This window comes from Pseudoduganella sp. GW821-FHT11H04, assembly GCF_058807935.1.
In genome coordinates this window covers 1-56,133 of sequence record NZ_JBXARE010000018.1, presented here as the reverse complement: position 1 = coordinate 56,133, position 56,133 = coordinate 1, and the positions used below count along the sequence as shown (strand labels likewise).

Here is a 56,133-nt window from a genome sequence, read left to right as displayed (position 1 = left end):
GAGTACCTTGGCCGGGACTTCGACGTGCAGGCCCTCGATATGCACGGCCACAACCCGCACTATCCGGTGGAAGACGGCTGGGCCAAACTCGTAGAGGAGCTGGTCGCCGAGCTGGAAACCCGCTACCACAAAGAGCCAGTCATCCTGGTTGGCCACTCGCTGGGCGGGATGCTCAGCCTGATGGTCGCTGCCCAGCGCCCGGACCTGGTGCGTTGCCTGGTCATGCTCGACTCTCCTGTGGTTGCAGGCTGGCGCGCCACTTTCTGGCGACTGTTCAAGAAGACCCGCCTGGCCGACCGCTATTCCCCGGCGCGCTTTTCGGTCAAGCGCCGCAATGTCTGGCCAAGCCAAAAAGAAGCGATGCGCCACTTCGCCAGCAAGGAAGTCTTTGGCGCCTGGGCACCGGGCGTGTTGCAGGATTATCTTGAAAGCGGACTCGAAGCACATCCTGAGGGTGTGCAGCTGCGCTTCCGCCGCGAGAATGAAACAGCCATATACCGCAGCCTTCCGCACCATATCGGGCAGCTTGTGAAGGGCGAATTCCCGGTGCCTGTGGCCTATGTGGCCGGCGATAACTCGGTGGAGAACCGCCAGGCCGGCCTGGAACACACCCGCAATCTGGTGGGCCGTAACTTCCGCATGATGCGCGGCTCACACCTGTTCCCGATGGAGATGCCGCGCTATGCGGCTGAATTGACCCGCGATCTGATCGTCCAGATGCTGGGCAAGCAGCTGCAGGCCGTCGAAGAGCCCCAGCGCCTGCGCGCCTGATGTAAAATCCGCACAATTATTTAAACCAGAAAGCTTCTGCGATGACGATTAAAAGCGATAAATGGATCCGCCGCATGGCGGAACAACAGGGCATGATCGAGCCTTTCGAGCCGGGTCAGGTACGCTCCGTGGACGGCCGCAAGGTGATTTCCTACGGTACCTCCTCTTACGGTTACGACATCCGTTGCGCCGACGAATTCAAGGTCTTCACCAACATCAACAGCACCATCGTCGATCCGAAGAACTTCGATTCGAACTCCTTCGTCGACGTGAAGAGCGATGTCTGCATCATCCCGCCGAATTCCTTCGCGCTGGCCCGTACCATCGAATACTTCCGCATTCCGCGCAATGTGCTGACCGTTTGCCTGGGCAAATCGACCTACGCTCGCTGCGGCATCATCGTCAACGTGACCCCGTTCGAGCCTGAGTGGGAAGGTTATGTGACCCTGGAATTCTCGAACACCACCCCGCTGCCAGCCAAGATTTACGCTGGCGAAGGCTGTGCCCAGGTGCTGTTCTTTGAGAGCGATGAAATCTGCGAGACCTCGTACAAAGACCGTAACGGCAAGTACCAGGGCCAGCACGGCGTGACCCTGCCGAAGGCTTAAGTTTCAGCCAGGGGGAGCGAGAGCTCCACACAAAGTCCGCCGCCGGCACGATTGGCGGCGGCGATGCGGCCTCCGTGCTGCTGCACTACCTGCTGGGCGATTGCCAGGCCCAGTCCATGTCCATCCACGTCTTTTTCCGTGCTGCTGCCGCGGTAGAAGGGCTGGAAAATCTTCCCCAAGTCTTCTTGTGCCACGCCAGGGCCGTTGTCCATCACGCGGATACGGATGTAGCGCGTGTCGCGCGAGCTTTCCACTTCGACTTTGCCGGCCGGCGGGCTGTGCTTGATGGCGTTGCGGACCACGTTTTCGATGGCGCGCGCCAGCAGTTCGGGCTGGCCGGTGAGCTGGGCGTCGGCGTTGCCGGTGAAGGCAACTTCGCGGCCGTTGGTGGCGGCTTCGAACTTGGCGTCCAGCAGGATGTCGTCCAGCAGTTCGCCGAGGCTGAATTCCTCTTTGGGTGCGTCGAATGCGCCTGCTTCCAGGCGCGATAAGGTCAGCAGCTCGCCGACCAGTTTGTCCATTCGTACACTTTCGCGTTCTATGCGTTCCATCGAGGCGGCGGCCTTTTCGGGCTGCTGGTGGGCCAGGCCGATGGCGGCCTGCAGGCGTGCCAGCGGGGAGCGCAGTTCGTGCGAGACGTCGTGCAGGAGGTTCTTCTGGCCATCGAGCAGGGCGCGCAGGCGGGCGGTCATGCGGTCGAAGTCGCGGCCCAGCGTGGTGAGTTCGTCGCCGCCGGCACGCGGTTTGGCGTTAAAGCGCGGCGTCAGGTCCCCGCTGGCGGCTGCATCGAAGGCTTGCCGCAGCTCTCGGATAGGGCGGGCGAAGTACCAGGCCAACAGGGCGGCGAACAGCAGGCTTGCCAGCACTGCCGCGCCGATAGGGATGAAGGGCGTCAGGGGCCGGAAACGGGGCGGCGGGCCGCCGGGTTCCCCGCGGCCAGGACCCGGGCCGGGGGCGGCGTCGGGACCGGCTGCAGGAGCGGGGCCGCGTCCAGCGGCTGGGCCATCGCCAGCGGCAGGCCCTGGACCTGCGGCGTGGGCTACGGTGGAACCACCTGGCTCGGAGCGCGTGTCTGGCGCGGCGGTTGGGGGCGGCGGGCGGCGGAAGTCTTGGTGGCGATAGGCGCGCGGGTCGAGGCCGGGGATTCCCGACCCGGCCAGTAAGGCGCGTGAATCGGGTCCCTCAAGCTCGCCAAGGTGGCGGCGCGAAGGCAGGAAAAGCATGTAACGCTGCCCGTCGGGCGAAGTGACGTTGCGGACGCCGTGGGGATCTGCGCTGGACAGCATCTTCTGCGCTTCCGACAGCATGCCCGGCGTGGTGATACGCCCCAACAGCTCTTTGCCATCGTCGCCAACGGCATAGACGCGGTGGCGCGGCATATTTTCCAGCAGCTGGCGCAGGCCATCTTTGCCGCCGTAGGCCAGCGTTGCCGCTGCGGATTCGATCGCCATATCGGCAGGCGGTCCGGTCTCGAGATCGGAAGGACGCGCTTCGGCGGCGGCACGCGCCTTGAGCCACACCGCACCGCCAATTGCAGCGGTAGCCGCCACCTGTGCGAGCAGGATCGAAAAGAAAAACTTCCAGAACAAACGTCCCACGGCTTACTCCCGAATCAGCTGGTAGCCCAGGCGGTACACCGTCTGCAGGCAGGAACGGCCGTCAGAGATGGAACCAAGCTTGTGCCGCAAGCTGCTCATGTGGACGTCGATATTGCGGTCGAAGCGCGCCATTGGCCGTCCCAAGCCCTGCTCGGACAGCAAGTTCTTGCTGACCGGCTTGCCGGCGTTGCGCGCCAATACTTCCAGCAGGTTGAATTCGGTGCTGGTCAGTTCCAGCGGAATGCCGTTCCAGGCGGCGCGGCGCTGTTCGGGCCACATCGACAGCTGGCCGACGACCAATGGACCGCTGCCGGTATCGGGGACGGCTTGCGTCCGGCGCAGGATGGCGCGGATGCGCGCGGTCAGCTCGCGCGGCGTGCATGGCTTGGTGACGTAATCGTCCGCGCCCAGTTCCAGGCCGACGATGCGGTCGGTATCGTCGCCGCGCGCGGTCAGCATGAGAATGGGCATCTGGCTCACAGCGCGGATGCGGCGCAGGGTTTCCAGGCCGTTCATGCGCGGCATCATCACGTCGAGGACGGCAATGGCATACAGCCCGGTGAGCGCGGAGGCGGCGCCGGTCTCGCCGTCGTGGGCGGTGGTGACGTCGAAGCCTTCCTGCACCAGGTATTCCTGGAACATGCCGACCAGTTCGACGTCGTCGTCAATCAATAGGACCTTGTTCATGGCGCCCATGATAACAAATCGCTCCTGCCGGGTTCTTCCATCTTTACACGTTTTTACCTGCGACTTACGGCGCTTTACAGACCGTAGCCAGAGAATGGAATCTCCTACCCACGACTGGAGATTGAGAATGAAGAAGAGCAAATTGATCCAGCTGCTGCTGGCCGCTGCAATGGCGCTGCCGCTGGCCGCCAGCGCGGAAGAAGGCGCGCCGCCGGAAGGCGATCGTCCACCATTTGGCGGCCCACGCAGCGATATGCGCGGCATGCCTTTCTTGCATGGGCTCGAACTGTCGGATAGCCAGGACGACAAGATTTTCCAGTTGATGCATGGCCAGGAGCCTTACCTGCGCGAGCAGCAGCGTGCGCATGAGAAGGCGTTGAGGGCTTTGCACGAGATGCGCAATGCGGATAAGTTCGATGATGGAGCTGCGTCTAAATTGGCCCAGGCTGCGGCGCAGGCTGATGCGAACCTGATGCTGGCGCGTATCCGTACGCACCAGAAGGTGCTGGCTGTGCTGACGCCGGAGCAACGCAAGCAGTTGGATGAGCGTATGGAGCGTCGCCAGCGCGGAGGTCCTCATGAACGTTAATTCGATCACCAGCAGCGGATACGCAAGCCAGCTGTCCTCCACCAGCACCGAAAAGGCGCGCCAGGCGCCGCCTCCGCCGCCTCCAGGGCCGCCGCCTGGGGAGAGTGGGTTTGTCAGTGCGATCGGTTCCGTGCTGGAATCGCTGGGCGTGACGGATGTTGCTGCCAGCGACAAGGACAGTGCGGCGTCGGCGCTGGGCGGCTTCCTTCAGCAGCTGATGACGTCCTTGCATGAGCAAGGCGATGCGGCAGGCGCCTCGGGCGGGCCAGGCGGTCCCGGAGGCCACGGCGGGCCAGGCCGTTTGGCACAGGACCTGCAAAGCCTGATCTCTTCGCTGCAAGACGATTCGTCGGACAGCGACTCATCGTCCTCGCTGGAGACCTCGTTCTCTTCCTTGCTCGAATCGCTCGGCACCGACAGCAGCGACTCGAAAGCCAAGCTGGCCAGTTTCCTGCAAACCCTGGCGGACAAACTTCCGCAGGCGGGCAGCAGCGGCAACCTGATTAACACCACCGCATAAGAAGGATACTCAATGGACGCTCATGACCACGGCCTTGCGGCAGACCTGGAAGCGATGATAAACATGGGCAGCACACGCCGCAATTCGCTGCGCTGGTTGCTGGCCGGCGCGGCTTCGCTGCCTCTCTTCGCCTGCGGCGGCGGTTCCGGCAGCGCCGGAAGTGAAAGCAGCAGCGAAAGCAGCAGCACCGGGAGCGGCAGCACAGGCAGTAGCGGAAGCGGCGCCTGCGCCGTCATCCCGGAAGAAACCGGCGGCCCTTATCCTGGCGACGGCACCAACAGCAACGCCAGCGGCATCGTCAACGTGCTGACCCAAACTGGCGTGGTGCGCAACGATATCCGTAGCAGTTTTAATGGCGCCAGCGGCACAGCTGCCGGTGTTCCGCTGACGATCAAGCTAAAGATCGTCAACGCCAACAACAGCTGCGGCGCAGCCGGCAATTTCGCTGTCTACCTGTGGCATTGCGACCGGGAAGGCCGTTACTCGCTGTACTCCAGCGGCGTGACGGACCAGAACTATCTGCGCGGCGTGCAGGAGGCGGATGCCGACGGCAACCTCTCATTCACGACCATCTTCCCTGGCTGCTACGACGGCCGTATGCCGCATGTGCATTTCGAGGTATATCGCAGCCTGGCGCAAAGCACCAGTGCCTCGAACCGTATCAAGACCTCGCAGTTCACTTTCCCTATGGCGACGTTGAACGAAGTCTATGCGACGACCGGCTACAGCAGTTCGGCCGCCAACCTGACGCGCATCAGCTACGCCACCGATAATATTTTCAGCGATGGTTACTCGCTGCAGCTCGGCACCATGAGCGGGAATGTCACGGATGGCTATGTCGTAACGCTGACGGTTGCAATCGCAGCGTAAAAAAAGCCCGCTTCGCAGCGGGCTTTTCTCTTTATTGCCTGACGCAGTCTACGAAGTAATCGCGCTTGCCGTTCACTTCGCGCTTGACCAAGCCGTGCACATCGGTCTCGAAGCCCGGGAAGTGCTCGTTGAAGTCGCGCGCAAAGCGCAGGTAGTCGACGATGGTCTTGTTGAAGCGCTCGCCCGGGATCAGCAGCGGGATGCCCGGCGGGTAAGGCGTCAGCAGGATGGCGGTGATGCGGCCTTCCAGTTCGTCCAGTTGTACGCGCTCGATTTCGCGGTGAGCCATCTTGGCGAAGGCGTCCGACGGCTTCATTGCAGGCACCATGTCCGACAAGTACATCTCGGTAGTCAGGCGCGCCACGTCGTAAGCTTTGTAGAAATCGTGGATCTGCTGGCACAGGTCGCGCAGGCCCATTTGCTCGTAACGCGGGTTGGCAGCCGAGAACTCCGGCAGGATGCGCCACATCGGGGCGTTCTTGTCGTAGTCGTCCTTGAACTGCTGCAGGGCGGTCAGCAGGGTGTTCCAGCGGCCTTTGGTAATGCCGATGGTGAACATGATGAAGAAGGAGTACAGGCCGCACTTCTCAACGATCACGCCGTGTTCCGCCAGGTACTTGGTCACGATGGACGCAGGGATACCGGTCTCGCCGAACTGGCCGTCCAGCGACAGGCCGGGGTTGACGATGGTGGCCTTGATCGGGTCGAGCATGTTGAAGCCCGGCTTCAGGTCGCCGAAGCCGTGCCACTTCTTGCTGTCTTCGGTGAAGATCCAGTCTTCCTGCGAACCGATGCCTTCTTCGGCGAAGGTGTCCGGACCCCAGACCTTGAACCACCAGTCCTGGCCCCATTCTTCGTCGATCTTCTTCATCGCGCGGCGGAAGTCCAGCGCTTCCAGGATGGATTCTTCCACCAGGGCGGTGCCGCCCGGCGCTTCCATCATGGCCGCAGCCACGTCGCACGAAGCGATGATCGAGTATTGCGGCGAAGTCGAGGTGTGCATCAGGTACGCTTCGTTGAAGGCGTCCTTGTCCAGCTTGACGGTCTCGGAGTCGCGCACCAGCACCTGCGAAGCCTGCGACAGGCCTGCCAGCAGCTTGTGGGTCGACTGGGTCGAGAAAATCATCGATTCCTTGGCGCGCGGACGGTCCTTGCCGATCGCGTGCATGTTCTTGTAGAAATCGTGGAAGGTGGCGTGCGGCAGCCATGCTTCGTCGAAGTGCAGGGTGTCGATCTTACCGTCCAACATTTCGCGCAGGGTTTCCACGTTGTACACCACGCCGTCGTAAGTCGACTGAGTGATGGTCAGGATGCGCGGCTTCTTGTTGGCGGCAGCTTGGGCGAACGGGTTGTTGGCGATTTTGCGCTCGATGCTCTCCATCGTGAACTCTTCGAGCGGAATCGGACCGATGATGCCCAGGTTATTCCGGGTCGGCATCAGGAACACAGGGATCGCGCCGCACATGATGATCGAGTGCAGGATCGATTTGTGGCAGTTACGGTCGACCACGACGATGTCGCCAGGCGCCACGGTCGAATGCCACACCATCTTGTTGGAGGTGGAGGTGCCGTTGGTGACGAAGTAGGCGTGGTCTGCGTTGTAAATGCGGGCGGCGTTGCGCTCGGACGCGGCGACAGGGCCGGTGTGGTCCAGCAGTTGGCCCAGTTCCTCCACGGCGTTGCAGACGTCGGCGCGCAGCATGTTCTCACCGAAGAACTGGTGGAACATCTGGCCGATCGGAGACTTCAGGAAGGCCACGCCGCCGGAGTGGCCAGGGCAGTGCCAGGAATAGGAGCCGTCGTTCGCGTAGTGCACCAGGGCGCGGAAGAATGGCGGCGCCAGGCCGTCCAGGTAGGACTTGGCTTCGCGGATGATGTGGCGCGCCACGAATTCCGGGGTATCCTCGAACATGTGGATGAAGCCATGCAGTTCGCGCAGGATATCGTTCGGGATATGGCGCGAGGTGCGGGTTTCACCGTACAGGTAGATCGGGATGTCCGCGTTCTTGTAGCGGATTTCTTCGATAAAGGTGCGCAGGGAAGCCAGCGCGAAGTCGGTCTCCTCCGGGCTGCCGGCGCCGAACTCCTCGTCGTCGATCGACAGGACGAAGGCTGAGGCGCGCGACTGCTGCTGTGCGAACTGGGACAGGTCGCCATAGCTGGTCACACCAAGGACCTCCATGCCTTCCTTTTCCATCGCCGCTGCCAGGGCGCGAATGCCCAGGCCGGACGTGTTCTCGGAACGGAAATCCTCGTCAATGATGACGATGGGGAAGCGGAATTTCATCGATGGTCTCCAGGCGCGACCTAGCGCCTCAAAAAAATAAGACCGGGAGTATCGCAGAAATACGCCTCCCGGGGGGATTTTTTTACAGCATTGCAACAACGCCCAGGCCGATGCCCACCGCCGCCACGCCATAAGTGGCGTACATCAGCCATTTACGGTTGGTCAGCAAAGTGATCGCGGCCAGTGCGATGGCGATTTGTTCGGCCGTGGTGGCCAGCGCCCATTGGTGGTGCTTGTGCAGGGCGTGGTCGGATTGGTGGTCCCATTCGGTCGATTTGGCTTCCCACTTCTCGGCGTCCTGCTTGATTGCCTCTTTTTCTTCCTTGTAGCGCGCCACGTCGGCCTTGTACTTCTCTGGATCGACGTTCGGCAGCGTCATGGCCAGTTCGGCCAGGTTCTGCTTGGCCGATTTGGCCTGGTAGTAGTTCCAGCGGTTGGCCGCTTCGGTCTTGGCGATGGCTGCATTGTTCTTGAACAGCGCCGCATCGTTCTGGGTTGCGCCGCCCTGGTAGCCGAAGATGGCGCCCACCGTGGCCAGGATGGCCGTGGTCACAGCGATATTGCCCGAGAATTTGTCGTTGCTGTGTGCTGCGTGTTCCACGGCGTGATCGTGTGGGCCGTGTACATGAAAACCGTGTCCGGACATGTTTTAGTTCCTGGTGTAGGTAATAAATGCATAAGGCAGCCGGGCTGCCGATACGTGCTCTTCGCGCGCCACTTCCTTCCATACGCCGCCCGGCAGCTCAGGGAAGAAGGCATCGCACTCATAGTTTTGGGCGATGCGGGTAATTACAAGCTTGCCAACCAGGGGCAGGGCTTGCTCAAAAATCTGTCCACCGCCGATCACGAAAGCGTCGTCCACGCCGTCCACCATGGCCAGTGCGTCCTCCAGCGAGGCGGCGCGTTCCACGCCCTCATGCTGCCACTCGGCGTTGCGGGTGATGACGATGTTGCGGCGGTTTGGCAAGGCGCGGCCGATCGAATCGAAGGTCTTGCGGCCCATGATAATCGGGTGGCCGGAAGTGAGGCGCTTGAAGTGCGCCAGGTCCTCCGGCAGGTGCCACGGCAGGGTGTTGTTGATGCCAATGCCATTACTGGAGTCAGTGGCAACGATGATGGTCAAATTTGTCATGGCCGACATTATATATCGGAGCACTTTGCAATCCGGTCACGTTGCGGAATTGCGCCATCGCAAGTTTTTTTTGGCCCCGAACGGGCGATTGTGAAAGTTGGAGAGTTTTATCGGGGGGGGCCGGAAGTATCGTGGGTTCTAGCGCGCTAGGAATTACTGCTGAGTAATTCTGTTTGTAGGTTTCATAACGATACGGAGCAGGAGAACCCCCTGATGAAACACCCACTCAAGCATCCCTCTGGGAATGCCGGGCGCGCTATTCTCGCACTGGCCGATGGCACGATCTTCGAAGGCGCCTCGATCGGCGCCAATGGCGCCACGGCTGGCGAAGTTGTCTTTAATACGGCCATGAGCGGCTACCAGGAAATCCTGAGTGACCCGAGCTACAGCCGCCAGATTGTCACGCTGACTTACCCGCATATCGGCAACACCGGCGTGAATGGCGAAGATGCCGAAGCTTCGCGCATCCACGCCGCCGGCCTGGTGGTGAAAGACGTGCCTTTCCTCGCTTCGAATTTCCGCTCCGAGAGGGACCTGTCGTCCTGGCTGGCGGAGCAGGGCGTAGTGGCGATCGCGGGCATCGATACCCGCAAGCTGACCCGCATCCTGCGCGAAAAGGGCGCCCAGTCCGGCGCCATCATCGCAGGCGGTGCGGCAGACGAAGCGCTGCACCTGGCGCGCGAATTCCCGGGCCTGTCGGGCCTGGACCTGGCGCAAACGGTGAGTACTGCCGTGGCATACGAATGGACTGAAACCGAATGGTCGCTGGGCCAGGGCCATGGGCGCCAGTTGCAGCCGGGCCGCCATGTGGTGGCCTTCGACTTCGGCGTGAAAGCGAACATCCTGCGCATGCTGTCCCAGCGCGGCTGCCGCGTTACCGTGCTCCCTGCGAAGGCCGGCGCCGCTGCGGCCCTGGCGTTGAAACCGGACGGCATCTTCCTGTCGAACGGTCCAGGAGATCCCCAGCCCTGCGATTACGCTATCGAGGCTGCGCGCGAGCTGATTGAGCGCGGCGTGCCGACCTTCGGCATCTGCCTTGGCCACCAGATCATGGCGCTGGCATCCGGCGCCCGCACTGTGAAAATGAAATTCGGTCACCACGGCGCCAACCATCCGGTGCAGGACGTGGAAACCGGCCGCGTGATGATCACTTCCCAGAATCATGGCTTTGCGGTCGATCCCGATTCGCTGCCGAATAACTGCGCAGTCACTCATATCTCGCTGTTCGACGGCTCGCTGCAAGGCTTCCGCCGCACAGACAAACCAGCCTTCTGCTTCCAGGGTCACCCGGAAGCCTCGCCCGGCCCGCATGACCTGGCGCCGCTGTTCGACCGTTTCGTCAGCATGATGGAGGGCGCGCGCCATGGCTAAGCGTACTGACATTCAGCGCATCCTGATCATTGGCGCAGGCCCGATTGTGATCGGCCAAGCCTGCGAATTCGACTACTCCGGCGCCCAAGCATGCAAAGCCTTGCGCGAAGAGGGCTACGAGGTGGTGCTGGTCAACAGCAACCCGGCCACCATCATGACCGACCCCGGCATGGCCGATGTCACTTATATCGAACCGATCACCTGGGAAACGGTGGCGCGCATCATCGAGAAGGAGCGCCCGCAAGCCGTGCTGCCGACGATGGGCGGCCAGACCGCGCTCAATTGCGCATTGGACCTGCACCGCCACGGCGTGCTGGCAGCATTCAATGTGGAACTGATCGGCGCCACGCCGGAAGCTATCGACCGCGCCGAAGACCGCGCCAAATTCAAGGAAGCCATGGGCCGCATCGGCCTGGAGTCGGCCCGCTCCCATATCGCCCACACCATGGCTGAAGCCTGGCAGGCGCAGGAAAAGCTGGGCTTCCCGGCCATCATCCGTCCGTCGTTCACGATGGGCGGCAGCGGCGGCGGCATCGCCCGTAACGCTGACGAATTCACCGCCATCTGCCTGCGCGGCCTGGAGTTGTCGCCGACTTCCGAATTGCTGATCGAGGAATCGCTGATCGGCTGGAAGGAATTCGAGATGGAGGTGGTACGCGACCGCAAGGACAACTGCATCATCGTCTGCTCGATCGAGAACCTGGACCCGATGGGCGTGCATACCGGCGACTCCATCACTGTCGCCCCGGCGCAGACGCTGACTGACAAGGAATACCAGATCATGCGCGACGCCGCGCTGGAAGTGCTGCGTGAAATCGGCGTGGACACCGGCGGCTCGAACGTGCAGTTTGCGGTAAATCCGCAAGACGGCCGCATGATCGTGATCGAAATGAATCCGCGCGTGTCGCGTTCCTCGGCGCTGGCCTCCAAAGCAACCGGCTTCCCGATTGCCCGCGTGGCCGCCAAACTGGCCGTGGGCTTCACGCTGGACGAGCTGCAGAACGATATTACCGGCGGCGCGACACCAGCCTCGTTCGAACCGGCCATCGACTACGTCGTGACCAAGATCCCGCGTTTCGCCTTTGAGAAATTCCCGGGCGCGAACGACCGCCTGACCACGCAAATGAAGTCGGTTGGCGAAGTGATGGCCATGGGCCGCACTTTCCAGGAATCGTTCCAGAAAGCGCTGCGTGGCCTGGATATCGGCGTCGACGGCCTGCAGCGCATCGCTACCGGCCGCGACGTGATCGAGCAAGAGCTGCGCTTGCCAGGTCCGCAACGCATCTGGTATGTGGGCGAGGCTTTCGCCCAAGGCATGTCGCTGGTGGAGGTGAACCGCCTGTCCCATATCGATCCATGGTTCCTGGCACAGATCCAGGACCTGGTGGAAGTTGAGGAATGGGTGGCCTCGCAGCAGTTGGGCGGCTTCGACCGCCATGTGCTGCGCCGCCTGAAACAGCAAGGCTTCAGTGACCGCCGCCTGGCGGCACTTTTGGGCGTGCCGGAGGATGCAGTGCGTGCGCAACGCCATGCCCAGGGCATCCGTCCGGTCTACAAGCGAGTCGACACCTGCGCCGGCGAATTCGCCACGCGTACTGCCTATATGTACTCGACCTACGACGAGGAATGCGAGGCCCAGCCGACCAGTGCCCGCAAGATCATGGTGCTGGGCGGTGGCCCGAACCGGATCGGGCAGGGCATCGAATTCGATTATTGCTGCGTGCACGCCGCGCTGGCGATGCGCGAGGATGGCTACGAGACCATCATGGTCAACTGCAATCCGGAAACCGTGTCGACCGATTACGACACCTCCGACCGCCTGTACTTCGAGTCCCTGACGCTGGAAGACGTGCTGGAAATCGTCGCCCTCGAAAAGCCGGAAGGTGTGATCGTGCAGTACGGCGGCCAGACTCCGCTCAAGCTGGCACTGGCGCTGGAGGGCAGCGGCGTGCCGATCATCGGCACCTCGCCGGACATGATCGATGCGGCTGAAGACCGCGAGCGCTTCCAGAAGCTGTTGTTCGAGCTGGACCTGCGCCAGCCGTCCAACCGCACCGCACGCACCGAGCAGCAGGCCGTGGCCATGGCCGAAGAAATCGGCTACCCGCTGGTGGTGCGTCCGTCATATGTATTGGGCGGCCGCGCCATGGAGATTGTCCACGAACGGGCCGACCTGGAGCGCTATATGCGCGAGGCGGTTAAGGTATCCCACGATTCACCGGTGCTGCTGGACCGCTTCCTGAACGATGCGATTGAGGTGGACGTCGATTGCGTGAGCGACGGCGTCGATGTGGTGATCGGCGGCGTCATGGAACACGTCGAGCAGGCTGGTATCCACTCCGGCGACTCGGCCTGCAGCCTGCCTCCATACTCCCTGGCCGATGCCACTGTTGCGGAGATCAAGCGCCAGACAGTGCGCCTTGCGCAAGGACTGGACGTGGTGGGCCTGATGAACGTGCAGTTCGCGGTGCAGCGCCTGAAAGCTGACGGCCGGATGGTTGACAGGATCTACGTGCTGGAAGTGAATCCGCGTGCTTCGCGCACCGTGCCGTTCGTCTCCAAGGCGACCGGCGTGCAACTGGCTAAGGTCGCGGCGCGCTGCATGGCGGGCCGCTCGCTGGCGGCGCAAGGCGTCACGGCGGAAGTGATTCCTCCGTACTACAGCGTCAAGGAATCTGTTCTGCCGTTTGCGAAATTCCCTGGCGTGGACACTATCCTCGGACCGGAAATGAAATCGACCGGCGAGGTTATGGGAACGGGGCCGACCTTCGGCGAGGCCTTCCTGAAAGCGGAACTGGCAGCCGGCGTGCGCATTCCCCAACAAGGGCACGTGTATATGCGCGTCCGCAAGGCCGACCAGGCTCGCGCAGTGGCCTTGGCTCGCGAACTCGCCGATGCAGGCTATTCGCTATGCGCCAGCGAGATCACGGCGGCCGTGCTGGAAGCGGGCGAAGTGCCAGTCAACGCGATTGAAGACGAAACCCTGCTTGGCCTGATCGCCTTGCGCGAAATCGCCATGGCCGTCGTCACCGTTGATGAAAAGCGCACGGCCATTGCAGCCACCCGCAGCCTGCGCACCGCGGCGCTGGCCAGCGGCACGGTAATGTTCACGACGATCGCTGCCGCAGAAGCCGCAGCGGAGGCCCGCAAGCATGCCAATTGCACAGCCGTTCGTTCGCTCCAGGAGTTGCATGCGCTGGCCGAGAGCGGCCAACGTGAGTCGCCACCGCTCGCACCGCGTCCTGTGCCGGGCGCAGCGGACATGGCGGCGGCCGCGTGGAAAATGCCGGAACGCCGCGCCGATTCGCGACAGCGCAGCGTTGGCGTGGAGCCGCTCAAGGTCTTCATCCGCCAGCCATTCACCGAATCGGACGAGCGCGAACAGCGCATGATCGGCGAAATCATGCAGATGATCGACAGCGCCAATGGCCTGCCGCACGTCTTCGATTACCTCACCGGCTTACAGGCGGAAAGCGCGGAGACCTTCCGTGCCTCCTTCGAACGCGGCCAGGGTTTGCCGTTCACGCCGCAGAACTTCCGGCGTCATCGACTTGCATTGCTGGACCAGGCCGACGTGATGGTCAACATTCGGGTCGGAATGAGCGAAAGCAGTGCGTTTGAGTTGAGCTATCACATATTCAAAGGCCGCCGGACGCCTATCCTGTTCCTGGTATGGAAAGGCGCGCCGATCAAGACCACGCTGCTGCGTGAGCTGGATGACCTGGTGGATATTACCTATATCGAGTTCGACGAGGTATCAGAGTTGCGAGGCCGGTTGCATCAGTTTTTCAAATCGTTGGTAAAGGAGTGAGCGATGTTCAATAATTTCAAGATCAAAACCCTCTTGGTGGGTGTGCTCGGTCTGCTGATTGGCCTGTTGGCCGTTATCGGCGGACTTGGAATCCTGAGCGCAGAGCGCTCGGTCGGTCTGGTGAAGGACGTCACTGTCGCTAACCAGAAGAACATCGCGGAACGAAACGCAATCCGTCTCGATATGGAAACTGGCCGCAGCCAGATCCTGCAAGCCTTGCAGCACAACCCGGAGCTGGGCTGGAGCAAGCTGCATGATCACCCGCTGACCAATCACTTCAACATCGTCGACGAAGTGACCGCACGCGTGACCAAGCACTGGGAAGGCTACCTGGCTAGTATCAAGTCGCCCGAGGAGCGCAAACTGGCCGAGGACTGGTTCGCCAAGAGCGATGGCCTGGGCGTTGCGCACGTTCGCGCCGCCACCGCAGCCGTCAAGGAAGGCCGCTGGGACGACGCCGAAACGGTCCTGATCAAGAAGGTCAACCCAACTTATCGTGTTGGCGACGTCGCCCTCAAAGCCCTCGCTGAATACAGTGACAAGCGCGTCAAGGAAGACGATGCCGCTGTCGCCGCAAGCCTGAGCCGTTCAAGCACCACCGTAACTGTGGTCCTGCTCGGCGGTTTGGTACTCAGCGTGTTCGCCGGCATGGTGCTAATGAAGGCCATCTCCGAACCGCTGGCAGAAGCCATGGCAGTGGCGCACCGCGTGGCCGATGGCGACCTGAAAGGCCAGGCCACCGCCCACTCGGCCAATGAATTCGGCGAGTTGCTGCGTGCACTGGACAAAATGCGCGACAACCTGGCTGCGATTGTGTCGGAAGTCCGTAGTGGCAGCGACACCATCTCCAGCGCGTCCGGCCAGATTGCTGCCGGCAATATGGACCTGTCCCATCGCACCGGCGAGCAAGCCGCGTCGCTGGAAGAAACCGCATCGTCGATGGAGGAGCTCACCAGCACCGTGCGCCAGAATGCCGACAATGCACGCCAGGCTAACCAGTTGGCCGTATCGGCATCGACCGTGGCAACCAAGGGCGGCGAAGTGGTGGCCCAGGTGGTTGAAACCATGGGCTCAATTAATGAGTCGTCCAACAAGATCGTTGACATCATTGCAGTGATCGATGGCATCGCCTTCCAGACCAATATCCTGGCACTGAATGCTGCTGTGGAAGCGGCACGCGCCGGTGAGCAAGGCCGCGGTTTTGCGGTCGTGGCCAGCGAGGTGCGTAACCTGGCGCAGCGCTCGGCTGCCGCAGCCAAGGAGATCAAGCAGTTGATCGACGATTCCGTCGGCAAGGTGGAAAGCGGAGCCAAGCTGGTGAACCAAGCCGGCGCCACGATGAAAGATATCGTGACCAGCATCCAACGCGTGACCGATATCATGGGCGAGATCACCAGCGCGACCCAGGAACAGACCGCAGGCTTGGAGCAAATCCACCACGCCATCACGGAGATGGATACAATTACGCAGCAAAACGTGGCATTGGTGGAGGAGGCCGCTGCGGCATCCGGCGAGTTGCAGGACCAGGCGAGCAGCCTGTCGCGGGTCGTGAGCGTGTTCCAGATCGACGGCCAGCACAGGGTGCCTTCGGCAGCCGCCGAGGCTCGTGCCGTGATCCAGGCCGTGCGCACCAAGCCTGGCGCGCCGGCCAAAACGGCCAAGCCAGCGAAGCCGGCCAAACCAGCCTTGACCCAGACCAAGGCGGCGCCTGCCCGCAAGGTGGCTAACAGCCCGGTAGGAGATTGGGAAGAATTTTGAATGAGGAGTGCGATTGGACCGCAAAGAATTTGAACACCTGGTTCGCCGTCTTGAACTGGACTCACATGCCAACCCTGCGGCATTCCGCCGCAAGGTCGTTGCGATCAGCCTGTCTGCCTTTGTCGTGCTGTTCGGCGCATTGGCGGGGCTGGTCGCCTTGTTTGTCACGCTTATGCAATGGGCTCTGGAATCGCACCGCACCTTTGTCACCATCAAGATAGGCCTGTTTGGCCTGTTTCTGCTGCCACTGATTTTTGTCGTCCTGCGCGTCATGTTCATGCGCCTGGACCCGCCGACCGGACGTGCCCTGACCCGCGAAGAGGCGCCTAAGCTGTTCGACATCCTCGACAAGCTGCACAGCAAGCTGAAAGGGCCAACCATCCACCATGTCCTCGTCACGGACGAGTACAACGCCGCCATTTGCCAGCACGCCCGTTTCGGCATCTTTGGCGGTTACCGCAATCACCTTATGGTCGGTTTGCCCTACCTGCTGGGAGCCACTTCCAAGGAAATGCTCGGCACGCTGGCCCACGAATACGGCCACTTATGCGGCAATCACGGTAAGGCTGCGACATGGGTGTATCGCCAGCGGCGCCTGTTCGTCGACATGTACAAGCATGTCGAGCAAAGTGCGGAAGACAACTTGGTAAGCAGCGTAATTGCCCGCTCGCTGGGCAAATTCTTCCCGTATTACGACGCCTACACTTTCGTGCTGGCGCGCCAGAATGAATACGAAGCCGACGCCATGTCGGTCGAGATGGCCGGTCGCACAGCGCGTGCGCACGGGCTGCTACGCGTCCATATGCTCGGGGCTTGGGTGTATAGCTCGTTCTGGCCAAAGATGTATGAGAACGCGGATCGCGCCGAGAGGCCGCCGTTCATGCCGTTCGCTTCGATGCGCATGGCGTTCAGGGCGAATTACGAAGAGTGGGCGTCGCAAGCTGCCCTGGATGCCGTGTGGGCCGTGCGTTCGGACGTGGACGATACCCACCCATGTTTGCGTGAGCGCCTGGATGCGATTGGCGTTGCACCATCCTTACCGGAACCGGTCGATGTGTGCTCTGCCGACGTGATGCTGGCTTCAGGAGTCGGCAAGAAGCTGGAGGCAGAACTGGACAAGCAGTGGTGGGAAGTCAATTCGCGCGGTTGGCGTGAACGCTATCGCCATGTGACGACTTCGCAGGCACGTATTGGCACCTTGTCCGCGCAACCACTGTCCAAGCTGTCGGTGCCCGACCTTCAGGAATTGGCCGCGTTAAGACTGGAGTTCGAATCCGCCGCTGCCGCGAAGCCGGTCCTGGTGGAGCAGTTGAAGCGCCCAGGTGGCCCGTATCCCAAAGCGTCGTTGATGTACGGCCGCGTCTTGCTGGAAGAGGGCAATCGCCAGGGCGTAGACCACCTGCGCGAAGCTGCGTTCAACGACCAGCGCCTGCTGAATGAAGCCGCTGAACGCGGCTATCACTACTTGCTGGAAAAGGAAGGGGAATACTCGGCCAACCAGTGGTGGAGCAGCGTCGTCCCCGAAGAAGAAACTGCTTAAACGCCAAGTTTAATTCGCGGTGCTAGCCGATTGCGTTTGCACTCGTTAGCTACCGTAAAATTTTTGAACGAGGAATTAATGTCAGAGAAATACAAAGTCGTGATTGAATCTGAGCCGGCTCCGGACGAAATGGTAGCTGTAATCAACGGCCTCACTGCCTTCAACGCTTCAAAAGCGAATGGCGACACTCCAAATTATCTGTTTATTGCCGTTCGAAATTCTGAAGGCGGTGTTGTAGGAGGATTGGTCGGAGCTACTTATCTGGGTTGGTTGCAGGTGCAGGCTGTCTGGATGTCCGATGAACTGCGCGGTCAAGGCTATGGGACTGAACTGATGCAGGCAGCGGAAAGCGAGGCCGTTCGGAGAGAGTGCCCGCGGGTATTCCTTGAAACGTTAAGCTTCCAAGCGCTGCCGTTCTATGAGAAACGCGGGTATCGGGTTGTCAGCCAAATTCCCGACTTCCCGCCAGGCGGTAGCCGATATGCGCTGACCAAAGAAATTGTTGCAGAGTGAGTTGGCAAGAAACGGCCATATAGCAGCCCCAACAAAGGACCTTTGTGATTCAAAAATTTGTAGTGGGTTTTGTCGTTGCGACGGCTATTGGGCTTTTTAGTTACGTGTTCGTGCTGTCTGCAATGAGGCCTTTCACTCCGCTGCTGCAAAGCGTTCACGTTTCATTGCCCGAAAACTATTTAGCGATTCTGATATCCTTGGTCGTCTTTATCGTTGTATTTGTCCGGTTGCTTCGAGGCTCAAAGGTCAAAGATGAGGTGGATGAAGTGTTAGACCTCGACGGAGACTAGACGACTGGCATCAGCCAAGACCGGAAGTCCGGCACAAGCATTCAGGCGTTATGAAGTAGCGAAAAGGACGTCATGTCAGATATAGAGTCTTTCCAGTTTTTTACGTCTCCAGCTGTTGATGAGGGAATTGCTTTGCGCTTGCTTGGAGACTTGATGGGGATGCTGGTTGAGTCAACAGATATACCGATGGAACATGCAAAAGCGTTTGCTCAGGTTTCCAGCTATTCCGAGGGGTTCGAGCAAGGATTTCTAATCTCGTGGCGACGCGCTGGTGCCCGACAAGTCGATCAAAAAGACGTGGTCGGACAGCTATCGAGCCACCTGAAGATATCAGCGCTCCTGGAGCCATCAAGTGAATTCGAGTGCTGGCAGTTGTATACTCCAAACGGCCCGCAGGAAGTGAGCGTCCAATATCTATCGGACGGTATCGAAATTAAACCGAAAAAGTAAAAATTCAGCTGTCGGCCAATAGCTGCCTTTTAGAAATCGCAATTACATGAAGATATTGTTTGTCACAGTGTTGCTAGCGGTGCTCCTTGGTCTGTTATGGGCTCCGGTATGCTTTGTCGCATGGAAGCTGTCGAGACAGGGCGACGTCACTGTGTTGCGTGGACTTCGTATCATTCTGCCGGGCCAACTGGCTGCTGTCGTAGTGCTCGCTTTTTTTGCCGATGCAATCGGCTTGAAAAATCCAGCGGGACTGATAATCGCGTTAGTAATTGGTGTCAGTCTCTTGGGCGCCGGAATTCTTTTCTTGCGCGGACGGAGTAACAGCATTCAATGATCGAAGCACGCAACATCGTTCGGAGACAGCCACGCCATCGATTCGGATATCAGGAGGTCGTTAGATGAAATTGATAGCGGCAATCAGCGCGTTTTTATTCATCGCACTGGCGGCGATCTTCGGCGTTAATGTTAGTGCCACTCGGGCAGAGCTTTGGCCCTCGTTCCTGTCGGTATTGCTATTCGTGGCGGGTACATCGCTTGTGCTGGGAATTGTCTTTGGCCGTCCTGCGATGTGGGTCACTACGTTTTCCGGTGGTCTGGCGCTATTCATTTTGTGGCTCCCGCTGCAGTATTATGCGACCGAAGAATCCTTGATTCGTTCCGCGATAGCGCTTCTATGCTTAATTATCGCCCAGGCACCAGTATTCGTCATCGGCGGGTTTCTGCGGACTCGCGTCGCTGCGCGGATGAACGGTGCATAGGTTCGATACATCTGTTAGGGAGTCGCCCCGGCAACCTAATGACTGTGTACATTCGGCCATGAGCCGACCTATTCGAACTGCTTTATGAAGGAAATGTGTTGTGAAGAATCGTTTTTTATTTTTCGTAATTTTGTTTGCATTGAATTGCGCGCACGCTGAAGAATGCTTCGAATCATCCATTGTTAGTCCGAGCCCATTTATGGGCAACAACGGGGAAATTTTTAAGTTGTTGGATGGTTCAATTTGGGAGGTGAAATATGATTATGAATACCTCTATGAATATTCGCCGCAGGTCATTGTTTGCCCAGACAAAGGGAAGCTATTTATAGGTGATAAGAAAATAAACGTCCAGCGTGTTGGTGAACGCAAAACTTCGGCGCCTAAGGTGAAGCGGCCAACTCTATCGTCCGAGGTAATAGAGTCGCAAATCGAGGGGGAATTCAATGGCTGGGATGGTGAAACAATATTTAAGCTAGTGAATGGACAAGTTTGGCAGCAAAGTACATACGCATATACTTATTCTTATAAGTATCGCCCTAAAGTAATGATAATTCCCGCCAACGGAGGGTTTGCGATGCAAGTTGAGGGCATGGATCAACGGATTCAGGTAATTCGGATTAAGTGATTTGGTGGTCGAAAGCGCTTTGAAGTGCGACGCACTCTGGAAAGCAATTATTTCTCACTAGTGACTCAAGGTCCGAATTGGGGCGATAGCCGACTGCCATCGGACGTTAGGCGTACGTCAAGTATGCGCTAGTACAACTGAGAGAACCACCCTCGTGATGGTATCTGTGTCTGCTTGAGAAAACCTGAGAATACGCCGCTGATGTACAGCGGCGTATTCTTCAATGGCGTGTTTAGACGGCCATCGGCGCCGTCAGTGGTGCATGATGCTGATAGCCTTCCAAAGTGAAGTCGGAAGGCTCGATTTTCTCCAGCCACTCTGGTTCGTACTTGCCGGTTTCCGCGAACGATGGCACGCGGCTGTTGATATGCAGCTGTGGCAGCGGCAGCGGCTCGCGTTTGAGCTGCTCTTGCACCATCTCCATGTGGTTCTCGTAGATGTGCGCGTCGCCGATAAAGTAGCTGAACCAGCGCGGCTTGTAGCCGGTCAGGCGCGCCACCAGGTGCAGCAGGGCGGCGCCTTCTGCGATGTTGAATGGCGTACCAAGGCCGATATCGTTGCTGCGCACGTAGAGGCAGAGCGAGATTTCGCGCGTTGTGGCGTTCGGGATGAACTGGTAGAGCAGGTGGCATGCCGGCAGCGCGACCTGGTCCAGCACCGCTGGATTCCAACCGTGGAACAGGATGCGGCGGCTCGAAGGGTTGTTGACGATGGTGTCCAGGCATTCACGCAACTGGTCGATGGCTTTGTACATCAGGACTTTCTGCACGCCGTCTTCTTCCAGCGGCGCTACCTGGCGGAAGCCGTTGCGTTCAGCGTCTGCGATTTGCTCGGTGGCCGAGGCGTCCAGCACCTTGTAGCCTGGCCACTGGCGCCACTGAACGCCGTACACCGGGCCCAGGTCGTCGAGGCCAGTGCGGTGCGGGTTGTCCAGCCATTGCTGGTTCTCGTTTGCGTTCTGGTCCCAGACCTTGCAGCCGAGGGCGCGGAAATCGGCGGCGCTGCGCGAGGCACGCAGGAAGGCGCACAGTTCACCGACCACCGATTTGAAGGCCAGCTTCTTGGTGGTGACGGCGGGGAAGCCGTCGTTCATGTCGAAGCGCATCATAGCGCCCGGCACGCTCAGGGTGCGGATGCCGGTGCGGTTGTCCTGCCAACTGCCTTGTTCCAGAACGGTGCTGATCAATTCTTTGTACTGCTTCATGCGTCTCTCCGTTTATCGTTTGTTGCCGCGGCCGCCGGATTTGGCGGCTGCTGCGCGGCCTGCGGCGCGGGCTGTCGATTTGGCGCCGCGCGTGGCGGTCACGACGACTTTGCCGCCGCCAGCGCTGCCGCGCGCTGAGCCGCCGGTGCCTGCGCCAGGACTGCCGGACCGCGCGCCGTAGATTGGCCCACGCGAGCGTGCTTTTTCTTTCGGTGGCAGCTCTTCTTTGAGTCCGCCAAAGCCACCTGCAGGGCGCGGCGTGTCATCGATCGCTTTTGTGGGCTGCTTTACGGCCGGTCGTGCCGTTGCGCCAGGTGTTGCGGCCTTTGTAGGTTTGGCCCCGCCGCGCGCCGGCTTGGCGGCAGTGCGAGCCGATGCTGCAGCGGCAGTCGGCGTGCCGGTCGAAGGAACGCGATGGTCCGCCTCGAAACCTGTTTCTTCTGCGCGCGGCAGCACGGCGCCGGTCAGCTTCTCAATAGCACGGAGCAGGTCAACTTCATCCGCGCAGACCAGTGAAACCGCTTCGCCCTCGGCGCCAGCACGGCCAGTACGGCCAATGCGGTGAATATAGTCTTCCGCCACGGTTGGCAAGTCGAAATTCACAACCAGCGGCAGGGCTTCAATATCCAGGCCGCGGGCGGCGACGTCGGTTGCCACCAGAATTTGGACGTCGTTTGCCTTGAAGCGCTTCAGTGCCTTGATACGCGCGGGCTGCGGCTTGTCGCCGTGGATCGAGTCGGCGGAAACGCCTTCGCCCTGCAGTAGGCCGACCAGTTGTTCGACTCCTTTGCGCGTCTTGACGAACACCAGGACCTGGCCCCAGCCTTCTTTGCGCATCAAATGCAGGAACAGGTCCGGCTTGTTTCGTTTGTCGGTGGTGAAGACCATCTGGCGTACGGTGCGCGCCGCGGTGTTAGGCGCGCTGGCCTGTACCATGAGCGGATCACGCAGCAATTGCTTCGCCATCGCGCGGATAGAGTCCGGCATGGTGGCCGAAAAGAGTAGGGTCTGGCGTTCGGCAGGCAGCGCCGCGAACAGCAAATCCAGGTCGTCGGCAAAGCCCAGGTCCAGCATGCGGTCCGCTTCGTCCAGCACCAGCGCTTGCAGTTGGCCGAACTCCAGCGCACCTTTGCGGTGCAGGTCGAGCAAGCGGCCAGGCGTGGCCACGAGAATATCGATGCCTTTGCGGAGCTTGGCGATCTGCGGATCCATCGGCACACCGCCATAGGCAACGGCGGAGCGCAGCGGCAGGTTGAAGCCGTAGGTGTGGAAGCTCTGGTACACCTGCTCGGCCAGCTCACGCGTAGGAACGAGCACCAGGCAACGAATGCAATTCGGCGCCGCCTGGTCGCCTTCCATGGTGAGGCGCTGCAGAAGGGGCAGGGCGAAAGCGGCCGTCTTGCCGGTTCCGGTTTGCGCGGCAGCCATCAGGTCGCGGCCCGCCAGCACGGCGGGAATCGTTTGTTTTTGTACCGGTGTCGGTACTTTGTAGCCAATCGAGTCGAGGGTGCGCTGCAGCCCGTCGATCAAATCCAGCGAGGCAAAACTCATAGTGCTTCGCTCCAAAGTTTCAGGGCGTGACGGACTTGCTCGTCCGTCAGCGCCATCAGGTTATCACCGACATACCATTCGGTGTAGCTGGTGCCGGGCAGTTGCGCGTGCGCCACCCGATTCAGCAGCCACACGCCGTGCTTCGCTGCGATCTCGTTACGGATCTGCAGCAGGCGGTCGCGGTCGACCGGCACGTGGATATGCAGCAAGTTCGCATGCGGGTGCGCGGGGTTGGCGCGCAACTGCGGATAATCACGCAGGGCCTCGTAAAGCCATTGCGTGCGGCGGAAATATTCGGGCATCGCGACCAGTCGTGCGTCAAACTGCATCGCGGCAGCGACCACATAAGGGCTGCGGTGGATCACATTGCCGCCCTGGCGGCGGAGCCACTCCTGCGCACGCGCGATGAAGGCGCGGCTGCCCAGCAGCATGGCGCCACCCAGGCCGCCGATGCCCTTGTACAGCGAAACGTAGACGCTGTCGAAGCCTGCGGCCAGTTCGGCTGGCGTGCGGCCATAGCCGGCCGCCGCTTCAAACATCCGAGCGCCATCCATATGCAGGTGAATGCCTTGCGCGCGGCAGTTCGCCTTAATGGCCTGCAGTTCTTCCCATTGCGGCGACTGTCCGCCCAGCTCACGGGCCGGCAGTTCCAGCGAAACGGCGGCCAAGCGGTCCGGCACGGCCTGCAATTCTGCCAGCGTGAATGGACGATGCGGGTCGCCAAGTTGCAGCGCCTGGAAGTGGTCGAGCAATTGATGGTTGCTGCGTTCGTGCTTGAAGATATGCGCCGTCGGGTGCAGTGCAACCAGGCGGCTGCCTCGCTCCATGCAGGCCAGGCGCAACGCCGTGACCTGGGTCATGGTGCCGGTGATGCAGAAGGTGGCGGCCTCGAAGCCCAGCAGGTCAGCGACTTTTTGCTCGAAGGACTGGATCAATTCACCTTCGCCATAGACGTCGTGGGCGATGCCGTTGGCCTCGCACCATTGCGCCATGGCGGCAAATGTCTCCGCCGGCGACGGCTGGCGGTGGCCGGGCAGGACAGTGTGGCAGTTCTGGCGCAGTTCAGCGTCGGTCACAAGGGCCTCAGTGGGTCACGTGAACGTGATGGAATTGCAGCGCCGCCAGGTTGGCATAGATGCCGCCCAGCGCCACCAGCGACTGGTGGGTGCCGGTTTCGACGATCTTGCCGTCTTCCATGACGATGATGCGGTCGGCGCGTTGCACGGTTGCCAGGCGGTGCGCGATGATGACGGTGGTGCGGCCAACCATTGCCGCTTCCAGTGCGCCTTGCACCAGGCGTTCGGATTCCGCGTCCAGCGCGCTGGTTGCTTCGTCGAGCAGCAGTAACGGTGGATTTTTGAGCAATGCACGTGCAATGGCGATGCGCTGGCGTTGGCCGCCGGACAGGCGCACGCCGCGCTCACCAAGGAAGGACTTGTAGCCGTGCGGCAGGCGTTCGATGAATTCGTGGGCCGCTGCCATGCGTGCGGCTTCGATCACCTCCTGGTCGGTCGCGTCGGCGCGGCCGTAGCGGATATTTTCCATCGCATCGGCCGAGAAGATGACGGTATCTTGCGGCACGATGCCGATGGCGCCACGCAGGGTGTGCAGGTCCAGCAGGCGGATGTCGGTGCCGTCCAGGCGGATCGCGCCCGATTGCGGATCGTAGAAGCGCAGCAGCATCTGGAACAGGGTGGTCTTGCCGGCGCCCGACGGGCCAACTACGGCGATAGTCTCACCTGGCTTGATGTCGAGGGTCACATGGTCGAGGGCCAGTGTGTCAGGACGCGAAGGGTAGCTGAAGCTTACATCGGCAAGGGTCAGGGACGCGCCGTTGGCAGCGCGCGGCGGCAGCGCTTGTGCCTGGGCCGGGTTCTGGATGTCGGAGCGGACTGCCAGCAGTTCCAGCAGGCGCTCGGTGGCGCCGGCTGCGCGCTGGGCCTCGCCCATCACTTCGGACAGTGCGCCAATTGCGCCCGCCACGATCGATGCGTACAGGATGAACTGGCCAAGGTCGCCGCCGGTCATCGAGCCTTCCAGTACGGCGTGCGCGCCCAGCCACAGCACGAAGACGATGGTGCCGAACACCAGCACGATGGCCAGCATGGTCAGGAAGGCGCGCGCCTGGATGCGGCGCATTGCGGTACTGAAGGCGCCTTCCACCGAACCGCCGAAGCGTTGTGCTTCGAGATTTTCATGGGTGAAGGCTTGCACGGTCGGCATGGCGTTCAGGATCTCGCCGGCCATGGCGGAAGCATCGGCCACGCGGTCCTGCGAGTCGCGCGACAGCTTGCGCACGCGGCGGCCGAAAATTACGATCGGGAGCACGGTCAGCACCAAGAGGCCGATGATGATGCCGGTCAGTTTTGGGCTGGTCACGAACAGCATCACCAGGCCGCCCAGGAACAGCAGCACATTGCGCAGCGCCATGGAAATACTTGTGCCCACCACGCTTTGGATCAGGGTCGTGTCGGTGGTAAGGCGCGACAGCACCTCGCCAGTCTTGGTGGTTTCGAAGAATTCGGGGCTTTGCGTTACCACGTGCGAGTACACGGCATTGCGGATGTCGGCGGTGACGCGCTCGCCGAGCCAGGACACGCTATAGAAGCGCGCCGCAGTCGCCAGCGCCAGCACGGTGGCCACCGCGAACAAGGCCAGGAACACCTGGTTGACGTGGGCCGCGCTATGCACGCCGGCGTTGGCGCCGAAGCCCAGGTCGATCATCTGTTTGAATGCGTACGGGATGGCCAGGGTGGAACCGGCGGCCACGATCAACGCGATGCCGGCCACGAGGAAGCGGTTGCGGTAAGGCTTGAGGAAGGGCAGAAGGCCCTTGAAGGCGGCCAGGCTGCCTTTCTTGAGTTCTCGGGCTTCGGGCTGGCCGTTATTGGTGGTGCTCATTGCGTATTCTACGTTCTTCTTTAAAGTTTCATCGGACGGACATAGCCCGTCAACTCCAGGTAGCCGCGTCCCGCCGGCTTGCCCTCCCGCGTGACCGTGACCGCGCCTTCCCAATAGACTGCGCCGCTCGAACGGCGCGAATCCAGTTCCTGGTCCTGTTGTAAAGGACTGACCAGCCACTGTTCGGGGCCGGTGGAAATCAGGGTGGCGACGGGATACTCGGCATGAGTGCGCGGCGAACGCCATCGCATCTGCGGGGTAAAACTGACCTGGTCCTGCGAATAGTGCGTCATCTTACCGGATGCGTCGCGCCATGTCGCGTGGGCCCATAGTTTACCACCCTGGCGGTCCCTTATCTGGAATGCCATGAGGGCGCCGCCGTCGGCCAGGTTGATGCCCGTCCAGTCCCAGCCTGCGGCGTTGGGATCAAGCACCTGGCTTGACCATTCGTGATCGAGCCAGGTCACGCCTTGCACGGCCTGTGACGCGGCTCCGCGCCGGGTGACGGTGCCGCTGGTGTGCAGCTGGGGCTTGCTATAGTAATAACTCGCCTGTTCGGGCTGGGGCCCTTTGCGGGAGAAACCGGCGTCGCCTTGCAGCATGACGGGCTGGGTGGGGTGGAGTTTCAGGGCGAGTGTAAAGTCGGTCGCTTCGATGTCGATTTGGTAATTTCCATCTGCGCCGCGGCGCATACGCCAGCCGTCCAGTTGAATGTCGATGTCCTGAGTTGATGCTTCGGCCAGGCCAAAGCCGGCGCGGGCCGTACGCTGGTCGTGCAGGAGCTTGCCGAGTGCTGGATCGGACAACGCGACGTGGGCGAGGATGATGTCTTTCGCTGCGAACTGGCTCGGGTTCTCGCGGCCATGTCCGGTGCTGGCGCGGAAGAAGGTGACCTGGTAGCCGAGTTGGCGGCCATCCGGCGTTGCGATCCAGCCGGTGGCGTACCACCATTCTGTCTTGAAACCAATGTGCGAGCCGAAGTCGCGCGGGAACTGGAGTTCCACGCCGGGTTTGACTGGCGTGAAATCGGCGGCTTTCAGTGGCAGCGCTATGATGGACGCGAGCAGGAAGCAAAGTACGGCGCGCATCACCAGTCCTCCCTTACGGCGCGGATTGGACCTTCTGAGAGGGCTTGTCGGCCTGCGATCAGGGCAGTGGCGGCCGCCGATAGCAATAAGGCCAGTGCGACGGTACCTAGCAGGGGCCAGGGGTAGTGCATTTGCATGGTCCAGTGGAAGGATTGCGGGTTGATCACGTGGACCAGCACCAGGCTGATGACCCAGCCCAACGCGAATCCCGCAAGGATGCCGAGCGTAGTCAGGGCGCCGCCTTCCAGTGCAAGGATGCCCAGGATTTGTCCGCGCGTCACGCCGACGTGGCGCAACATGCCGAATTCTTTGCTGCGCGCCAGGGTTTGCGCGGAGAAGGTCGCCGCTACGCCGAACAGGCCGATGACGATGGCGATCGCTTCCAGCAGGTAGGTGACGGCGAAGCTGCGGTCGAAGATTTTCAGCGTCAGGTTGCGGATTTCGGATGGGATGCTGGTTTCGAGCAGCTCGCCGAAGGGGAGTTTGCGGATGTTTTCCTGTACCTGCGCGGCGCTGGCGCCTTTTGCGAGCCAGATGGCGGCGTCGCCGGCGTCGCGGTCACCGGTCATGGCGATGTAGTCTGCACGGCGGATGATGACGGCGCCGCCGGCGCGGGCGTAGTCGCGCCAGATGCCTGCGACCCGGAATTCGCGCTGTTTGCCTTGCAATGGGAGGCGAATTGTGGCGCCTGTGTGCGAGCCATATAAGTCGGCCATCGCTTCGGATACCCACGCTGGCGGGAGAGCGCCAGTTTCCCCCGCCGCAGCTTCGGGCTCTCCGACGAGGACCATTGCGCGGCCAGGATCGGCTGGGTTGACATCCCGCGCCAGGATTGCGACATTGGCGCGTTCGGCCGCGAGCGAGACGGAGCGCACGCGCAGGAACTCAATGCGGGCGATGCCCGGAGCGGCGCTGAGGGCCGCTTGTTCGCCAGGCGTAAGCCCGCCGGTGACGCCAGCCGACGCGCTGCGTACATAGACGTCGGCCGGCAGGATGCGGAGAATCCATTCGTCGACTGAGGTGCGGAAGCTGGCGACCATGATCGCCATTGCCACCATCAGGCTGAAGCTGGCCAGCACCCCGCCCAGCGCTATCCCAGCCTGTCCGGACGCATTCGCCAGCCGTGCCAGCGCCAGCGCAGCGACAGGATTCGCCGCACCCCCGGCGAGCCGAGTGCGCGAGTCAAACATTCGGAAGACGCTGCCGGCCAGGCGCGGCATGAGCGCGATTGCGCCGACCAGCAGCAACGCGATGGACAGATAGCCGAATAGTGGCAATTCAAATACAGGCGGTGCGAAAGTCATTGCGGCGGCGGCTGCGAGACAGGACAGCCCTGGCCACGGACGCGCCAGGCGGCGCAGCGCCGTTTCATCGGTTCCCGCCTTGAGCGCAACGGCAGGCCGTGCACGTGCGGCATCGAGGGCCGGAACCAGGCCGCCAAGCAGCGCTACAAAGAGGCCGAGCGCGAAGTAGGCCAGCGCGGCGCCGGGCGCCCACTGTACCGATGGCTGCACGCCTGCAAAATAGCCCGCGCCAAGGTCGCCGCCAAACAGGCGCAATATGGCGGCGGCCAGTGCATAGCCGCCTGCCACCCCGAGCGCGGAACCTGCGGTGCCCAACAGAGCGCTTTCCAGCAGCACCTGGCGGATCAACTGGCGCCGCTCCAGTCCAAGCACGCGCAGTAGCGCGAACTCGCTGCGTCGGCGCAGAACCGACAAAGCCTGCGATGAGAACACCAGGAAGGCGCCGGTGAACAGCGCTACCAGCGCCAGTACGCTCAGGTTGACGCGATAGGCCCGGCTCAGATTTGCGCTACGGCTTTCCTGTCCGGAGTCGTTCGGCTGGCCTACACGGAAACGGCCTGGATAGTCACGCTCCAGCCGCGCCGTCAGCGCGCGTTCAAAAGCGCCGCGATCAACCCCATCACGCAGCTTCAGATCCACGCGCGACAGTTTTCCAAGCCGCTGGAATTGCCACTGCGCGGCGCCGATGTCCATGACCGCAAAACGCTGACCAACGCGCGCCCGTTGCAGGGACCCAGCGACCCGCAGGACAGCGGCCTTGCTACCTGCCTGCAAGCGCAGTTCGCCGCCTGGCCGCGCCTGCAGCCAGCTCATGGCAGCAGGAGAAAGGAAAATCGCGTCGTCAGCCAGGGTATCGTATTGTTGGTCCGCATCGGGAGCCCCGATCAAGTCCGGCGTGATAAATCCGGCGCGAAACACATCCAGCCCGATGATCTTCAGCGCTTGCCGCGCGCCGGGTAACGAAGCATCGAATTCCAGCACAGGCGAAGCGACCGCCACTTCCGGCAGCCGCGCAAGAACGGGATAAATGGATTCGTCGAAACTCGCCTCGGTACCGGTCAGCTGGATGTCGGCCTGGCCGGAGAGGCTGCTGATCGCGGTAGAGAATTCGTTCAGCGCCGCTGCATTGACCAGGTGGATCGCAAACCCCATCGCCACGCCGATTGCAATCGCAGCGATCGCGGTCAACGCCCGCACCGGGTGCGCGCGCCATTCCCCAGCAGCGAGCCAGCGCGTCAGCCGCCGCATTCCAACTGGGTCGTGTCGGCGGCGCGCTTCGCCTTCTGCCTGGCGCGCTCGGTGTTCTGCAGCGTCGCGCCGCGAGCGTCCTCCTCGGCCCATTTCTGCTGGAGTTGGAGTTTCTTGCACTTCCTGTTGTGGACGGCGACCGCGCGCGCAGCAGCCATTTCCTCTCGCTCCTCACGTGCTTCACGCTTGCGGCGTGCCGTGGCCAGTTTTTCGGCCTCGCGCGCCTGGCGCTTCAGGTCCGCCGCGACGGCTGGATCAGGAGCCGGCGTCGGTGGCACGGCCACCGTGCTGGCGATGCCTTTCTCGCAAGGCTGCTGCGAATAGCTCACTTTTCCATCGACGGTGCACTTGTGCAGGGTTTGCGCCCCTGCGGGAAGGACTAAGGCCAACAGCAGCAAGGGCAGGGGTTTCATAGTATTTTCCCGGGATTCATGAGGCCCAAAGGATCCAATGCGCCCTTGATGGCGCGCATCAGGTTCAACTCCACCGGCGATTTGTACCGCGCCAGTTCGTCACGCTTTAAAGCGCCAATACCGTGTTCGGCTGAAATCGATCCGCCGAAGGCTGCTACAGCATCATGCACGACGCGGTTGACTGCATCCTGGTTGTGAAGGAATTCTTCGTTCGTCACGCCGGCAGGCGGCGCGACGTTGAAATGCAGGTTGCCATCTCCCAGGTGGCCAAAGCACACCAGCTGGCAGCCAGGGAAGGCCGCCTGTAATTGTGGCTCGGTGCTTGTAATGAAGTCCGCAATCGACGATACCGGCAGCGAAATATCGTGCTTGATGTTCTTGCCATCGGCCGCCTGCGCCAGTGGAATATGTTCGCGCAAATCCCACAATCCGCGGGACTGCGCGGCGGAACTGGCGACCACCGCGTCCTGTGCCACACCTTCGCCCAGCGCCACGCCCAGCGCGCGTTCCAGCAGCGTCGCGGCATGTGCTTCCGATTCGCTGCTGGACAGCTCCAGCAAGGCATATTGGGCATGATGCCCGTTCAGCGGCTGCGGCAGTGCCGGGAAATGCTTCCCCACGAGGTGCAGACAGTACGCAGACATCAGTTCAAAGCCGGTCAGGCTTGCGCCGCAATGGTCCTGCAAAATCGAGAGCAGCCGTAGCGCCGCCGCCGGCGATTCCAGCGCCGCCAGCGCCGTCACGGACGCCTTAGGCTGCGGATAGAGCTTGAGCACAGCGCCGGTGATGATGCCCAGCGTGCCTTCCGCGCCGATGAACAGGTCGCGCAAATCGTAGCCGGTATTGTCCTTGCGCAGGCCGCGCAATCCGGACCAGATATCGCCCTGCGGTGTTACGACTTCAAGTCCGAGGCACAGCTCGCGGGTATTCCCGTAGCGAAGCACGCCGGTGCCGCCGGCATTGGTGGAGAGGTTGCCGCCGATGGTGCAGCTGCCTTCAGCTGCCAGCGACAGGGGAAACAGGCAACCGTGTTCAGCGGCCGCCTCCTGGGCGCGTTGCAGGATCACGCCGGCATCGACCGTCATGGTGCGGTTGACGGGATCGACCTGCCGGATCTTTTGCATGCGCGCCAGCGAAAGCACAACGGCGCGGCCGCTGGCATCGGGCACACTGCCAAGCACTAGGCCGGTATTGCCGCCTTGGGGAACGATCGGAATGCGCGCCTCGACGCAAAGCTTTACGGTTGCCGCGACTTGTTCGGTATCCGCGGGGCGCAGCACAGCGAGCGCCCGCCCGGTGAAGCGCCCGCGCCAGTCGCGCAGGTAGGGCGCCATGGCCGCGTCGTCGGAAATGGTATTCGACTCGCCGAGCAGGGCGCGGCAAGCGTCGAGAAAAGCAGCGGTATCCATCGTTACTTGGTCTTGCTGGTGTTGACCTTTTCCAGCAATTCACGGGCCGCCTGCTTGGCAGCCTTTTTGTAAGGCTGCACGTAAAGGATGGCGCACATGAAGTAGACCACCACAATAGCGACTTCGCCCCAGCCCAGCCAAGGCGTGACTTTGTCAGCCCAGGCACGTACCACGCCTTCGATGAAGTAGATCAAGATCATCATTGAAGTCCACTGGAGCGTGTAGATATCGCGCTTGATCACGCCCAGCAGCGGGAAAAGAAGCGGCACTGCCTTGAGGACCGCCCAGGAGCCTCCCGGTTTAAGCGGAGCAAGCCACATTTCCCAGGCCACGCACCAGACGATGAGCAAGGCCAGGCTGCCGATGGCGCCCCAATGGAATATTTTATGTTTGGTGCTGTTCATTTTCTTATCCCCGCAGCTTGACGGCCGCTTCGGCCAACCGGCGCCCCATTGCGATTGCCAGGCGTTTTTCATCTTCCGTGAACGGCTTTTTGCCGTCCAGCCCCGACCAGTGGGTAGCGCCATAAGGCGAGCCGCCGCTGGTCGTCGTCATCAGTTCCGGATGGGTGTAGGGCAGGCCCATGACCATCATCCCATGATGCAGCAAAGGCACCATCATTGTCAGCAGCGTCGATTCCTGGCCGCCGTGCTGGCTGCCGGTCGAGGTGAACACGCAGGCCGGCTTGCCGGACAGGGTGCCGGACAGCCATTGCGCCGACGTTCCATCCCAAAAATACTTCATGGCTGAAGCCATATTGCCGAAGCGGGTGGGGGAGCCCAGGGCGAGGCCGTCGCATTCCTCCAGGTCCTTCAGTTCGACATATGGCGCACCATCCAGCGGCACTTCCGGCGCGGTCGCTTCCGCGACGGTCGATACCGCAGGCACGGTGCGCAGGCGGGCGTCGCAGCCTGCTACGGATTCAACTCCCTGTGCTACTAATTCCGCCAGCTTGCGCACGGAACCATGCCTTGAATAATACAAAATCAGAATTGTAAGGTTGTTTCGGTTCATCGTTGCTATTATATGACCCTTTATTAATTAGCATGATCAAATAGCTTTACCGATGGTTCTTAAGTCCCTCTATACCAACGTTGCCCGCGCCTGTACCAAGGGCGTGGCCGAATTGCGCGCATTGTCCTGGAGCGAGTTGCGCGATCTCGTGCAGTTCGGGCGCCGCCGCCTGCGCGAGGAAAGCCTGCCACAGGTTGCCGGCGGCCTGACCTTCACCACTGTGTTCGCCCTGGTGCCGGTCCTGACGATTGCGCTGGCAATCTTTACAACCTTCCCGATGTTTAATACCTTCCGCACCGCGCTGGAGGCGTATTTCATCAAGAGCGTCATGCCGAAGGCCATTTCCAGCACCATCCTGGGTTATCTGACAACTTTCGCCTCCAAAGCCACGCGCCTGTCGGCCGTTGGTGCGGTGACGCTGGTGCTGACTTCCGTGACGATGCTGAGCATGATCGAGCGCGCCTTCAACCGCATCTGGCGCGTGAAGGCTGAACGCCGGCTGGTACGGCGGGTAATGGTGTATTGGGCGCTGATTACGCTTGGCCCGCTGCTGGTGGGCGTGTCCATCAGCCTGTCGACCCACCTGTTCGACGCGACCAGCGGCCTGGTTGGCTCGGTGACCGGTCCAATTTTCTATACCTTGCTGTCGGTGCTGCTGACGACACTGGGCTTCACCTTCCTCTATATTTCGGTACCCAACCGGATGGTGGACTGGCGCGACGCGATCTGCGGCGGTGCGCTGGCGGCGGTGGCTTTCGAGTTGGCCAAGCGCGGCTTCGCGGTGTTCATCACGCAGGTGCCGACCTATTCCAAGATTTACGGCGCGCTGGCAGCCTTGCCGCTGTTCCTGTTGTGGATTTACGTTTCCTGGCTGATTACGCTGCTGGGAGCATTGCTGACGGCCGCGCTGCCGGTGGTGAAATACGAACGCTGGTGGCACGAAGCAGTGCCGGGTGGCGAATTTGTCGACGCCATGGCGGTGCTGAAGGTGTTGCATGAGGCGCGCGAGCGCGGCGACAACGCTGCCGTCAGTTCGACGGAAATGCGTGGCCGCACGCGACTGGGCTTCGATGAAATGGATGCCCTGATGGAGAAGATGCTGGTTCCGGGCTGGGTGGCAAAAGTGAAGATCGCGCCGCCTTCACGGGTGCAGTTCGGAAAACGCGTCAGCGAAGGCGTGGACAATTGGGTGCTGCTGGCAAACGTGCACAAAGTGACGCTGGCGGACGTCTACCGCCTGTTCGTGTTCGGCGGCATGTCGCTGAATGCCGGCGTGGTGGCCGATTCAGACAATGAACTGGACCTTCAGGCCAGCCGCGATGCCGCCATCCTGGCGCGCCAGGTTGAAACGGCTGTGGAGGCCGGCCTGGGCGCCACGCTGGCCGAACATTTCGGCTAGCGCAGGAAGGCCAGCAGCGCGTCCAGCACAGCGTCAGGCTGTTCGGCCATCATCTGGTGGCCGGCATCGACGGTCACAGTGCGAGCGCCGGGCAATGCCGCCAGCAGCGCCTTTGTACTGCGCGGAGGCGTCATCATATCCTTGCTGCCAAAGATGAACTGCGCCGGGCAGCGGACGCTAGCCGCTGCCGCGTCGCCATTTGCATACGCATTGCAGGCCGTGAAATCGGTATGGAACAAATATTCCTCGCCCTGCGACGAAATACGCTCCATCAACCGCTTCGACATGCCGCTCACATAGAAACCGGGGCCAGGGCAAGACGGTTTCTGTGCGTACGAGCTGTGCGACCAGATGTTGACCATGTCTATCGCATCACCCTCAGCGTTGCGGGCCGCATCGAGCAGGGCGTCGGACACCTTCATCGGGTAAGTTGCGCCAAGCAGCGCCAGGCGCGTAATGCGGTCCGGCGCTTGGTGCGCAGTCTCCAGTGCGATCAGGGAGCCCATGCTGTGCCCGACCAGGGCGGCCGATTTCACGCCAGCCGCGTCGATCAGGCCACGCAGCCATGCGGCCATTTCCTCGACGCTGCGCAGCGCGGCTCCACGGCTGCGGCCATGGCCAGGCAAATCCACAGCCAGCACGCCAAAGCCGTGATGCGCCAGATAGCGCGATTGCAGCGCCCAGACCGAATGGTCGTTTTGCGCGCCGTGGATCATGACCACGGTTGGCAAAGCCGGATCGAAGGCCTTGCCGCCCGTGTAGCAATAAGAATCACTGAACATCATTCTCAAGCCCCTTTCTGCGAGGCTTTGAGGCCGCGCGCCAGGTCTTCCAGCAGGTCGTCGGCATCCTCCAGTCCGACCGAGAGCCGCATGGTGCCCTCGGCGATGCCCGATGCCGCCAACTGGTCGGCCGGCACCCGGAAATGGGTGGTGGAAGCAGGGTGGATCACCAGCGAGCGCGCATCGCCCACATTGGCCAGGTGGGAGAACACTTTCAGGCTGTCGACAAAGCGTTTGCCTGCGGCGCGGTCGCCCTTCAGTGTGAACGACAGCACGGCCCCGGCGCCTTTCGGCAGCAGGCGGGCGGCCAATGCGCGGTCCGGGTGCGAATCCAGTTCGGGGTAAATGACCGATTCCACTGCCGGATTGGAAAGCAGGAATTCGGCCACGCGGCGCGTGTTGGCGACGTGGCGATCCATCCGCACAGCCAGCGTTTCCACGCCCTGCAGGATGGCGAAAGCATTATGCGGACTCATGGCTGCACCGAAATCGCGCAGTCCCTCGCGCCGAGCACGCAGCGCAAACGGCGCCACGGTCGACTCTTCAGCGAAGACCATGCCGTGGAAGCCGTCATATGGTTCGCAAAGCTCGGCAAAGCGCCCAGTTGCTTCGTAGGCCGCTTGCCAGTCGAAGGTGCCGCCATCCACCAGCACGCCGCCGATCGCCGTACCGTGACCGCACAGGAATTTGGTCGCGGAGTGGAATACCAGGTCGGCGCCATGATCGAATGGGCGCAGCAAGTAAGGAGTGGTGAAGGTCGAATCGACCATCAGGGGCAGGTGCGCTTCATGCGCAATTGCCGCCACGTTCGGGATGTCCAGCACGTCGAGCCCGGGATTTCCCAGTGTTTCGCCAAAAAGGACCTTGGTATTGGGCCGGATCGCCGCACGCCAGGCATCCAGATCTCGCGGATCGACAAAGGTGGTCTCAATGCCAAAGCGCTTCAACGTGTAGCAAAGCAGGTTATGCGAGCCGCCGTAAAGGGCGCGTGAGGCCACGATATGCGAGCCTGTGCCGGCGATGGTCGCCAGTCCGAGATGCATGGCCGCCTGGCCGCTGGCCGTGGCAATCCCCGCCACGCCGCCTTCCAGTGCCGCCATGCGCTCTTCCAGCACCGCATTGGTGGGGTTGGAGATGCGCGAATACACATGTCCCGCGCGCTCCATATTGAAGAGGGCTGCAGCGTGGTCGGAGTCGCGGAAAGCGAAGGAGGAGGTGAAATGGATGGGAGTTGCGCGGCTGCCGGTGGCCGGATCTGGCGTGGCGCCCGCGTGCAGGGCGAGGGTATCGAACCCTGGATAATTTGGCTTAGTCATGGCTGACATGCTATCGTGTTATTTAGCTTGTGAATACTGTTGCGTTTTGATTAATCCAGAACTGGATTTTTCGCTTGGCTTACGCTAAATTCGATGGTAAGGCTTACAATAAAACCATAATCACCACCGGACAGGACGGCCCAAAATGAAAGTATCCGAAATCCTCCAAGTCAAAGGGAACATCCTCTACACGATCACTCCGGACCAGCCGTTGGTCGAAGCGGCAAACACCATGGCCGAGAAAGATATCGGCTCGCTGGTGGTGATGGAATATGGTGACCTGGTAGGCATGCTGACCTTCCGCGAAGTGCTGAAGGCGCTGCATTCGAACCAGGGTTCGGTCGGCGGCGGCACCGTGCGCAAGCACATGGACGACCACCCGATCACCGTGACCCCGGACACCGAAGTGAATGAAGTGCGCCGCATCATGCTGGAAAAGCATGCGCGCTACCTTCCGGTCATGAACGCCAAGACCCTGCTGGGTGTGATCTCGTTCTACGACGTGGCGCGCGCCGTGCTGGAAGCGCAGAGCTTCGAGAACCGCATGCTGAAGGCCTATATCCGCGACTGGCCGGCAGAGGAAGAAGAGAAGTCCGAAGGCTGATCCCCGCCTCGGCAAACAAAAAAGCCACCGAACGACGGTGGCTTTTTTATTATGCGACGCCGGCCAGGGCGTCGTCGCTGAGCCAGCCTAGCAAGGCCTCACCGGTCATCGGACGGGCAAACAGGAAGCCCTGGCCCAGCGGGCAGCCCAGGTTTTCCAGGATCTGTGCCTGGCGTTCGTCTTCCACGCCTTCCGCGATCACCGCCAGGCCGAGGTTGCGGCCCAATTGCACGACCATTTCGGCAATGCTGCTGCCGCGTGCCGAGTTGGTGATCTCGGTGACGAAGGCGCGGTCGATCTTCAGGCGGTCGATTTGCAGGCGCTGCAGGTAGGACAGCGACGAGAAACCGGTGCCGAAATCGTCGATCGCAATGGTGACGCCGGTCTGCTTGATCTGCGCCAGCATCTTGATTAGCATGTCCGGTTCTTCCATGGCCATCGATTCCGTGATTTCCAGTTCCACGTATTCAGGCGGCGCGCCCGTGTCGTGCAGGGCGTTGCGCAGCGTTTCCATGAAGTGCGGATGGCGGAACTGCACTTGCGATACGTTGATCGACATGGTGAATTCGGTATGGCCCGCGGCCCGCAGCGCCACCAGTTCCTGCAAAGAGGTGCGCATCACCCATTCGCCCAGGTCGATGATCAGGCCCGAATATTCCGCAATAGGGATGAAGCGGTCCGGCGAGACGAATTTGCCGTCCGGCGTCTGCCAGCGCAGCAACGCCTCTGCACCGGATGGGCGGCGTGTCGACAGGTCGACTTGGGGTTGGTAGACCACGAACAGCTGGTTCTGGCTGAAGCCCGTGCGCAGCGCGTGCATCATGCGTACGCGTTCGCGGATTTCCACGCCCATGCTGCGCGAGAAGTAGAAGTGGCCGGCGCGCTGCTGCGTCTTGGCGCGCTTCAGCGCGATATCGGCATCTTTCAGTGCGTCGGCGCCGCCGCCATCGTGTTCCAGCAGGCGCACCAGGCCCAGGGTGGCGGACAATTGCACGTCCTGGCCATCAATGCTGAATGGGGTCGAGAACAGGCTGATGATGTTGGCCGGATTGACCTGGCCGGCATCGCCCAGCACGCAGAAAATGTCGCCGCCGATGCGCGCCACAGTCAATTGCTTGCCAAGGCTGTTTTGCAGTCGGCCCGCGACCGCGGATAGCAGCAGGTCGCCGAATTCATGGCCCAGGGCGTCATTGGTTTCGGCAAAGTGGTCGAGGTCCACCAGGCAAAGCGTGGCGTCTTCCTTGGCTGGTCCGGCCAGCGTGGCATCGAGGATCTCGATCAGGCGGGTGCGGTTCGGCAGCTTGGACAGATTGTCGTAGAAGGCCGCGGTATGCAGGTGCGATACCAGCTCCACATTGTCAAGCCCCACGGCGACGTTGCTGCAGAAGACTTCGAGCAGGCTTTGTTCCAGCGCGCTCGGCGCCCGCGAAACGTCCATGAAGGCGACGAAGGTGCGGCTAGCCTTTCCGGCGAAATGCAGCACCAGGCTGTCGGCGTTATAGATATTGCGGCGGGCCGCCAGGCAATCTTCCATGGCCTTGAATACGCGCGGATCTTCCTGGATGGTCAGCTGGCTGCTGTTAAGGTTATGGTGGCTACCGGTGGCGGCCATCACGACCAGTTCGTGGCAGCCGGCGTCGGGGCATTCCTGCACACACAGCACGCCGTGCGCTTCCTGGTCCAGCAATGCGGCGATCTGCGACAGCACACCAGAGGCGAAATTCTGTACGCCATGCAGCGCCATCAGCTCGGTGCTCGCTTGGACGATGCGCGCCAGGCCGCGACGGCTTTCGTTGATATTGCGGATTTGTTCGTAGGAGCGGATCGCGGCGGTCACGGTCGTGAACAGCTTGATGCGGGTCAGTTCCGACTTGGTCTTGTAATCGTTGATGTCGAAATCGCGGATCGCGTCGATTTCGGGCGCATAGCCAGGTTGGCCGGTGCGCAGGATGATGCGCACATCGGCCAGTCTCAGCGTTTCGCGGATATAGCGCACCAGGTGCAAACCGGCGTCATCTTGCTCCATTACTACGTCGAGCAGGATCACGGCGATTTCCTGTTCGTGCTTGAGCATTTCGCGCGCCTGGGCGGCGGAATAAGCGTGCACGAATTCGAGAGGGCGATGCTGCATGTCCAGGTTGCCGAGGGCGAACGTGGTCGTCGAATGGACGTCTTCGTCGTCATCGATAATCATCACGCGCCAGACATTGCGCTGTGCCGGGGGAACTGGCTGAGCGGTATGCTCTTCTAAGAAAACCAGATCGTCCTGATCGTCGTGGCCGCCATCCGGCGCCGTGATCGAAGGGGGCATTTGTCGCTTCTCCAAGGGGTCTCGGTGTTCTTACAACTTAGTATATAGCGAATTGTTCCTGAGAACGACCATTTAAACACTTTCATGGAAGTTAACGAATAGCGGGGTGCTAGTTTTGCAAATCTTGGTGGCAAAATGGCTACTCCCTGCGAGTTTTGCCATCTCGGGTTAGAATGGGGAGTTTCCCCGGCAACTACACATCTCCCTCATCATGTCTGGCAACTCCTTCGGCAAGCTGTTCACCGTCACCACTTTTGGCGAATCCCATGGTCCTGCAATTGGCTGCGTAATCGATGGCTGTCCACCGGGCCTGGTGCTGTCGGAAGCGGACATCCAGCCGGAGCTTGACCGCCGCAAGCCAGGCACTTCGCGCCACGTGACACAGCGCCAGGAGCCGGACACGGTGCAGATCCTGTCGGGCGTGTACCAGGGCGTGACGACCGGCACCCCGATTGCCCTGCTGATCAAGAATGAAGACCAGCGCAGCAAGGATTACGGCAATATCGCGGAGAGCTTCCGTCCCGGCCATGCCGACTACACCTACTGGCATAAATACGGCGTGCGCGATCCACGCGGCGGCGGCCGCTCCTCGGCGCGCTTGACCGCTCCGGTAGTGGGCGCAGCTGCCATTGCCAAGAAGTGGCTGAAAGAGAAATACGGTACTGAATTCGCGGGCTGCATGAGCCAGTTGGGCGACATCGAAGTGCCGTTCGAGAGCTATGAACACGTTCCTTCCAATCCGTTCTTCGCAGCCACTTCGGACGCGGCCCTGATCGAGCGCATGGAAGAATACATGGACGCGCTGCGCAAGGATGGCGATTCCATCGGCGCCCGCATTGACGTGGTGGCGCGCAACGTCCCGGTAGGCCTGGGCCAGCCAATTTATGACAAGCTGGATGCCGACATCGCTTACGCCATGATGGGCATTAACGCGGTGAAGGGTGTCGAGATCGGCGCCGGCTTCGACAGTGTGGCGCAGCGCGGCTCGGAGCACGGCGACGAACTCACCTTGGAAGGCTTCGTCGGCAATAATTCCGGCGGCGTATTGGGCGGCATTTCGACTGGCCAGGACATCAGCGTTTCGATCGCAATCAAGCCGACTTCCTCGATCCGTACGCCGCGCCGTTCGATCGACAAGGAAGGCAACCCGGTGATGGTGGAAACGTTCGGCCGCCACGATCCGTGCGTCGGCATCCGCGCAACGCCAATTGCGGAAGCGATGCTGGCCCTGGTGCTGATGGACCACGCCTTGATGCATCGCGCGCAGTGCGGCGACGTTAAAGTATCCACTCCGGATATCAGTAAGGCGTCGCAGTAAGCGTGTTGCCGGCCCAGGCTTTCGGATTCGCGCTTTTCCTCTTCTGTTATTACGCTTACGCCGGTACTTTCTCGACATACGCCAGCCTGTATTTCCAGGGCAGGGGGATGTCGGTAGCACAGATCGGCGTGCTGATGTCGCTGATCCAGGTGTTGCGGATCTTCGGCCCCAATGTCTGGGGTTATGTTGCTGACCATTCCGAACGGCGCGTCTTCGTACTGCGCCTGACCGGCATGGCGGCGCTGGTTTCGTTTTCCGGTTTCGTTTTCGGTTCCACTTTCGCGCACTTCTTTGCCGCGATGGTTTTGCTTAACCTGTTCACGAGCGCACAAGGGCCGATGTGCGAGGCGTTGATGCTTTCCGAAATGCGGGGCGACCTGACGTACTACGGGCGCATACGCCTGTGGGGTTCGATCGGCTTCATCGTGACGGTGATGCTGTCTTCCTTCCTGATGGACTGGCAGGGCACTGGCGCCTTGATCTGGTTCTGTGGCGTGCTGCTGGTGTGCGTGCTGGGCGCCGCTTTCCGCCTGAAGGACGTGCCGCGCCTGACGCATTCCGGCAAGCCGCCTGCGCTGCTGGCGGTGCTGCGCAAAAAAGAAGTGCTGGCATTCTTCGCTTCCACGGCACTCATGGTCTCGGCCCACGCCTCGCTTTATACCTTCTATTCGCTTTACCTGGAAAAACAGGGCTATAGCAAAACCGTCACTGGCCTGATGTGGTCCGTCGGCGTTGTGGCTGAAGTGCTGTGCTTCTATTACCAGGCGCCCCTGTTCAAGCGTTGGGGCGCCAAGCGGCTGATGTACGCCTGCTTCGGCATTGGTGTGCTGCGTTTTGCACTGATTGGCATCGGTCCGCACTCGCTGGTCCTGCTTGTGCTGGCGCAGTTGATGCACGCCGCGACCTTCGCCTTGCACCACTCGGCATCGGTGCAGACCATGCAGCGCTGGTTCGGCGGCGCTTTGCAGGCGCGTGGCCAGGCCCTTTACATCAGCATTTCTTACGGCGTAGGCGCCAGCATAGGAAGCCTGGCTCTGACCCAGGTCTGGGAAAGCGCAGGACCGCAATGCATTTACTTTGTTGCGTCGGGATTGGTGGCGGCGGGCGCCGTGGCTGCAGCCTTGAGCTACCGCTGGCGGCGATAGGATTCAGGCTGCGCGGTTGACCGAGTCGACGTGGCGGCGCTCGGCTGCTTTCATCACCATGGCACGGATATCGTTCAGCAGGGAGAACTCGGTCGGGCTGAGGTGGATGGCAGGGAAGGAATCGTCCCAATCACCATACAGGAAGCCGGTCGGCTGGCCGTTGGAGCACAACGGCAGGATCACGAAGCTGCGCGCGTCGCTCAGCGTATCGCGCCACCAGGCTGGGAGTTTGGCTGAAAATTTCGGGTCGGCCGCATTCTCGATAAAGATCACACGGTCGCTGCTTAATGCGGCGTGGAAGACATTCGGCTCGTAAGCGTCCGGGAACTGCATGGAAGGCAGGTGTTCGCGCACGCCTTCGCCCAGGCACATGCGCGCCATATATTTGTTCTCGCGGCGATTGCGCACAAAGGCCACGGCGCGTGTGAACTGCAGGCCCTTGAACACGGTTTCCAGCGCAATAGACACCATCTGGCCAGGGCTTGCGGAATCCAGCGAATCGCGCATATCGGACAGGCCGCTGAGCAGGATATTGTTGCCGGCGGCGCGCTGGCGGGTCTGGTCCAGCGCCTTGGCGCTGCGTTCGCCCGGCTTGGACAGCGGGGCAATCGACAGGTCGGACGCCGCCACCACCTTGGCTTGTTCGATCGCGAGCGCCAGCTTGTCGGTGCTCACACCGATCATGTTCGAGTAGCGCGCGGTAATGCGGCGCACTTCGGCCGCGCCTTCCTCATTGTCGTGCCACAGGGCGCCAGCACAGATGCAAGACATGGTGGACACGCCAGCTACCCAGTCTTCCTGACTGAGAGGTTCGGCCGGTTCATCGTCCGCAGGCGGTACCAGCGTGCGCATGCCCGAGAGCAGGTTGCTTGGCAGGCCCCAGTGCACGGCGGCGGCGCGGCCGATGTCCTGCAGGCTCAAGCCCAATATGTCGACTGCGGAAGCATCCTCCTTGCCTTCACCGGCGGTTTCCTGCAGCGCGGTCCAACGCTCCGGCATGTAGAAGGTGATCATCATGCGGCCCAGAGTTTGCAGCATGGAGCACACGACGGCCTCTTCGCCCTGGCGGTTCTCGGCGGTCGCCGACACTTCGCGCGCGACGATGCCTGCCAGGACGGCTTTTTCCATTTCGATGTGGGCCAGGCCGGAATCCGGCGACACCACCGAGAGTTCTTCGATCAGCTTGAGGCCAAGCGCCAGGTGGCCGATTGCCTCGGTGCCGAGCACCAGCACAGCTTTGCTGACGGTGTTGATATGCTGGCCGAATGCGGAATACATGCCGCTATTGGCAAGGCGAAGCACCTTCTGCGTCAGGACAGGGTCCGACAGCACGGTGCGCGCCATATCGAATTCTTTTTCATCTTCGCCGCGCATCGCGCCGAGGATGGAGGTGATGGCCTTGGCAAAGCCCGGCATATCGCCCTGGAGGCGGGTGCGTTCCCACAGGGTCGAGAGAGTCTGATCGCCCAGTGCGCTCATTGGGCCACCTGCCTGACTTCTTCGGTCATCAGGGAAGCATAGGTACGCTCTTTCAGCGCCGCCATCGCGGTATGCGCGGCCATCGGGCGGCCGGTCAGGAAGCCCTGCACGTATTGGCAGCCGCGCTGTTCAACGTACTGCATCTGTTCTTCGGTCTCCACGCCTTCCGCCACGACAGACAGGTCCAGGTGTTTTGCCAGGTCCAGCACGGCGTTGCAGATGGCGCCGTCCTTTTCGGAACCAGGCAGGTCGCGAATGAAGGTGCGGTCGATCTTGAGCACAGAAATCGGGAAGCGTTTCAGGTAGGACAGCGAGGAGTAGCCGGTGCCAAAGTCGTCGATCGCGATGCGTGCCTTGCGTTCCGCCATTTTTGCCAGGATCATTTCGGCATGCGATGGGTCGATCATCAGCGTGCCTTCAGTAATTTCTAGTACCAATTGTTCACCAGGCAGGCCGGAGAAGGCCAATGCATCGTCGAGGACATCCAGGAATTTATCGTTGCGGAACTGCCGCGGGCTGATATTAACAGAAATGTAAAGCGGCCGTTTTGCCACTTCCTGGAACTGCTTCAGCTGCACGCAGGCCGATTTGAGGGCCCAGGCGCCGAGCAGGTTAATCAGTCCGTTGGTTTCCGCGATCGGGATAAAGCGGCCTGGCGGCACCATGCCAAGGGTAGGGTGCTTCCAGCGCATCAGGGTTTCAAAGCCCTCGATTTCGCGCGAAATGGCATTGACGATAGGCTGGTAGTACAGCAGGAATTCGCCTTCGCGCACGGCCTGGAACATGGCTGCTTCCAGCGAAATATCGTGCTCGGGCGGACCGCTTTGGCGCTGGCTATAGACGACGCAACGCGCCTTGCCGGTTTCTTTGGCGCGCGACATCGCCGCGTCGGCCAGGGCAATCAGGCGCACTTCGTCCTCGGCGTGCTCGGGATAAATCGAAACGCCCAGGGAAGCGCTGACGTAAATCGTGTGCTGTTCGACTTCGAAGGGCGACTGCAGCGTGGCGAGCAAGCGGCCGGTGACCAGCTTGATCTGCGCCTCGTTGTAAGTACCGGGTAGCACGGCGACGAATTCATCGCCGCCAACACGGGCCAGGGTGTCGCTGTCGCGCAGGGTCTTGCGCAGGCGCGCCGCGGCCATTTTCAGCACAGCGTCGCCGACAGGATGGCCGAGGCCATCGTTCACTTTCTTGAAGCTGTCGAGGCCAATGGTGGCGACAGCAAAGCCCTGGCCGGAACGGCGGGCCTGGGCAATGGTCATGCGCAGGCGGTCCGTCAGCAGCAGTCGGTTTGGTAATTCGGTCAGGCCATCGTGGGTGGCCATGTGGCGCAGCCGCTCTTCGGTCGCGTGCTGGGTCGTCATGTCGCGGCCGACAACCAAGAGTTCGTAAGCCTTACCAGCGGTCGCATAACTGCTTACACGCAGTTCATAAGAGACTTCCTGGTCGGGGGTTTTCAGGCGGATTTCAGCGCGGTTCGCGCCGCGGCCCTGAATCGATTCCGAGAGGGCTGATTTCAGTGTGGCGTGATCCAGGTCGCAAACATAAGCGAGAAAGGGGTGGCCTTCCATTTCCTGCCCGCCGCGTAACAAATTGGCAGCGCGTTGGCTTGCGAAGAGAATTTGCCCCATCAAATTGAGCCGGAACACAACATCACCAGCTTCCTCTAAAAGGAGGTTCGCCTCATGGTGTGATGTCGCTAAGGGCACTGTTGTGGAGCTGGAAAGCATTGTTGCGCTCGATTCTTTCTCTTCGGGTCGTAACCAGAGAGAAATGTAACACTTAAAGCTCATGTTTCACATGAAAAAGAGCAACATTTGTCTATGTTTTTAGGAAATATGTTGCCCGAGATCAGTTTTAAATGAATTCAGTGGAAGTTTGATGCTTTATTAAGCAATATTTCGTTTTCATTGTTATCTTGCTACTCCTGAAAGTTTGCGCTAGCCTCTGCGATAACGAGCACGCATGAGGAGAACGCCATGAACCGTTTCGACACGCACGAGGTCTTCAACCAGGTGTCGCCCTTCGTGAACGTCAACCTGTTCACTTGCGATACCGCGCTGCGCGAAGCGCTTGAACGCGAAGGCGGCGCTTTTGCCACCGCGTCGTTGATGGAGCTGGGTGCGGAGTTGGGCACTGCCGAGATGCAGGAACTGGCTCGGCAAGCGAACGAACACCCACCCGTACTGAATAATTTCGACCGTGGCGGGCGCCGCATCGATGAAGTGGAATTCCATCCGGCCTGGCACAAGCTGATGGAGCAGATGGTCGCCGCCGGAGCGCACGCTTCGCCATGGGAGGGCAAGCACCCGCACCACGGCGCGCAAGTGGCCCGCGCGGCGCGCTACATCCTGTTCGGCCAAGTGGAGAATGGTTCGCAATGCCCTGTCACCATGACCTATGCAAGCGTGCCCGCGCTGCGCCAAAGCCCTGGCCTGGCGGCGCGCTGGCTGCCCAAAATCCTATCGCGCGTTTACGATCCGAGCCCGCTGCCGATTGATGAAAAACGCGGCGCGCTGATCGGCATGGGAATGACAGAAAAGCAGGGCGGTTCCGACCTGCGCGCCAACACCACCCACGCTGAAGCCGTGCCGGCACACGAAGCGCGCGAACTGCTCGGCGAGGACAGTGAACCGGTCTATCGCCTGACCGGCCACAAATGGTTCTTCTCCGCGCCGCAATGCGACGCCCACCTGGTGCTGGCCCAGGCTGGTGACGAAGGACTGAGCTGCTTCCTCGTGCCGCGCTTCCTGCCTGACGGCGCACGCAACCAGGTGCGTGTGCAGCGACTGAAACAAAAGCTCGGCAATAAGTCGAATGCCTCTTCCGAAGTCGAATTCACCGGTGCCTATGGCTGGCTGCTTGGTCCCGTGGGGCGCGGCATTCCGACCATCCTGGAAATGGGCAACCACACTCGCCTCGATTGCGTGCTGGGCACTGCCGGCATCATGCGCGCCGCGCTGACCCAGGTATTGCATCACGCCCGCCGCCGCAGTGCCTTCGGCAAGCCGCTTGCCGAGCAGCCGCTGATGCAGAATGTATTGGCCGACCTGGCGCTGGAATCGGAGGCGGCGACGGTGTTTGCCATGCGCCTCGCACGCTGCTTTGATCACATGGACAATCCCGCGGAGGCCTTGCTGGCGCGCCTGTTGACGCCTGCCGGCAAATACTGGATCTGCAAACGCGGCCCAGGCTTTGGCGCGGAAGCGATGGAAGTCCTCGGCGGCGGCGGCTATGTCGAGGAAAGCTCGCTGGCCCGACTGTATCGCGAGCTGCCGGTCAACTCTATCTGGGAAGGCTCCGGCAACGTCATGTGCCTGGACCTGCTGCGCGCGCTGTCGAAATCCGGCCAGGCGAAAGAAGTGCTGGCCGCCGAACTAGGGGAGGGCAGCCACGCCGATCCCGAATATGTACGCTACACCAGCCAACTGCTGGCCGACCTGCCGCGCGCCAGCCAGGACGAATTCGGCGCCCGCCAACTGGCCGAGCGCATCGTGTTGGCGGTACAAGCCGGCCTGCTACTGCGCCACGCCCCAGCCTTCGTCAGCTCAACCTTCGTTGCCACCCGCCTTGCGCGGGAACCGGGCGGCGCATACGGCCGGCTACCGGCGGGAACCAACTGCGAAGCCATCCTGCAGCGCGCGCTGGTGGAAAACGCCTGAGGCTGGGATAATGCGCGCAATTAACCGAATTTAAAGCTAAATTTATGAAACAAGATCCACGCTTTCCCAACCTGTTCATCACCGACCACCCGCTGATCCAGCACAAGCTAAGCCATATGCGCGACAAGGCAACGTCCACGCGCACCTTCCGCGAACTGCTGAAAGAAATCACCCTGCTGATGGGTTACGAAATCACCCGTGACCTGCCGCTGACCACGCGCGAAATCGAGACCCCGCTGCAAACCATCCAGGCCCCTGTGATCGCCGGCCGCAAGCTGGCCGTAGTGCCTATCCTGCGCGCTGGCGTTGGCATGAGCGACGGCCTGCTGAACCTGGTGCCATCGGCCCGCGTCGGCCATATCGGCGTTTTCCGCGACCCTGAAACCCACCAGCCGGTGGAATACCTGGTGCGTTTGCCGGACCTGGTCGACCGTACTTTCATCCTGTGCGACCCGATGGTCGCGACCGGAAATTCGGCCGTTCATGCTGTTGACGTGCTGAAAAAGCGCGGCGTCACCGACGACCAGATCATCTTCCTGGCTTTGGTAGCCGCACCGGAAGGCATCGAAGTGTTCCAGAAATCGCACCCGAATGTGAAGATCTTCTGCGCCTCGCTGGACTCCCACCTGAACGAACACGCCTACATCATTCCAGGCCTGGGCGACGCGGGCGACCGCATTTTCGGTACCAAATGAGCCATGGCGAACCCAGTCGACCCAGAATTCCAGGACCGGCTGCAAGCCTTGCGCGACAAATACGCCGCCAGCATTCCCGAACGCATGGCGGCAATCCGGGAAGCCCTGGCCCGGTGCCAGGGCGGCCTGACGCCTCCGAATATCGACCAATTGCACCACTCTTTGCACAGCGTGGCCGGCTCTGCCGGGTCATTTGGCTTCCACGCACTGGGAAATGAGGCTCGCCGTATCGAGCAACTGGTGCGCGCTGTCATGGAATCCGGCGCCCCCTGGGATGGCATCGAATCTGCCGTGCAAGCACTGTTGCATTGGGCCGACAAGGATTTTCGTTCCGAAAAGTTTGCCGCGCACGATTGATATTTATCAAACAAGATTGATAAATCTTGTCTATAGTTAGCTATACATGTGCGGAACCTGTTGGGCAAATCGTGAATTAATTTTCATCGCGACGTGTTTTTAGCAGGTATTTCGGTATAATGCGGGATCGTCTAGATTCAGGTGACTGGATTTAAACGGTATCACGGGCGTAAAGCTCACTTAACTGTAATAGGAATTGTAATGGCAACTGGTATCGTAAAATGGTTCAACGACGCAAAGGGTTTTGGCTTCATTACCCCTGATGAAGGCGGCGAAGATCTGTTTGCTCACTTCTCGGCTATCCAAAGCGCCGGCTTCAAGTCGCTGCAGGAAAACCAACGCGTCTCCTTCGACGTGACCTCCGGCCCAAAAGGCAAGCAGGCGTCGAACATCCAGCCTCTGTAATCAGGCGGATCCAAACTGCAAAAAATCCTCCAAATCGGAGGATTTTTTTTGCCTGTACAGTCCGTGTCAACCTTTGCGCCAATAGCCCGGCTGGGAATAGGTATGGCGCAGGAAGTCTACGAAGGCGCGAATCCGTAGCGGCAGGTGGCGGCGTTGGGCAAAAACGGCGTATATGTCATTGCCGGGCGCTGAGTATTCGTTGAGCACCGGTTTTAAGCGTCCAGCGTCAATATCGGCTCCGACTTCCCACATTGAACGCCATGCCAGGCCTTTGCCGGCCAGCACCCATTCGTGCAGCACAGCGCCGTCGTTGCAGCTCATATTCCCGGCAATCTTCAAGGTGACATTCTTATCACCCTGGCGGAAGGTCCAGCCACGCTGGCTGCCTTCGCTGCTGATGGTCATGCAGTTGTGCTTCGACAGGTCGTCCAGTGTCTTTGGCACCCCGTGGCGTTTCAGGTAGGCGGGTGTGCCGACGACGACGCGGTGGTTGTCGGCGAGCTTCAGGCTGACCAGGTTGGAGTCGGACATAGAGGCGATGCGGATCGCTACGTCGACGCCTTCGCCGATCAGGTCGACCACGCGGTCACTCAAATTCAATGTCACGGCCACGTCACGGTGCTCCGCTAAAAAGGAGGGGATCAGCGGTGCTACGTGCAGCCGTCCGAAGCCTGCCGGTGCGGAAATCATCAGGTGGCCCGTGGCGCGCGCGCTACGTTCTGCCACGGCGGCTTCCGCGCTTTCCAGTTCGCTGAGGATGCGCTGGCAATCCTCAAGGAAGGCCGCGCCTTCGTCCGTCAGTGCCAGCTTGCGCGTGGTACGCTGGAGCAGTTTGACGCCGAGGCGTTGCTCCAGTGCGTCAAGCCGGCGCCCTATAACGGCCGGCGCGATACCTTCTGCACGGGCAGCTGCCGACAGGCTGCCTCGGTTGACCACTTCTACAAAGGTGGAAATTTGCCTGAATTGACCCATGCGTCCTCACTTATGACTAAAACGCACAGATGATGTGCGTTTTAGTCTTGTTTCTCTATGTTTTTAGTCAATATACTGGAAAACATCGAATCACAACACTAACCATCTATAACGGAGAAAGACCATGAGCATTACTCTGCCAGCAGGTATGCAAATCACAGGTGAGATCAAGCCAGGTTTCGAGCGCGTCCTGACCCCCGAGGCACTGGCCCTGGTGGCGAAGCTGAGCCGCGAATTCGAACCGCGCCGTCAGGAATTGCTGGCCAAACGCGTAGAGCGCGCCAAGCGCCTGGATGCAGGCGAGCGTCCAGACTTCCTGGCCGAAACCGCCCATATCCGCAATGGCGACTGGAAGATTGCCCCGATCCCTCAAGCGCTGGAATGCCGCCGCGTGGAGATCACTGGTCCGGTTGAACGCAAAATGGTCATCAACGCCCTGAACTCGGGCGCCGACTCCTACATGACCGACTTCGAAGATTCGAACACCCCGAACTGGGACAACCAGATCACCGGTCAAATCAATATGCAGGACGCGGTGCGCAAGACCATCGCGCTGGAACAGAACGGCAAGTCCTACAAGCTGAATGAAAAGACCGCTACCCTGGTGGTGCGCCCACGCGGCTGGCACTTGGACGAAAAGCACGTGACCGTTGACGGCAAGCGTGTTTCGGGCGGCATCTTCGACTTCGCCCTGTTCATGGTCCACAACGCGAAAGAGCAACTGGCACGCGGCGCCGGCCCATACTTCTACCTGCCGAAGATGGAATCGCACCTGGAAGCGCGCCTGTGGAACGATATCTTCGTCATGACCCAGAATGAGCTGGGCCTGCCACAAGGCACCATCAAGGCCACCGTGCTGATCGAAACCATCCTGGCTGCCTTCGAGATGGACGAAATCCTGTACGAACTGCGCGAGCACAGCTCGGGCCTGAACGCCGGCCGTTGGGATTACATCTTCAGCTGCATCAAGAAATTCAAGCTGGATAAGGACTTCTGCCTGGCCGATCGCGCGAAAGTGACCATGACTTCGCCGTTCATGCGTGCCTACGCGCTGCTGCTGCTGAAGACCTGCCACAAGCGCAATGCGCCGGCAATCGGCGGCATGGCTGCACTGATCCCGATCAAAAACGATCCGGAGAAGAATGAAGTGGCGATGGGCGGCGTGCGTAACGACAAAGCGCGCGATGCCACCGATGGCTACGATGGCGGTTGGGTGGCTCACCCAGGCCTGGTTGAACTGGCCATGGGCGAGTTCAAGAAAGTGCTGGGCGATGCGCCTAACCAGATTTCGAAACAGCGTCCGGACGTGGAAGTGACTTCGGCTGAACTGCTGGACTTCAAGCCGGAGGCGCCGATTACTGAAGCGGGTCTGCGCTACAACATCAACGTGGGTATCCATTACCTGGGTAGCTGGTTGAATGGTAACGGCTGCGTGCCGATTCATAACCTGATGGAAGATGCGGCGACTGCGGAAATTTCGCGTTCACAGGTGTGGCAGTGGATTCGTTCCTCCAAGGGCGTGCTGGAAGATGGTCGCAAGGTGACCGCTGATATGGTGCGTGCGATGATTCCTGAGGAACTGCCGAAGGTGAAAGCCTCCGCGCCGGATGGCTCCACCCCAGCCTACGATCGTGCTGCTGTGATTTTTGAGAAGATGTCGACTTCGGAAGCGTTTGAAGAGTTCTTGACGCTGCCGCTGTACGAAGAAATCTAAACCCGGTAAACCAGGGTCAGACCCAAGGGTCTGACCCTGTCTGCTCGCCGGCCAACGGGGTTGGGTCTGGGTTCTTGACGTTCTCAATAAGCCAAAGGCCTAGAACCAACCCCGCTGGCCGTGAGTCCGTTCAGGGTCTGACCCTTGGGTCGGACCCAGGTTTACCGGTTTTAGCGGCGGGTCGCCAGCGGCTGCCTGTCAAGAAAGTCCTGCAAGCGGGCCTCGTCGATACGATGGCCCGCAATCCTGCGGAGCAAGCTGTCGATCCGATCCGCACCCCAGAACAATTCCCCGTCAAAGACAAAACTCGGCACGCCAAAAATGCCATCGTTAATGGCCTGCTCAGTCGCTCGCGCCAATTCCGCCTTCACCTCCGCCGTCCCTGCCGCAGCCACCAGCGCCTCCCCATCCAGCCCGCAATCCCGTGCCACCCGCGCGAGAACTGTAAAATCCTGCGCGTCCTGCCCCAGTTCCCAGGTCGCGGCCATAACCGCCGAAAAAAACGCAATCCGCTCATCGCGATCAACAATTGCCGTCGCCATGCGCAGCATCGGCAAAGGATTAAACGGATGTCCTGGCGGACCCGCAAACTCCAGCCCTTGAGCCGCCGCCTGCCGCATCACATCCCGGAAAGTCAGCGCGCGCTTGGCAGGCACCTCCGCCGGCCCCACCAGCCCATGCTTGTTCAGCATCGCCGCAAACAAAACAGGCACCATCTCAACTTTCACCCCAGCCGCCTCAATTCGGGCAATCTGCTTGGTCGCGAGCCACACGAAAGGACTGATCGGATCTACATACATGCGGACGGTCTGCATAAATCTCCTTAAATTAGAAGGTATTCTTCCACTCCCTGAGCGCCGCGAAGACGGCAACCGGCGGCTCCCCGCCAGTCAATTTGCCGGCCTCGCGCAGCCGGGAAGCGATTTCAGGTTCACGATAACGCAAGAAAGGATTGGTGGCCCGCTCAAGGCCAATGGTACTTGGCACGGTCGGTTTGCCCAGTTCACGGGTTGCGGAATCAGCAGCCACGCGGGCCTGCAAAGCAGCGTTCCCCGGCTCAACCGCGCAAGCAAAGCGCAGATTGGACAGCGTATATTCATGGGCGCAGAACACCTTGGTAGCCTCCGGCAGCGCGGCCAGCTTTCCCAGCGACTCCGTCATCTGTGCGGGCGTACCCTCGAACAGACGCCCGCAGCCGCCTGCAAACAGGGTGTCCCCGCAGAAGACCCACGGTTCCGCGCCGTCGCGCACGTAGGCGATATGGCCTCGCGTATGCCCCGGCACGTCGAGTACGCGCAACGACAAATCCAGACCGGGGACGGCCACTTGGTCGCCTTCGCCGAGCGGTACGGTTACGGCCGCGATACCATCATGGCGCGGACCGAAGACCGGCACCGGAAATTGCGCCAAAAGCCCCGGTACGCCGCCAATATGGTCAGCATGGTGATGGGTGAGTAGAATGGCGGTAAGCGTCAATCCGTGTTGCTTCAGGGCGGCAAGGATGGGCGCTGCGTCGCCGGGATCGACGGCTGCAGCATTGCGGCCATCGTGGATCAGCCAAAGATAGTTATCCTTAAAGGCTGGGACGGTAAGAACGGAAACAGGTTTGCTCATGGGCTCAATAAAGGGAATGCATGGATAGCGCAACATCCGACGAATCCATTATAGCGTTTGACAAATGGCTGGAAACACCGCCAGGGGCATATGTGCGCGCCTGGGAGCAGGCATGCCTGGACAAGATGGTGGCGGATATCTTCGGCTTCAATGCCGTGCAGATCGGCATGCCGCAAATCGACGCACTGGCCGCGAACCGCATGCCGCACCAATGGCTGGCCGATATCCGCCAGCATCCGCGCCGCTCCGGCGCTGGCCGCGCCGTGGCGGTCACGCTGGATAGCGTTGAGCTGCCGTTTGCTACCAATAGTATGGACCTGGTCGTCCTGCCGCATGTGCTGGAATTTTCCGCCGAACCGCACCAAGTGCTGCGCGAAGTCGAGCGCGTGCTGATTCCGGAAGGCCAGGTCATCGTGTGCGGTTTCAATCCGGTGAGCCTGTGGGGCCTGCGCCAAGTGCGCGGCCGCCTGACCGGATCGCAATATTTGCCAAAAGCGGGCGAGTTCATTTCCATGCCGCGCATTAAAGACTGGCTAAAATTGCTGAATATGGGCGTGAGCCAAACGCAATTGGGCTGCTACGCGCCCGCTTGCCGCACAGAGCGTTGGCTGGCGCGCTATAACTTCATGGACCGCGCCGGCCCGAATTACTGGCCGTATTTCGGCGCGGTCTACATGGTGCAGGCGATCAAGCGTGTGAAAGGCATGCGCCTGATCGGACCGGCCTGGAAGCAGAAAACGGCGAAGGCGGGCGTTCCCGTCCCCGCCACCAACAAACACAAAGAAAGACTCGATGGATAAAGTAGAGATTTACACAGACGGCGCCTGCAAAGGCAATCCTGGCACCGGCGGCTGGGGCGCGCTGATGATCGCAGGCGACGCCAAGAAGGAAATGTTCGGCGGTGAGCTGAATACCACCAACAACCGCATGGAATTGACCGCAGTGATCGAATCGCTAAAGGCCCTCAAGCGCCCCTGCGAAGTGGTCCTGCATACCGACAGCCAATACGTCCAGAAGGGCATCAGCGAGTGGATCCACGGCTGGAAGGCGCGTGGCTGGAAGACCTCCACCAAGGAGCCGGTCAAGAACGCCGATTTGTGGCAAGCGCTCGATGCGGCACAGGCGGCCCACACGGTCGACTGGCGCTGGGTACGCGGCCACAATGGCCATCCAGGCAACGAGCGCGCCGACCAGCTGGCCAACCTGGGCGTGGAATCGGTCCGTAAGAAATAAGGCCTGTTATACTTCGCCGCTTGCTACGAACACTTTCGTGAAGATTTATGCGTCAAATCGTCCTCGATACCGAAACTACCGGCATTAACCCTAAGCAGGGAAACCGAATCATTGAAATTGGCTGCGTCGAACTGTTCGAGCGCAAGCTGACGGGGAATAACTTCCACCGCTATATCAATCCTGATCGCGACTCGGAAGAGGGCGCATTGGCCGTCCACGGCTTGACCACTGAGTTCCTGCGCGATAAGCCGCGCTTCCATGAGGTGGTGGCGGAGCTGCGCGAGTATATCCAGGGTGCGGAAGTCATCATCCACAACGCGCCCTTCGACCTTGGCTTCCTGAACCACGAATTCAACCTGCTCAAGCTGCCGGCCTTTGATTCCCATATCAATGGCGTGATCGACACCCTGGTGCAAGCAAAGGAAATGCGCCCAGGTAAGCGTAACTCGCTGGATGCGCTGTGCGAACACTTCGGCATCTCCAACGCTCATCGCAAACTGCACGGCGCGCTGCTTGACGCGGAATTGCTGGCCGACGTTTACCTTGCCATGACCCGCGGCCAGAACAGCCTGGGCATGGACATCGTGATCGAAGACACGGGCAGCGGCATCGCCATGGCAGAGATCGCGTTGGCTGAAGTGATGGTGCTGCGTGCCAGCGATTCGGAAGAGGCGGCACACAAGGATCTGCTCGATGGCCTGGACAAGGCGGTCAAGGGAACTTGTGTTTGGCGTACCCCTAGTCTATAATAGCGCCACTTCGGGAGGTTAGCTCAGGGGTAGAGCACTGCATTCACACTGCAGGGGTCGCAAGTTCGAAACTTGCACTTCCCACCAATATTCAAGCAAATCAAGGGCTTACGAATTCATGTCGTAGGCCTTTTTTGTTTGGTATGAAAAAAGTATAAAAAAGCGGCACAAAATTCTGCGTTTAAGGCGGAGCGCGCGCCTTTTGCACTTGCTTCCAGGACTTGCTCTCCTACCGTCCCCATCCCCTCTGCCAAATTTTCGACTAGTTCGTTGGCTGCACTCTTACTGCAGAGGCAAAAGCCATGACATCATGCTCAATGAGTGCGGACGAGCATGGGAAGGGGGCAGCTACGACGCCACCCCCGGTATTTATGCGTCAGTCTGCTCGGCAATCTCAAGCGCGTCGTCCACCTCGATGCCCAAGTAGCGTACGGTGCTTTCAAGCTTGGTGTGCCCCAGCAGTAGTTGGACGGCTCGCAGGTTCTTCGTTCGCCGATAGATGAGGGTTGCCTTAGTTCGACGCATGGTGTGCGTGCCATAAGCAGAGGGATCGAGTCCGATCTCATCAAACCATTGGTGGACGATGCGAGCGTATTGCCTCGTGGAGATGTGAGGCGAGCCAGTGATTCTGCTCGGGAACAAGTAGTCTGAGCTTCGTAAATTTGCAGTTGCAATCCAAGTGCTGATACTTTGCCTGGTACCTTCCGTCAGTTCAAATTGCACAGGCTGCTTGGTCTTCTGTTGAATCACACTAGCTCTATGCGCGACGTGAGAGCCATGACAAATATCGAGCACGCGCAGTTTGACAAGGTCACAACCACGTAACTTGCTGTCGATCGCCAGGTTGAACATTGCCAAGTCTCTCAAGCGGCCGTAGATTTCTAAACGGACACGAATCGCCCAGATTTCGCTGATCCGGAGTGGCGCCTTCTGACCAATTAGTTTGTCCTTGTTCCAGGGTACGCGCGTGGGCGTTACCGAAGTTTGAGTATCCATGGTGCACCTCCTTTTCGAAAGGAGTTTCACTATGCTCCGATAACCTACTGTGGTCGCCGCCGATCATGCTCGGTGAGAATCCGTGTATTTCTTCGTTCAAGCAAGATGGTATGCTGAAAGTTGCTGGCTTCGGCCAACAACGGACATCTACAGGGTCCCCTTCTTTTGGCGTTAACGAATAGAAGATAGTCATGCTTAGAAAAAATCTCGTTTTATCATCATTACTGGCTTTGACTGCTTACGCGGCCGCAGCTGAAGACCTCGAATGTAAGTATGAAAAGCGCTTTAAAGGCTCAGGTTCAAAACAGGCTGGCTTGAAGGTTCAGATCGGCGCAAAAGGAATAACTCATCTTGCCGTGTCCAGCTCATATGCCTCTGGACAGGAAGGTGGGGGGTACGTGTGCGAGGTCGATACATCCGATCAGAATCAGACCGTCAAATGGGATTCAGAAAACAGGAAGACTCTGCTTCGGGTCACGTTTGCTGGCGCCAGGCCATCCAATATCGAAATCGAGCCCACCGCAAAAGGCTACCGCGTAAATCTTGAAGGAGCATCTCTGGATGCTTGCGGGTTCGGAGCCGAGTGGCCGAGGTCTATCGAAGTTAGTCGTGGAAGCAAGAAATGCGAAGTAATCTACAACAATTACTAGAGATCAGAGTGCTGCCTGTCCTGAGACGGTAACCGGCCTAACCGGCCGCACGGCACCCAAGACACTTTTGAGTGACACACTATGAGTACGACGGTTGCCAGTTTGCTGGGAATTATGAAGGTCCGCCTTTCGATGTATGAAACAGGGGTGATTGCACCGCCCCTCGAAGTCATTATCGCCACTCGCGCACTTGTAGCTGAGCTTGATGTGCTAGCCCCTAAAGAGATCGTTGACATTGTCTATTCCAGGAATCCGTTTCACGCGCAATACATCAGGAAAAAGACCGGGAAGCTCTTGGCTGAGTTTACAATTGACGCCGGAAGCCTGCCGTCCTAATAGCGCTAGCGGCCAAGAGCCGCCGGATGCGTTTGAAATCAATGCAGATTGGAGAAGTATGCTCAAGATAGTTTTTCTTTTTATAT

52 protein-coding genes and 1 tRNA gene (1 of these 53 only partly in view) are annotated in these 56,133 nt (G+C 60.5%); 28 read left to right on the top strand and 25 right to left on the bottom strand.

The genetic code is table 11. The annotated features are described in order from the left end of the window. Both AC1RTP_RS25730 and dcd read left to right on the top strand, forming a co-directional pair. Window positions 1-771: the 3' portion of an alpha/beta fold hydrolase gene (locus AC1RTP_RS25730; protein WP_498611491.1), read on the top strand. 69 nt of this gene lie to the left of the window's left edge; 771 of the gene's 840 nt are visible here — the last part of the coding sequence; its start codon lies beyond the left edge, outside the window; the stop codon is at window positions 769-771. A gap of 41 nt (window positions 772-812) precedes the next feature. After that, complete coding sequence (gene dcd / locus AC1RTP_RS25725) at window positions 813-1,379, top strand: dCTP deaminase (RefSeq protein ID WP_498611490.1); 567 nt, start codon at window positions 813-815, stop codon at window positions 1,377-1,379. On the opposite strand, the gene AC1RTP_RS25720 is transcribed toward dcd, so the two are convergent. Continuing rightward, window positions 1,376-2,977 (bottom strand): HAMP domain-containing sensor histidine kinase, encoded by a 1,602-nt coding sequence (locus AC1RTP_RS25720; RefSeq protein ID WP_498611489.1) that lies wholly within the window; start codon window positions 2,975-2,977, stop codon window positions 1,376-1,378. The two genes, dcd and AC1RTP_RS25720, sit on opposite strands and share 4 nt — an antisense overlap. A gap of 3 nt (window positions 2,978-2,980) precedes the next feature. Continuing rightward, window positions 2,981-3,664, bottom strand: a complete 684-nt coding sequence (locus tag AC1RTP_RS25715; protein ID WP_498611488.1) for a response regulator — start codon at window positions 3,662-3,664, stop codon at window positions 2,981-2,983. 127 nt (window positions 3,665-3,791) lie between these two features. Here AC1RTP_RS25715 and AC1RTP_RS25710 point away from each other — a divergent pair, with 127 nt between their 5' ends. From AC1RTP_RS25710 to AC1RTP_RS25700, 3 genes are read left to right on the top strand one after another with little or no spacing between them, the layout of a single operon-like run. Further along, on the top strand, window positions 3,792-4,253 hold the full coding sequence (locus tag AC1RTP_RS25710; RefSeq protein WP_498611487.1) for a Spy/CpxP family protein refolding chaperone: 462 nt from the start codon (window positions 3,792-3,794) through the stop codon (window positions 4,251-4,253). Further along, entirely contained in the window at window positions 4,243-4,773 is a 531-nt protein-coding gene (locus AC1RTP_RS25705; protein WP_498611486.1) for a hypothetical protein, read from the top strand. Before AC1RTP_RS25710 ends, AC1RTP_RS25705 begins: the two co-directional genes overlap by 11 nt. Window positions 4,774-4,785: 12 nt before the next feature. Next, the gene (locus tag AC1RTP_RS25700) at window positions 4,786-5,643 is read left to right on the top strand and encodes a dioxygenase family protein (RefSeq protein WP_498611485.1); all 858 of its coding nucleotides are present in this window, start codon (window positions 4,786-4,788) and stop codon (window positions 5,641-5,643) included. A 31-nt stretch (window positions 5,644-5,674) separates the two neighbouring features. Here the strand turns inward: AC1RTP_RS25700 and AC1RTP_RS25695 are convergent, their stop codons facing one another. The 3 genes from AC1RTP_RS25695 to AC1RTP_RS25685 form a co-directional block, all read right to left on the bottom strand. After that, complete coding sequence (locus AC1RTP_RS25695) at window positions 5,675-7,930, bottom strand: Orn/Lys/Arg family decarboxylase (protein WP_498611484.1); 2,256 nt, start codon at window positions 7,928-7,930, stop codon at window positions 5,675-5,677. Between the two features lie 82 nt (window positions 7,931-8,012). Continuing rightward, on the bottom strand, window positions 8,013-8,576 hold the full coding sequence (locus AC1RTP_RS25690) for a DUF4337 domain-containing protein (RefSeq protein ID WP_498611483.1): 564 nt from the start codon (window positions 8,574-8,576) through the stop codon (window positions 8,013-8,015). 3 nt (window positions 8,577-8,579) lie between these two features. Then, entirely contained in the window at window positions 8,580-9,062 is a 483-nt protein-coding gene (locus AC1RTP_RS25685) for a dihydrofolate reductase (protein WP_498611482.1), read from the bottom strand. 213 nt (window positions 9,063-9,275) lie between these two features. Here AC1RTP_RS25685 and carA point away from each other — a divergent pair, with 213 nt between their 5' ends. From carA to AC1RTP_RS25640, 9 genes are all read left to right on the top strand, one after another. Then, entirely contained in the window at window positions 9,276-10,433 is a 1,158-nt protein-coding gene (gene carA / locus AC1RTP_RS25680; protein ID WP_498611481.1) for a glutamine-hydrolyzing carbamoyl-phosphate synthase small subunit, read from the top strand. Next, on the top strand, window positions 10,426-14,244 hold the full coding sequence (gene carB / locus AC1RTP_RS25675) for a carbamoyl-phosphate synthase large subunit (protein WP_498611480.1): 3,819 nt from the start codon (window positions 10,426-10,428) through the stop codon (window positions 14,242-14,244). The genes carA and carB overlap by 8 nt, the downstream gene beginning before the upstream one ends. Before the next feature lie 3 nt (window positions 14,245-14,247). Beyond that, window positions 14,248-16,002 (top strand): methyl-accepting chemotaxis protein, encoded by a 1,755-nt coding sequence (locus tag AC1RTP_RS25670; RefSeq protein WP_498611479.1) that lies wholly within the window; start codon window positions 14,248-14,250, stop codon window positions 16,000-16,002. A gap of 13 nt (window positions 16,003-16,015) precedes the next feature. Next, the gene (locus AC1RTP_RS25665; protein ID WP_498611478.1) at window positions 16,016-17,542 is read left to right on the top strand and encodes a M48 family metallopeptidase; all 1,527 of its coding nucleotides are present in this window, start codon (window positions 16,016-16,018) and stop codon (window positions 17,540-17,542) included. A gap of 78 nt (window positions 17,543-17,620) precedes the next feature. Beyond that, window positions 17,621-18,055 carry a GNAT family N-acetyltransferase gene (locus AC1RTP_RS25660; RefSeq protein WP_498611477.1) on the top strand — a complete coding sequence of 145 codons (435 nt, stop codon included), beginning with the start codon at window positions 17,621-17,623 and terminating at the stop codon, window positions 18,053-18,055. Window positions 18,056-18,417: 362 nt separating this feature from the next. Continuing rightward, window positions 18,418-18,795, top strand: a complete 378-nt coding sequence (locus AC1RTP_RS25655) for a hypothetical protein (RefSeq protein WP_498611476.1) — start codon at window positions 18,418-18,420, stop codon at window positions 18,793-18,795. Window positions 18,796-18,841: 46 nt separating this feature from the next. Then, entirely contained in the window at window positions 18,842-19,129 is a 288-nt protein-coding gene (locus tag AC1RTP_RS25650) for a hypothetical protein (protein WP_498611475.1), read from the top strand. 64 nt (window positions 19,130-19,193) lie between these two features. Continuing rightward, on the top strand, window positions 19,194-19,553 hold the full coding sequence (locus tag AC1RTP_RS25645) for a hypothetical protein (protein ID WP_498611474.1): 360 nt from the start codon (window positions 19,194-19,196) through the stop codon (window positions 19,551-19,553). Window positions 19,554-19,653: 100 nt separating this feature from the next. Continuing rightward, complete coding sequence (locus AC1RTP_RS25640; RefSeq protein ID WP_498611473.1) at window positions 19,654-20,178, top strand: hypothetical protein; 525 nt, start codon at window positions 19,654-19,656, stop codon at window positions 20,176-20,178. A 232-nt stretch (window positions 20,179-20,410) separates the two neighbouring features. Here the strand turns inward: AC1RTP_RS25640 and AC1RTP_RS25635 are convergent, their stop codons facing one another. From AC1RTP_RS25635 to wrbA, 10 genes are read right to left on the bottom strand one after another with little or no spacing between them, the layout of a single operon-like run. Next, complete coding sequence (locus tag AC1RTP_RS25635) at window positions 20,411-21,382, bottom strand: thymidylate synthase (RefSeq protein WP_498611472.1); 972 nt, start codon at window positions 21,380-21,382, stop codon at window positions 20,411-20,413. Between the two features lie 12 nt (window positions 21,383-21,394). Continuing rightward, the gene (locus AC1RTP_RS25630; RefSeq protein WP_498611471.1) at window positions 21,395-22,933 is read right to left on the bottom strand and encodes a DEAD/DEAH box helicase; all 1,539 of its coding nucleotides are present in this window, start codon (window positions 22,931-22,933) and stop codon (window positions 21,395-21,397) included. Next, the gene (locus AC1RTP_RS25625; RefSeq protein ID WP_498611470.1) at window positions 22,930-24,009 is read right to left on the bottom strand and encodes a threonine aldolase family protein; all 1,080 of its coding nucleotides are present in this window, start codon (window positions 24,007-24,009) and stop codon (window positions 22,930-22,932) included. The genes AC1RTP_RS25630 and AC1RTP_RS25625 overlap by 4 nt, the downstream gene beginning before the upstream one ends. 7 nt (window positions 24,010-24,016) lie before the next feature. Beyond that, window positions 24,017-25,834, bottom strand: a complete 1,818-nt coding sequence (locus AC1RTP_RS25620) for an ABC transporter transmembrane domain-containing protein (protein ID WP_498611469.1) — start codon at window positions 25,832-25,834, stop codon at window positions 24,017-24,019. Between the two features lie 20 nt (window positions 25,835-25,854). Further along, complete coding sequence (locus tag AC1RTP_RS25615; protein WP_498611468.1) at window positions 25,855-26,922, bottom strand: lipocalin-like domain-containing protein; 1,068 nt, start codon at window positions 26,920-26,922, stop codon at window positions 25,855-25,857. Then, a complete protein-coding gene (locus tag AC1RTP_RS25610) occupies window positions 26,922-29,474 on the bottom strand; it encodes an FtsX-like permease family protein (protein ID WP_498611467.1) in 2,553 nt (850 codons plus the stop codon). Before AC1RTP_RS25610 ends, AC1RTP_RS25615 begins: the two co-directional genes overlap by 1 nt. After that, entirely contained in the window at window positions 29,462-29,887 is a 426-nt protein-coding gene (locus AC1RTP_RS25605; protein WP_498611466.1) for a DUF4124 domain-containing protein, read from the bottom strand. The genes AC1RTP_RS25610 and AC1RTP_RS25605 overlap by 13 nt, the downstream gene beginning before the upstream one ends. Then, window positions 29,884-31,296, bottom strand: a complete 1,413-nt coding sequence (locus AC1RTP_RS25600; RefSeq protein WP_498611465.1) for an FAD-binding oxidoreductase — start codon at window positions 31,294-31,296, stop codon at window positions 29,884-29,886. Before AC1RTP_RS25600 ends, AC1RTP_RS25605 begins: the two co-directional genes overlap by 4 nt. A gap of 2 nt (window positions 31,297-31,298) precedes the next feature. After that, complete coding sequence (locus AC1RTP_RS25595) at window positions 31,299-31,700, bottom strand: DUF2069 domain-containing protein (protein ID WP_498611464.1); 402 nt, start codon at window positions 31,698-31,700, stop codon at window positions 31,299-31,301. A 4-nt stretch (window positions 31,701-31,704) separates the two neighbouring features. After that, window positions 31,705-32,310, bottom strand: coding sequence for an NAD(P)H:quinone oxidoreductase (gene wrbA / locus AC1RTP_RS25590; protein WP_498611463.1), 606 nt, complete (start codon window positions 32,308-32,310; stop codon window positions 31,705-31,707). 52 nt (window positions 32,311-32,362) lie between these two features. Here wrbA and AC1RTP_RS25585 point away from each other — a divergent pair, with 52 nt between their 5' ends. After that, the gene (locus AC1RTP_RS25585; RefSeq protein ID WP_498611462.1) at window positions 32,363-33,709 is read left to right on the top strand and encodes a YihY family inner membrane protein; all 1,347 of its coding nucleotides are present in this window, start codon (window positions 32,363-32,365) and stop codon (window positions 33,707-33,709) included. On the opposite strand, the gene AC1RTP_RS25580 is transcribed toward AC1RTP_RS25585, so the two are convergent. Then, entirely contained in the window at window positions 33,706-34,494 is a 789-nt protein-coding gene (locus AC1RTP_RS25580) for an alpha/beta fold hydrolase (protein ID WP_498611461.1), read from the bottom strand. The genes AC1RTP_RS25585 and AC1RTP_RS25580 overlap by 4 nt on opposite strands. A 2-nt stretch (window positions 34,495-34,496) precedes the next feature. After that, window positions 34,497-35,807, bottom strand: a complete 1,311-nt coding sequence (locus AC1RTP_RS25575) for an O-acetylhomoserine aminocarboxypropyltransferase (protein ID WP_498611460.1) — start codon at window positions 35,805-35,807, stop codon at window positions 34,497-34,499. 145 nt (window positions 35,808-35,952) lie between these two features. On the opposite strand from AC1RTP_RS25575, the gene AC1RTP_RS25570 reads away from it, so the two are divergent. Continuing rightward, on the top strand, window positions 35,953-36,411 hold the full coding sequence (locus AC1RTP_RS25570; RefSeq protein ID WP_498611459.1) for a CBS domain-containing protein: 459 nt from the start codon (window positions 35,953-35,955) through the stop codon (window positions 36,409-36,411). 49 nt (window positions 36,412-36,460) lie between these two features. On the opposite strand, the gene AC1RTP_RS25565 is transcribed toward AC1RTP_RS25570, so the two are convergent. Next, window positions 36,461-38,722, bottom strand: a complete 2,262-nt coding sequence (locus AC1RTP_RS25565) for a putative bifunctional diguanylate cyclase/phosphodiesterase (RefSeq protein WP_498611458.1) — start codon at window positions 38,720-38,722, stop codon at window positions 36,461-36,463. 211 nt (window positions 38,723-38,933) lie between these two features. Between AC1RTP_RS25565 and aroC the strand changes: the two genes are divergently transcribed. Next, on the top strand, window positions 38,934-40,040 hold the full coding sequence (gene aroC, locus AC1RTP_RS25560) for a chorismate synthase (RefSeq protein WP_498611457.1): 1,107 nt from the start codon (window positions 38,934-38,936) through the stop codon (window positions 40,038-40,040). 2 nt (window positions 40,041-40,042) lie between these two features. After that, window positions 40,043-41,185: an MFS transporter gene (locus tag AC1RTP_RS25555; RefSeq protein WP_498611456.1), complete on the top strand. Its 1,143-nt coding sequence runs from the start codon at window positions 40,043-40,045 to the stop codon at window positions 41,183-41,185. Between the two features lie 3 nt (window positions 41,186-41,188). Here the strand turns inward: AC1RTP_RS25555 and AC1RTP_RS25550 are convergent, their stop codons facing one another. Beyond that, window positions 41,189-42,664: an HDOD domain-containing protein gene (locus AC1RTP_RS25550; protein WP_498611455.1), complete on the bottom strand. Its 1,476-nt coding sequence runs from the start codon at window positions 42,662-42,664 to the stop codon at window positions 41,189-41,191. Then, window positions 42,661-44,394 (bottom strand): putative bifunctional diguanylate cyclase/phosphodiesterase, encoded by a 1,734-nt coding sequence (locus AC1RTP_RS25545; RefSeq protein ID WP_498611454.1) that lies wholly within the window; start codon window positions 44,392-44,394, stop codon window positions 42,661-42,663. The genes AC1RTP_RS25550 and AC1RTP_RS25545 overlap by 4 nt, the downstream gene beginning before the upstream one ends. A gap of 249 nt (window positions 44,395-44,643) precedes the next feature. Here AC1RTP_RS25545 and AC1RTP_RS25540 point away from each other — a divergent pair, with 249 nt between their 5' ends. From AC1RTP_RS25540 to AC1RTP_RS25525, 4 genes are all read left to right on the top strand, one after another. Then, complete coding sequence (locus AC1RTP_RS25540) at window positions 44,644-46,326, top strand: isovaleryl-CoA dehydrogenase (protein WP_498611453.1); 1,683 nt, start codon at window positions 44,644-44,646, stop codon at window positions 46,324-46,326. A gap of 44 nt (window positions 46,327-46,370) precedes the next feature. Next, window positions 46,371-47,021, top strand: a complete 651-nt coding sequence (gene upp / locus AC1RTP_RS25535) for a uracil phosphoribosyltransferase (protein ID WP_498611452.1) — start codon at window positions 46,371-46,373, stop codon at window positions 47,019-47,021. Window positions 47,022-47,024: 3 nt separating this feature from the next. Continuing rightward, window positions 47,025-47,378: an Hpt domain-containing protein gene (locus AC1RTP_RS25530; RefSeq protein WP_498611451.1), complete on the top strand. Its 354-nt coding sequence runs from the start codon at window positions 47,025-47,027 to the stop codon at window positions 47,376-47,378. Window positions 47,379-47,579: 201 nt separating this feature from the next. Further along, complete coding sequence (locus AC1RTP_RS25525) at window positions 47,580-47,783, top strand: cold-shock protein (RefSeq protein ID WP_057265306.1); 204 nt, start codon at window positions 47,580-47,582, stop codon at window positions 47,781-47,783. A gap of 66 nt (window positions 47,784-47,849) precedes the next feature. On the opposite strand, the gene AC1RTP_RS25520 is transcribed toward AC1RTP_RS25525, so the two are convergent. After that, window positions 47,850-48,755 carry a LysR family transcriptional regulator gene (locus tag AC1RTP_RS25520; RefSeq protein ID WP_498611450.1) on the bottom strand — a complete coding sequence of 302 codons (906 nt, stop codon included), beginning with the start codon at window positions 48,753-48,755 and terminating at the stop codon, window positions 47,850-47,852. A gap of 124 nt (window positions 48,756-48,879) precedes the next feature. Here AC1RTP_RS25520 and aceB point away from each other — a divergent pair, with 124 nt between their 5' ends. Continuing rightward, window positions 48,880-50,469 (top strand): malate synthase A, encoded by a 1,590-nt coding sequence (gene aceB / locus AC1RTP_RS25515; RefSeq protein WP_498611449.1) that lies wholly within the window; start codon window positions 48,880-48,882, stop codon window positions 50,467-50,469. Window positions 50,470-50,639: 170 nt separating this feature from the next. Here aceB and AC1RTP_RS25510 read toward each other — a convergent pair whose 3' ends face one another. Then, window positions 50,640-51,284, bottom strand: coding sequence for a 2-hydroxychromene-2-carboxylate isomerase (locus tag AC1RTP_RS25510; RefSeq protein WP_498611448.1), 645 nt, complete (start codon window positions 51,282-51,284; stop codon window positions 50,640-50,642). A gap of 13 nt (window positions 51,285-51,297) precedes the next feature. After that, window positions 51,298-52,083 carry a hydroxyacylglutathione hydrolase gene (gloB, locus tag AC1RTP_RS25505; RefSeq protein ID WP_498611447.1) on the bottom strand — a complete coding sequence of 262 codons (786 nt, stop codon included), beginning with the start codon at window positions 52,081-52,083 and terminating at the stop codon, window positions 51,298-51,300. A gap of 20 nt (window positions 52,084-52,103) precedes the next feature. On the opposite strand from gloB, the gene AC1RTP_RS25500 reads away from it, so the two are divergent. The 4 genes from AC1RTP_RS25500 to AC1RTP_RS25485 all read left to right on the top strand — a co-directional run bounded on the left by AC1RTP_RS25500 (window position 52,104) and on the right by AC1RTP_RS25485 (window position 54,152). Continuing rightward, window positions 52,104-52,883: a class I SAM-dependent methyltransferase gene (locus AC1RTP_RS25500; protein ID WP_498611446.1), complete on the top strand. Its 780-nt coding sequence runs from the start codon at window positions 52,104-52,106 to the stop codon at window positions 52,881-52,883. After that, a complete protein-coding gene (gene rnhA, locus AC1RTP_RS25495) occupies window positions 52,876-53,316 on the top strand; it encodes a ribonuclease HI (RefSeq protein ID WP_498611445.1) in 441 nt (146 codons plus the stop codon). The genes AC1RTP_RS25500 and rnhA overlap by 8 nt, the downstream gene beginning before the upstream one ends. 47 nt (window positions 53,317-53,363) lie before the next feature. Then, window positions 53,364-54,065 (top strand): DNA polymerase III subunit epsilon, encoded by a 702-nt coding sequence (dnaQ, locus tag AC1RTP_RS25490; protein ID WP_498611444.1) that lies wholly within the window; start codon window positions 53,364-53,366, stop codon window positions 54,063-54,065. A 12-nt stretch (window positions 54,066-54,077) separates the two neighbouring features. After that, a tRNA-Val gene (locus AC1RTP_RS25485) sits at window positions 54,078-54,152 on the top strand. Window positions 54,153-54,434: 282 nt separating this feature from the next. Here the strand turns inward: AC1RTP_RS25485 and AC1RTP_RS25480 are convergent. Beyond that, on the bottom strand, window positions 54,435-55,061 hold the full coding sequence (locus tag AC1RTP_RS25480; RefSeq protein ID WP_498611443.1) for a tyrosine-type recombinase/integrase: 627 nt from the start codon (window positions 55,059-55,061) through the stop codon (window positions 54,435-54,437). Window positions 55,062-55,252: 191 nt separating this feature from the next. Here AC1RTP_RS25480 and AC1RTP_RS25475 point away from each other — a divergent pair, with 191 nt between their 5' ends. Continuing rightward, window positions 55,253-55,711 carry a hypothetical protein gene (locus AC1RTP_RS25475; protein ID WP_498611442.1) on the top strand — a complete coding sequence of 153 codons (459 nt, stop codon included), beginning with the start codon at window positions 55,253-55,255 and terminating at the stop codon, window positions 55,709-55,711. 210 nt (window positions 55,712-55,921) lie between these two features. Here the strand turns inward: AC1RTP_RS25475 and AC1RTP_RS25470 are convergent. Beyond that, window positions 55,922-56,133, bottom strand: a 212-nt coding sequence (locus tag AC1RTP_RS25470) for a hypothetical protein (protein WP_498611441.1), incomplete at its 5' end; no start/stop codon positions are given.

What these genes read in the sequence shown, in the direction of transcription:
- AC1RTP_RS25650 (WP_498611475.1), top strand. Translation starts at nt 18,842, where the DNA reads ATGAAGATATTGTTTGTCACAGTGTTGCTAGCGGTGCTCCTTGGTCTG.
- AC1RTP_RS25670 (WP_498611479.1), top strand. Translation starts at nt 14,248, where the DNA reads ATGTTCAATAATTTCAAGATCAAAACCCTCTTGGTGGGTGTGCTCGGT.
- AC1RTP_RS25605 (WP_498611466.1), bottom strand. Translation starts at nt 29,887, where the DNA reads ATGAAACCCCTGCCCTTGCTGCTGTTGGCCTTAGTCCTTCCCGCAGGG.
- gloB (WP_498611447.1), bottom strand. Translation starts at nt 52,083, where the DNA reads ATGAGCAAACCTGTTTCCGTTCTTACCGTCCCAGCCTTTAAGGATAAC.
- AC1RTP_RS25580 (WP_498611461.1), bottom strand. Translation starts at nt 34,494, where the DNA reads ATGATGTTCAGTGATTCTTATTGCTACACGGGCGGCAAGGCCTTCGAT.
- AC1RTP_RS25645 (WP_498611474.1), top strand. Translation starts at nt 19,194, where the DNA reads ATGAAATTGATAGCGGCAATCAGCGCGTTTTTATTCATCGCACTGGCG.
- dcd (WP_498611490.1), top strand. Translation starts at nt 813, where the DNA reads ATGACGATTAAAAGCGATAAATGGATCCGCCGCATGGCGGAACAACAG.
- AC1RTP_RS25570 (WP_498611459.1), top strand. Translation starts at nt 35,953, where the DNA reads ATGAAAGTATCCGAAATCCTCCAAGTCAAAGGGAACATCCTCTACACG.
- AC1RTP_RS25525 (WP_057265306.1), top strand. Translation starts at nt 47,580, where the DNA reads ATGGCAACTGGTATCGTAAAATGGTTCAACGACGCAAAGGGTTTTGGC.
- AC1RTP_RS25715 (WP_498611488.1), bottom strand. Translation starts at nt 3,664, where the DNA reads ATGAACAAGGTCCTATTGATTGACGACGACGTCGAACTGGTCGGCATG.
- AC1RTP_RS25480 (WP_498611443.1), bottom strand. Translation starts at nt 55,061, where the DNA reads ATGGATACTCAAACTTCGGTAACGCCCACGCGCGTACCCTGGAACAAG.
- AC1RTP_RS25575 (WP_498611460.1), bottom strand. Translation starts at nt 35,807, where the DNA reads ATGACTAAGCCAAATTATCCAGGGTTCGATACCCTCGCCCTGCACGCG.
- aroC (WP_498611457.1), top strand. Translation starts at nt 38,934, where the DNA reads ATGTCTGGCAACTCCTTCGGCAAGCTGTTCACCGTCACCACTTTTGGC.
- AC1RTP_RS25700 (WP_498611485.1), top strand. Translation starts at nt 4,786, where the DNA reads ATGGACGCTCATGACCACGGCCTTGCGGCAGACCTGGAAGCGATGATA.
- rnhA (WP_498611445.1), top strand. Translation starts at nt 52,876, where the DNA reads ATGGATAAAGTAGAGATTTACACAGACGGCGCCTGCAAAGGCAATCCT.
- AC1RTP_RS25595 (WP_498611464.1), bottom strand. Translation starts at nt 31,700, where the DNA reads ATGAACAGCACCAAACATAAAATATTCCATTGGGGCGCCATCGGCAGC.
- AC1RTP_RS25690 (WP_498611483.1), bottom strand. Translation starts at nt 8,576, where the DNA reads ATGTCCGGACACGGTTTTCATGTACACGGCCCACACGATCACGCCGTG.
- AC1RTP_RS25550 (WP_498611455.1), bottom strand. Translation starts at nt 42,664, where the DNA reads ATGAGCGCACTGGGCGATCAGACTCTCTCGACCCTGTGGGAACGCACC.
- dnaQ (WP_498611444.1), top strand. Translation starts at nt 53,364, where the DNA reads ATGCGTCAAATCGTCCTCGATACCGAAACTACCGGCATTAACCCTAAG.
- AC1RTP_RS25660 (WP_498611477.1), top strand. Translation starts at nt 17,621, where the DNA reads ATGTCAGAGAAATACAAAGTCGTGATTGAATCTGAGCCGGCTCCGGAC.
- AC1RTP_RS25620 (WP_498611469.1), bottom strand. Translation starts at nt 25,834, where the DNA reads ATGAGCACCACCAATAACGGCCAGCCCGAAGCCCGAGAACTCAAGAAA.
- AC1RTP_RS25540 (WP_498611453.1), top strand. Translation starts at nt 44,644, where the DNA reads ATGAACCGTTTCGACACGCACGAGGTCTTCAACCAGGTGTCGCCCTTC.
- AC1RTP_RS25615 (WP_498611468.1), bottom strand. Translation starts at nt 26,922, where the DNA reads ATGCGCGCCGTACTTTGCTTCCTGCTCGCGTCCATCATAGCGCTGCCA.
- aceB (WP_498611449.1), top strand. Translation starts at nt 48,880, where the DNA reads ATGAGCATTACTCTGCCAGCAGGTATGCAAATCACAGGTGAGATCAAG.
- AC1RTP_RS25610 (WP_498611467.1), bottom strand. Translation starts at nt 29,474, where the DNA reads ATGCGGCGGCTGACGCGCTGGCTCGCTGCTGGGGAATGGCGCGCGCAC.
- wrbA (WP_498611463.1), bottom strand. Translation starts at nt 32,310, where the DNA reads ATGAACCGAAACAACCTTACAATTCTGATTTTGTATTATTCAAGGCAT.
- AC1RTP_RS25600 (WP_498611465.1), bottom strand. Translation starts at nt 31,296, where the DNA reads ATGGATACCGCTGCTTTTCTCGACGCTTGCCGCGCCCTGCTCGGCGAG.
- AC1RTP_RS25565 (WP_498611458.1), bottom strand. Translation starts at nt 38,722, where the DNA reads ATGCCCCCTTCGATCACGGCGCCGGATGGCGGCCACGACGATCAGGAC.
- upp (WP_498611452.1), top strand. Translation starts at nt 46,371, where the DNA reads ATGAAACAAGATCCACGCTTTCCCAACCTGTTCATCACCGACCACCCG.
- AC1RTP_RS25710 (WP_498611487.1), top strand. Translation starts at nt 3,792, where the DNA reads ATGAAGAAGAGCAAATTGATCCAGCTGCTGCTGGCCGCTGCAATGGCG.
- AC1RTP_RS25705 (WP_498611486.1), top strand. Translation starts at nt 4,243, where the DNA reads ATGAACGTTAATTCGATCACCAGCAGCGGATACGCAAGCCAGCTGTCC.
- AC1RTP_RS25685 (WP_498611482.1), bottom strand. Translation starts at nt 9,062, where the DNA reads ATGACAAATTTGACCATCATCGTTGCCACTGACTCCAGTAATGGCATT.
- AC1RTP_RS25655 (WP_498611476.1), top strand. Translation starts at nt 18,418, where the DNA reads ATGTCAGATATAGAGTCTTTCCAGTTTTTTACGTCTCCAGCTGTTGAT.
- AC1RTP_RS25530 (WP_498611451.1), top strand. Translation starts at nt 47,025, where the DNA reads ATGGCGAACCCAGTCGACCCAGAATTCCAGGACCGGCTGCAAGCCTTG.
- AC1RTP_RS25695 (WP_498611484.1), bottom strand. Translation starts at nt 7,930, where the DNA reads ATGAAATTCCGCTTCCCCATCGTCATCATTGACGAGGATTTCCGTTCC.
- AC1RTP_RS25475 (WP_498611442.1), top strand. Translation starts at nt 55,253, where the DNA reads ATGCTTAGAAAAAATCTCGTTTTATCATCATTACTGGCTTTGACTGCT.
- AC1RTP_RS25585 (WP_498611462.1), top strand. Translation starts at nt 32,363, where the DNA reads ATGGTTCTTAAGTCCCTCTATACCAACGTTGCCCGCGCCTGTACCAAG.
- AC1RTP_RS25520 (WP_498611450.1), bottom strand. Translation starts at nt 48,755, where the DNA reads ATGGGTCAATTCAGGCAAATTTCCACCTTTGTAGAAGTGGTCAACCGA.
- AC1RTP_RS25510 (WP_498611448.1), bottom strand. Translation starts at nt 51,284, where the DNA reads ATGCAGACCGTCCGCATGTATGTAGATCCGATCAGTCCTTTCGTGTGG.
- AC1RTP_RS25500 (WP_498611446.1), top strand. Translation starts at nt 52,104, where the DNA reads ATGGATAGCGCAACATCCGACGAATCCATTATAGCGTTTGACAAATGG.
- AC1RTP_RS25545 (WP_498611454.1), bottom strand. Translation starts at nt 44,394, where the DNA reads ATGCTTTCCAGCTCCACAACAGTGCCCTTAGCGACATCACACCATGAG.
- AC1RTP_RS25630 (WP_498611471.1), bottom strand. Translation starts at nt 22,933, where the DNA reads ATGAGTTTTGCCTCGCTGGATTTGATCGACGGGCTGCAGCGCACCCTC.
- AC1RTP_RS25635 (WP_498611472.1), bottom strand. Translation starts at nt 21,382, where the DNA reads ATGAAGCAGTACAAAGAATTGATCAGCACCGTTCTGGAACAAGGCAGT.
- carA (WP_498611481.1), top strand. Translation starts at nt 9,276, where the DNA reads ATGAAACACCCACTCAAGCATCCCTCTGGGAATGCCGGGCGCGCTATT.
- carB (WP_498611480.1), top strand. Translation starts at nt 10,426, where the DNA reads ATGGCTAAGCGTACTGACATTCAGCGCATCCTGATCATTGGCGCAGGC.